This window comes from Bacillus sp. FSL K6-0138 (assembly GCF_037982765.1).
Classification (GTDB): Bacteria; Bacillota; Bacilli; order Bacillales; family Bacillaceae; genus Bacillus; species Bacillus glycinifermentans.
The window spans coordinates 2,541,527-2,599,197 of sequence record NZ_CP150286.1 but is presented as its reverse complement, the minus strand read 5'-3'; the positions used below and the strand labels follow the sequence as shown (position 1 = coordinate 2,599,197).

The window sequence follows — 57,671 nt, the reverse complement described above, 5'->3', positions numbered from 1 at the left end:
ACTATGACGTTATTCCGGGAAAGTTTTATGTAAGAGCTTTTATTAAACAGTACGCTGAAGCCGTCGGACTGAACTCAGAGCAGCTGTTTGAAGAGTTCAAAAAGGATATCCCTGACTCCTACAATGACGAGGTTTCTGATAAGCTTTCTTCGATCAAGCCTCAGAGGGAGCTTCCGGGGCCCGCCTCCAAAGCGCTTGAGCTTTTGCCTACACTGCTTGTCTCGGCAGGCGTGATTGTCGTGATCGCGATCATTTATGTCATTGTCCAGGCCGTGATGGGCGGAGGAAATGAAAATTCCGCCGAACAGACGAAAACGGAAGAGACAGAGAGCAAGTATGACGTCTCAAAAGATTCGCCGCTGAAGAATGAAAATCAAAAAAACGCGGACAACGAAAAATCAGGCGCTGAAGATAAAAAAGACGACGACGCCCAGAAAGCCGCTGACAAAAAAGAGCTGACCATCAAGGCCGCAGACAGCCAGGGCTCTTCCACAACCTATGAAGTATCGGGAGCCGACAAGCTTGAGCTTGAGGTGACAACGACCGCGGATTCATGGGTCAGGGTGCGGGACGCGAAAGGAACCTCCCTTAAAGAAGGCATGATGAAAAAAGGAGATTCCTTTCAAAAAAATATTACCGACCAAGATCAGATCGAATTGCGGGTCGGATATGCGCCTGGCGTAGAAATCAAAATCAACGGAAAGGTTCTTTCCTACGAACTTGATCCGAAGAATGTGATGACACAAAACATAACGATTGAAAATAAAAAGGAGAAAAAGTCATCTTAACTGCCCGGATGACTTTTTCTTTCGTCCATCAGCAATAAAACGATACATAATGGAGGAACTCTATGTTTAACTTACCGAATAAAATTACGCTTTCGAGAATCGCCTTAATTCCTATTTTCATGATCATCATGCTCGTTCCGTTCAATTGGGGGTCGCTGTCTTTCGGAAACGAATCGATTCCGGTCGCACATCTGATCGGCGCTCTTTTGTTCATCTTCGCCTCGGTTACCGATTGGGTTGACGGCTATTATGCAAGAAAGCTGAAACTCGTGACGAATTTCGGGAAATTTCTCGATCCTCTGGCGGACAAATTGCTCGTGTCTTCTGCTTTGATCATTTTGGTCCATTATCACCTTGCACCGGCCTGGATGGCGATCGTCATCATCAGCCGGGAGTTCGCCGTGACGGGACTCCGCCTTGTGCTTGCGGGGACTGGCGAAGTCGTCGCTGCGAATATGCTTGGAAAGGTAAAAACGTGGGCGCAGATCATCGCCATTTCGGCTCTCTTGCTGCATAATCTTCCATTTGAGCTCGTCTCGTTCCCGTTCGGCTCTCTCGCGCTATGGGTGGCCGTCTTTTTCACCATCGTATCCGGCTGGGATTATTTCGCCAAGAACTGGGATGCTTTAAAAACATCGAACTAAACATAGGGAAGTGGATAACATGAAACTTGAAAGAAAAGCTGAAATCATCGCCGTCGGTTCAGAGCTTTTGCTCGGACAGATCGCCAATACGAACGCTCAGTTTATCAGCAAGCATTTGGCGGAAATCGGAATCAACGTTTTTTATCATACAGCGGTCGGAGACAACCCTGAACGCTTGAAACGGGTCATTCAAACCGCGCAGGAAAGGTCTGATTTCATTATCTTCTCAGGGGGTCTTGGGCCGACGAAAGACGATTTGACAAAAGAAACGATCTCCCGGGTCATCGGGCGTCCCCTTCAGCTTGATGAGGAAGCATTTCAATCGATTGAAGACTATTTCAAAAAAACGAACCGGACGATGTCTCCGAACAATCGAAAGCAGGCGCTCGTTCTCGAAGGTTCGGATGTGCTGCCAAACCGGTTCGGAATGGCTCCGGGGATGCTGCTTCAGCATGAATCGCGTTTTTACATGCTGCTTCCGGGGCCCCCGAAGGAACTTGAGCCGATGTTTGAAAACGAAGCGAAGCCGCTGATTTTGGAAAAACTCGGTTCAAAGGAGAAGATCGTCTCAAGGGTGCTGCGCTTCTTCGGAATCGGTGAATCCCAGCTTGAAACGGATTTGGAAGACCTTATCGATGCGCAGACGAACCCGACGATCGCCCCTTTGGCGGCAGATGGGGAAGTCACCCTCAGGCTGACGGCAAAACACGCCGATCCGGCTGAGACGGAGCGCCTTCTAAAAGAAACGGAAGACCGCATTTTAGAGCGCGTCGGCGAGTTCTTTTACGGATACGATGATACATCGCTTGTCGAAGAGCTTGCGAAAGCCTGCGTCCGCAAAGGACTGACGCTGTCTGCCGCGGAAAGCTTTACAGGAGGGCTTTTTTCCAGCTGGCTGACGGAATTGAGCGGGGCCTCCGAATACTTCAAAGGCGGCGCCGTCTGCTACACAAACGAATTGAAAGTGTCAGCGGCCGGCGTTTCGGAAGACACGCTGCAGCGGTACGGTGCGGTCAGCGCGCAATGCGCAAAGGAGCTTGCAGCGGGTATCAGAAGCAAAACCGGAAGCGACATCGGCATCAGTTTTACCGGTGTGGCCGGTCCGAATACGCAGGAAGGGCATCCCGCCGGGAAGGTATTTATCGGCATCTCGGTCGGCGGCAAACCGGAGGAAGCGCACGAGTTCATGTTCGCGGGCTCAAGATCGGCCGTCAGGAAGCGTTCTGCCAAATACGGCTGCCATCTGCTCCTGCACATTTTGGGTAAATAAGCGATAATTCCGTTTTCGGAGAATCTTCCTTTTAAAAAAAGACTGCTTTCGCTCTTTGCAAAATGATTTTTTATCGTTTAAAATCCGCTGAAAAAAATCGAATATGCGTTCGCTTTTTTCTTGGCAAATCCGAGCAAACAAGGTATAGTAGATATAGCGGAAGTGATAAAGGAGGAAAAAACAGATGAGTGATCGTCAGGCAGCCTTAGATATGGCGCTTAAACAAATAGAAAAACAGTTTGGAAAAGGTTCCATCATGAAACTCGGAGAACAAACCGAGACGAGAATTTCAACCGTTCCGAGCGGCTCTTTAGCGCTCGATACAGCCCTCGGGGTGGGCGGATATCCGCGCGGACGGATTATTGAAGTATACGGCCCTGAAAGCTCCGGTAAAACGACGGTGGCGCTTCACGCGATTGCCGAAGTTCAGCAGCAGGGCGGACAGGCGGCGTTCATAGACGCCGAGCATGCGCTTGATCCCGTTTACGCGCAAAAATTAGGGGTTAACATTGACGAGCTGCTGCTGTCCCAGCCTGACACGGGGGAGCAGGCACTTGAAATTGCTGAAGCGCTTGTCAGAAGCGGAGCCGTTGACATCGTCGTCATCGACTCCGTTGCGGCGCTCGTGCCGAAGGCGGAAATCGAAGGAGACATGGGAGACTCGCATGTCGGGCTGCAGGCCAGACTGATGTCCCAGGCGCTGCGGAAGCTTTCCGGAGCAATCAATAAATCAAAAACGATCGCGATCTTTATTAACCAGATCCGCGAAAAAGTCGGCGTCATGTTCGGAAACCCTGAGACGACCCCAGGGGGAAGAGCCCTGAAGTTCTATTCTTCCGTGCGGCTTGAAGTGCGCCGCGCCGAACAGCTCAAACAAGGCAACGACGTCATGGGGAACAAGACGAAAATTAAAGTCGTGAAAAACAAAGTGGCGCCTCCATTCCGGACGGCCGAAGTAGACATTATGTACGGCGAAGGAATCTCCAAAGAAGGGGAAATCATCGACCTTGGAACAGAGCTTGACATCGTCCAAAAAAGCGGGGCATGGTACTCCTATCAGGATGAACGCCTTGGACAGGGCCGCGAAAACGCGAAGCAGTTCCTAAAGGAAAACAAAGATGTGCTTTTGATGATCCAAGAGCAGATCAGGGAGCATTACGGCTTGGATAACAACGGTGTTTCGGCTCCAAAAGAAGAAGAGGAAGACATTCAGGAAGAGCTCGAATTTTAATTTTAAGGCTGCCGGCTGGCAGCCTTTTCTTTTTCTTTCGCAAATCCGCCGTCCCCTTCCAAAAATCTCCGGCCTGTTGCCGATTCAGCGGATGTATGTCCGGTGGATTGCTCATATCTTTTGAAACGTTAAGATCGTAAGCTTGACAAGTATTTGCCACACAATTACAATGAAATTGTATCACTTGTTTTTCTTAACATGATTGATAAACATTTAAACTTGACAAGGGCTGTGAAGCTTCTTCATTCCCTGTGAAGGTTCTGTATGTTGAGAAGAAAGTACAATGTACATGCCGACACTTACTTTTAGCAAGAAACAAGTTCATAGCAAGAGGAGGTGAAAGTATGAGTCCATTAACCATTCTCATCTCCATTTTGCTGAGCCTATTCTGTTTAGTTGTTGGCTACTATGTTCGTAAAATCATTGCCGAAGCAAAAATTTCAGGTGCGCGCAACGCAGCCGAACAAATTCTTGGAGACGCAAAGCGGGATGCTGAAGCGTTGAAAAAAGAAGCCCTTCTTGAAGCAAAGGACGAGATTCATACGCTTCGGATAGAAGCTGAACAAGAAGTTCGTGAAAGACGAAATGAGCTTCAAAAACAAGAAAACCGTTTACTCCAAAAGGAAGAGAACCTTGACCGAAAAGATGAATCGTTAGATAAACGGGAAGCGATGTTGGAGAAGAAAGATCATTCTCTGAATGAACGACAACAACATATTGAAGAGATGGAAAGCAAAGTGGATGAAATGATTCGTAAGCAGCAGTCGGAATTGGAGCGTATTTCAAGTCTGACGCGTGATGAAGCGAAGCAAATCATTCTGGATCGGGTTGAAAAAGAGCTTTCCCATGACATCGCGATCATGATGAAAGAAACTGAAAATCGTGCGAAAGAAGAGGCTGATAAAAAAGCGAAAAATATTCTTTCATTGGCTTTACAGCGCTGTGCGGCTGATCATGTGGCAGAGACGACGGTTTCCGTTGTCAACCTTCCAAATGATGAGATGAAAGGCCGTATTATCGGACGTGAAGGGCGAAACATCCGTACGTTGGAAACATTGACTGGAATCGACCTTATCATTGACGATACGCCGGAAGCCGTTATCCTTTCAGGATTTGATCCGATCAGGCGCGAAACAGCAAGGATCGCTCTTGATAAGCTCGTTCAGGATGGCCGCATTCATCCTGCCAGAATCGAAGAAATGGTTGAGAAATCCCGCCGTGAAGTGGATGATTATATTCGCGAAATGGGCGAACAGACGACGTTTGAGGTAGGAGTCCACGGTCTTCACCCCGATTTAATCAAAATACTCGGCCGCTTGAAGTTCAGAACAAGCTACGGACAGAATGTACTAAAACATTCCATGGAAGTGGCATTCTTGACCGGACTAATGGCTGCTGAGCTTGGAGAAGACGTTACGCTTGCGAAAAGAGCGGGCCTTCTTCACGACATCGGGAAGGCGATTGACCACGAGGTGGAAGGAAGCCATGTCGAAATCGGCGTGGAACTGGCCACCAAGTATAAGGAGCATCCTGTCGTTATCAACAGTATCGCATCACACCACGGGGATCAGGAGCCGACTTCCATCATCGCCGTGCTCGTGGCCGCAGCCGATGCGCTGTCAGCCGCAAGACCTGGCGCAAGAAGCGAAACGCTCGAAAATTATATTCGCAGGCTTGAAAAACTGGAGGAAATCTCCGAGTCCTACGAAGGTGTTGAGAAATCGTTTGCGATACAGGCCGGACGGGAAGTGCGGATCATGGTGAAACCAGACTCGATTAACGATCTTGAAGCCCATCGTTTGGCGCGGGATATTCGAAAACGAATTGAGGACGAGCTCGACTACCCTGGACATATTAAAGTAACCGTCATCAGGGAAACGAGAGCCGTTGAATACGCAAAATAAAGTGGTGCGCATGCACCACTTTATTTTTTTGTTTCCTTGTGTAACACTATTAAAGAAACCTATTGAAAAAAGAAAGGGTCAAAGCATGAGAATTTTATTTGTTGGAGATGTCGTCGGTTCGCCCGGCAGAGAGATGATTAAAACGTATTTGCCAAAACTGAAGCTGAAATATAAACCGCACGCCGTCATCGTGAACGGGGAAAACGCAGCACACGGGAAAGGAATCACCGAAAAAATTTATCATCAGCTCATTCAAGCGGGTGCCGATGTCATCACCATGGGAAATCATACGTGGGATAAAAGGGAAATATTTGATTTTATCGATAGCGCTCCGCAGATCGTCAGGCCCGCCAATTTTCCTAAAGGCACGCCTGGCAAAGGAATCGCTTACATCAAAACAAACGGCAGCAAGGAACTGGCTGTAATCAATTTGCAAGGCCGTACATTTCTGCCTCCGATCGATTGTCCGTTTGAAAAAGCGGACGAATTGATTGAAGAGGCTTCTATAAGAACGTCGTATATTTTTATCGATATGCATGCCGAAGCGACGAGCGAAAAGCAGGCGATCGGCTGGTATACGGACGGACGCGTTTCGGCTGTTGTCGGAACGCATACACACGTGCAGACGGCGGACAACCGCGTCCTTCCAAAAGGGACGGCTTATATTACCGACGTCGGCATGACAGGTCCTTATGACGGCATTCTCGGCATGGAGCGGGAGACGATCATCAAACGGTTTAAGACGAGTCTCCCGGTACGTTTTGAAATCGCCGAAGGCCGTACGACGTTAAGCGCGGTTGTCATTGATATCGATGACCAAAGCAAAAAAGCGGTTAAGATCGACCGGATATTAATCAATGATGACCACATGTTTTTCGAATAGAAGAACGAAAAATCATTTTAGAAAAATATTAAAAAGAAAGCAGGAATATCCCGGTCTTTTCGTGAATATAGTAAAAATGGAAGGTACCCTGCTATTTTTGAAAAGCAATTAAAAGGGGATGGCTTTTTCAAATGGCAATATCTAACAATGATTGTTCTAATGAACACTCACTTATCCATTGTAAAATTAAGGGGGAGCAGGAATGGAAATATTAAAGGTTTCAGCAAAATCAAATCCAAACTCGGTTGCAGGTGCGCTGGCGGGAGTTTTGAGAGAACGAGGGGCTGCAGAAATTCAAGCAATAGGTGCCGGAGCATTGAACCAAGCGGTAAAAGCGGTTGCGATTGCCCGGGGATTTGTGGCGCCCAGCGGTGTTGATCTGATTTGTATTCCGGCTTTTACGGACATTCAAATTGACGGTGAAGAGCGGACGGCGATCAAATTAATTGTAGAGCCTCGCTGATAGAAAAAGAATGTATTGATTTCATATGTTTCAACCTGCTTACACATGTAAGCGGGTTGTTTTTGGTTTGGCTTTAAAAAATCTGTCATGGGAGGGATCGGTCGTGAACATTTTCGATGCCCATTCAGATTTGCTTTTGAAGCTTTGGAAAAATCCGCGGCTTAATGAATACAGCGATACTTCGCTGCAAACGCCGGTCAGTGCGCTATTAAACGGAAAGGCAAAGGTTCAGTGTCTGGCCATTTTTCTGCCGGATACGGTGCCGGCGAATCTGCGCCTTGAAATGGCGCTCGTCCAAATTCAGCTGTTCTATGAAAAAGTCGCAAAATATGAACGAATCAAACTGATCAAAAGCAAGTCAGACATCGATTCGCTCAAATTTGATGAAACAGGGATTATCTTAACGATGGAAGGGTGCGAACCGATATCGAAAAATGTAAGGCTGTTTGATATCTTTTTTCAGCTCGGCGTCAGAAGCTTCGGTTTGACATGGAATTGGGCCAACGTGTTTGCTGACGGCGCCTTGGAAAAGAGAAATGCAGGTCTTACGCAATGGGGGGAAAAATTGATCAAGATCGCCAACCGGCACCGGGTTTGGACGGACGTTTCCCATTTGTCGGAAAAAAGCTTCTGGGATACGGTTGCCCTTGCAAAATACCCGATTGCCTCCCACTCGAATGCGTACAGCCTTTGTCCGCATCCGCGAAATTTAAAAGATGATCAAATCAAGGCGCTGATCAAGAAAAACGGGGTCATCGGCATCACCTTTGTTCCCGAGTTTATAAATAAGACGCCCCGCATAAAAGACATTCTTTCGCATATCGACCATGTCTGCTCTTTGGGCGGTGAACGGCATATCGGATTCGGCTCCGATTTTGACGGGTTCGATAAGGTGATTCCGGGGCTTGAAGCCTACAAGGATTACGACAATCTGATCCATGCATTGGAGCGCCATTATTCTGCAAGACAAGTCAGACGGTTTCTCTATGAAAATTTCATCAGCCGGATTCCGTTTTAAAAAAATATTCCATATTTTTCAGAGGGTGTTCAGATGTCCATGCCACATGTACATCGATATTTACCGATGTATAAAATCGTGCTACAATCCTATTGTAAAGCGATTTGGCAAAGGGGGTATGTTCATCATGAGCGGAAAAATGAAAGCGCTTATCAAGACGCCGGGGGAGCCGGGAGCTGTTTGTGATCTTGTTCCGATACCGGAAATCGGCCAGAACGAAGTGCTGATTAAAGTCAAAGCCGCGTCGATCTGCGGGACTGATGTGCATATTTATAATTGGGATGAATGGGCGAAAAACAGAGTAAAGCCGCCATATGTTTTCGGCCACGAATTTTCGGGCGAAGTAGCGGCGGTCGGGGAAAATGTTTCATCTGTCAAAGAAGGCGATTTTGTATCGGCGGAAACGCACTTCGTCTGCGGCAAATGCATTCCGTGTCTGACGGGAAAACAGCATGTGTGCAGCAAGACGATGATCCTCGGTGTTGATACAGATGGATGCTTCGCCGAATATGTGAAGGTGCCCGAAAGCAACATTTGGAAAAATCCGCCCGGCATGCCTGAGGATCTTGCTTCCATTCAAGAACCGCTCGGAAATGCCGTTCATACGGTTCTGTCAGGCATTGCGGCCGGATCGAAAACGGCTATTGTCGGCTGTGGACCGATCGGCTTAATGGCAGTCGCTGTAGCAAAAGCAGCCGGCGCTTCACAAGTGATCGCCATAGATAAAAACGAGTACAGGCTCGAACTGGCCGTGAAAATGGGGGCAACGGCTACGATTTCGATCGAAAAAGAAGATCCGCTTAAAAATGTAAGCGTTTTAACAAATGGGGAAGGCGCAGACCTTGTATGCGAGATGTCAGGCCATCCGACCGCGATCTGCCAAAGCTTAAAAATGGCGGCAAATGGAGGGAGGGTTCACATTTTAAGCCTGCCTGAGCATCCGGTGTGCATCGACATGACCAATGACATCGTCTTTAAAGGCCTTACAGTTCAAGGGATTACCGGCAGAAAAATGTTTGAAACGTGGCGGCAGGTGAGCGGCTTGCTCCATTCAGGAGCCATACAGATCAAGCCTGTCATCACCCACCATTTTTCTCTTGAGGAGTATGAAAAAGGCTTTGAGCTGATGAGGAAAGGACAGTGCGGCAAAGTCATACTGATACCATAGAAAGGAGAGATCGATATGAAAGAATTCACATTTTTACAAAAAGAGCTCGACACGATGAGGGAGCAGGGCACATTTCAAGAGCTGCCGAAGATCGAATCGTGTCAGGGACCGATTGTCAGGATGAAAGGAAGAGATATCATTCAGCTGTCCTCCAACAATTATCTCGGCCTCACCTCTCATCCGCGGCTCAAAAAAGCAGCCGTTGATGCAGCCGAGCGGTTTGGGGCGGGAACCGGCTCAGTCCGGACCATTGCCGGAACGTTCACGATGCATGATGAGCTTGAGAAAAAACTGGCCGGCTTCAAGAAAACGGAAGCGGCGCTCGTTTTTCAGTCCGGCTTTACGGCGAATCAGGGCATCCTCTCCAGCATTCTCACAAAAGACGATATCGTGATTTCGGATGAATTAAACCACGCCTCCATCATCGACGGGATCAGGCTCACCAAAGCAGGGCGGAAAGTCTATGAACATGCGAATATGGAAGACTTGGAAAAAATCCTGAAAAAATCAATGAGTTACAGAAACAGGCTCATCGTTACGGACGGCGTGTTTTCCATGGACGGGGACATCGCGCCGCTTCCGGACATTGTGAGGCTCGCAGAGCAGTATGATGCATTTGTCATGGTCGATGACGCGCACGCGTCCGGCGTACTCGGCGAAAACGGGCGCGGGACGGTACATCATTTCGGCCTTGACGGAAAGGTGCATATCCAGGTCGGCACCCTGAGCAAAGCGATCGGCGTTTTGGGCGGATATGCCGCAGGTTCAAAGGTGCTCATCGACTATTTGAAGCATAAAGGAAGACCGTTTCTGTTCAGCACCTCCCATCCGCCGGCAGTGACGGCGGCATGCATTGAAGCAGTCAACGTGCTGATGGAAGAGCCGGCATTGATCAAAAGGCTTTGGGACAACACGGCATACTTCAAAAAAGGACTCGAAAACATCGGCCTTCCGCTCATTCAAAGCGAGACGCCGATCACGCCGATTTTAATCGGCGATGAAGCGGAAACATGCCGTTTTTCTGCTACCCTGTTTGAACTTGGCGTGTTTGCGCAGGCAATCGTATTCCCGACGGTTCCGAAAGGCAAAGCGCGCATCAGAACGATCATGACTGCGGAGCATACGAAACAAGACCTTGACAAAGCGCTCGACATCATCGAAACCGGCGCCCGAAAATCCGGACTGCTTTAACGCTTAAAAACAAAGCAAATTACCATTGATAATCATTTTCATTTAGTGTACAATAATGGGTTCTGGGTTGTGCTGACAGCCGAGAACCTTTATACTGTAGGGTGGAGCTTTGTTTGAAAGGAGAAAAAAACATGAATGAGAAACAGCGAACTGAAAGCGGACAGGTCAATCCATCGGACAAAAAATCCGAGAAGGATTACAGCAAATATTTTGAAGCTGTGTATGTTCCGCCTTCATTAAAAGATGCAAAAAAACGCGGCAAAGAAGCCGTTAAATATCATAACGATTTTAAAATATCAGAGCAGTTCAGAGGCATGGGAGAAGGACGGAAGTTTTACATCCGAACGTACGGCTGCCAGATGAATGAACACGACACAGAAGTGATGGCCGGGATTTTCATGGCGCTCGGCTATGAGCCGACCGACTCGACTGAAGATGCAAACGTCATCTTGCTTAACACATGCGCGATCCGGGAAAACGCGGAAAACAAAGTGTTTGGCGAAATCGGCCATTTAAAAGGTTTGAAAAAGGATAACCCCGATTTGATACTGGGCGTCTGCGGCTGCATGTCCCAGGAAGAATCAGTCGTCAACCGGATTTTAAAGAAACATCCGTTCGTCGATTTGATTTTCGGTACACACAACATTCACCGCCTTCCAGAACTTTTGTCAGAAGCATATCTGTCAAAAGAAATGGTTGTTGAAGTGTGGTCTAAAGAAGGAGACGTTATTGAAAACCTGCCGAAAGTCCGCCACGGAAAAATCAAGGCATGGGTCAACATCATGTACGGCTGCGACAAGTTCTGTACGTACTGCATCGTACCGTACACAAGAGGAAAAGAGCGCAGCAGACGTCCTGAAGACATCATCCAGGAAGTGAGAAGGCTTGCGGCTGAAGGCTACAAGGAAATCACGCTTCTCGGGCAAAACGTCAACGCCTACGGAAAAGATTTTGAAGACATGGAATACGGCCTCGGTCATCTGATGGATGAGCTTCGTAAGATCGACATTCCGAGAATCCGCTTTACGACAAGCCACCCGCGCGATTTTGACGACCATCTGATCGAGGTGCTTGCAAAAGGCGGGAACCTCTTGGATCATATCCATCTTCCTGTTCAATCCGGAAGCTCTGACGTCCTGAAGCTGATGGCGCGCAAATACGACCGTGAGCGCTATCTCGATCTTGTCGCCAAAATTAAAAAAGCGATGCCGAATGCTTCTTTGACAACCGATATTATCGTCGGCTTCCCTAACGAAACGGACGAACAATTTGAAGAAACGCTTTCTTTATACAGGGAAGTCGAGTTCGACAGCGCCTATACGTTCATTTACTCGCCTCGCGAAGGAACGCCGGCTGCGAAGATGAAAGACAATGTTCCGATGCGGGTCAAAAAAGAGCGGCTTCAGCGCTTAAATGACCTGGTCAACGAAATTTCCGCGAAGAAAATGAAGGAATATGAGGGGCAGGTTGTCGAAGTATTAGTAGAAGGTGAAAGCAAAAACAATCCTGATATTCTTGCCGGCTACACACGAAAAAACAAGCTTGTAAACTTTAAAGGACCGAAAGAAGCGATCGGCAAGCTTGTCAACGTAAAAATCCACCAGGCGAAAACGTGGTCGCTTGACGGAGAAATGGTGGGAGAAGCAATCGAGGTGAATTAAGATGACTCTTTACACGAAAAAGGATATCGTGGAAAAAGCGCGCGAGCTTGCAAAAATGATTGCAGAAACCGAAGAAGTCGACTTCTTCAAAAGGGCTGAGGAACAAATTAACGAGAATGCCAAAGTCTCAAATCTGATCAATCAAATCAAAGCTTTGCAGAAACAAGCCGTCAACTTTAAACACTACGAAAAGCATGAGGCATTAAAGCAAACGGAAGCGAAGATCGATGCGCTTCAGGCAGAGCTTGATGACATTCCGATCATCCAGGAATTCAGAGACTCCCAAATGGAAGTCAACGATCTTCTTCAGCTTGTCGCTCACACGATATCAAATCAAGTGACAAACGAGATCATAGCGTCAACCGGGGGAGACCTTCTGACGGGAGAAACCGGATCAAAAATCAAAAACTCACAACCCAGCTGCTCACTATAAAAACGGCGCCTTTTTAGGCGCCGTTTTTTTTCGCCGTGCCGGCTTATTTTTTAAGTCAAGTTTATCCTCGTTGCTGCATACACTTAAACAGATTCATTAAATGGGTGCTTTATTTTGTTTTCTTCTTAGCGCGCACGTGAGACAAATGCCCAGCATAAGATAATACGAGGAAAAACAAGGAGGCATGACCGAATGTCTGAATACAGGGAAATTATAACAAAAGCGGTAGTCGCGAAAGGCAGGAAATTTACCCAGTCCACACATACGATCTCCCCTTCGCAAAAGCCAACCAGCATACTGGGCGGTTGGATTATCAATCATAAGTATGACGCCGAAAAGGTCGGGAAAACGGTTGAGATTGAAGGGACATACGATATCAACGTATGGTATTCGTATGCCGACAACACAAAAACGGAAGTTGTGACAGAACGCGTTTCCTATGTCGATGTCATCAAGCTCAGATACCGTGACAAAAACTACTTAGACGATGAACACGAAGTCATTGCGAAGGTGCTTCAGCAGCCGAACTGTCTTGAAGTGACGATTTCCCCGAACGGGAACAAAGTCGTTGTTCAGGCCGAAAGAGAATTTTTATCTGAAGTCGTCGGCGAAACGAAAGTCGTCGTCGAAGTCAATTCCGAATGGACGGAAAGCGATGAAGAAGAGGCATGGGAAGAAGAGCTTGATGAGGAATTGGAGGAGATTAATCAGGAGTTTTTGGTCGGAGATCCGGAAGAATAAAAGGAAACTAGGGAGACGCCGCCCTAGTTTTCTTTTTTTTTCGGAAGGAATGTTTGTGGTATAATCGTTCTTGGAATCAATAGAATCGAGAGATACATAATGGGGGATTAATATGGCAGGCTACACGCCGATGATACAGCAATATTTAAAGATCAAGGCAGAGTATCAGGATGCCTTTTTATTTTTTCGTCTCGGTGACTTTTACGAGATGTTTTTCGAGGATGCGAAAAAGGCGTCACAGGAGCTTGAAATCACATTAACGAGCAGAGACGGCGGATCAAGCGAGAGAATCCCGATGTGCGGAGTTCCTTACCATTCCTGCTCATCTTATATCGAACAGCTGATCAAAAAAGGCTATAAAGTGGCGATCTGCGAGCAGGTAGAAGACCCGAAGGCGGCAAAAGGAGTCGTCAAAAGGGAAGTGGTTCAGCTCATTACGCCGGGAACCGTCATGGACGGAAAGGGCATTCACGAAAACGAGAACAACTTTATCGCGTCTGTCAGCGATTTTCAGCATACATACGGCCTTGCCTTTTCAGATTTGACGACCGGCGAGAACTTAGTGACGGCGATTGAAAGATTTGATGATGTCGTTTCCGAAATTTACTCCGTCGGAGCGCGGGAAATCGTCGTCTCCAGCCGGATCGGAGAACAAGAGAAAACGGTTTTAAAAGAACGCTGCGGAGCGACGATTTCCTTTGAAGACGAACAGGCAAATGAGACGCCTGACATCGTAAAAGATCTGCCTTCAAAAGAGCTTGTTGATACATTCATGAAGCTGTACACCTATTTGAAGCGCACGCAAAAGAGAAGCCTTGACCATCTTCAGAAGGTTGAGCCTTACGAATTAGAAGAAGCGATGAAGATCGACCTTTATTCGAAGCGGAATCTGGAGCTGACGGAGACGATCCGCTCCAAAAATAAAAAAGGCTCGCTTCTCTGGCTTCTCGATGAAACGAAAACGGCTATGGGCGGCCGCCTTTTAAAGCAATGGATCGACCGGCCGCTGATCAGAAAAGGGCAGATCGAAGAGCGCCAGGAGATCGTCGAAACGCTGATCGCCCATCTGTTTGAACGGGAGGATCTGCGCGAGCGGCTGAAAGAAGTGTACGACCTCGAACGGCTTGCCGGCCGGGTCGCATACGGAAACGTCAACGCAAGAGACTTGATCCAGCTGAAAGAATCGCTAAAACAAGTCCCGGCGATTAAAGATCTAGTCGCTTCTCTCAATCATCCAAAGGCAAAAGCGCGTGCTGAAAAAATCGATCCGTGCGGCGATTTGCTTGAGCTTTTGGAGGAGGCGCTCTACGAAAATCCGCCGCTCTCATTAAAGGAAGGAAACTTGATAAAAGACGGCTACAACGCAAAGCTTGACGAGTACCGGGATGCGAGCAAGAACGGAAAAGACTGGATTGCAAAGCTCGAGCAGGAGGAGCGCCAATACACAGGCATCCGTTCGCTGAAAGTCGGCTTTAATAAAGTATTCGGCTACTATATCGAAGTGACGAAAGCGAACATCCATCTTCTCGAAGAAGGCAGGTATGAACGGAAGCAGACACTCGCAAATGCTGAACGCTATATCACGCCTGAGCTGAAAGAAAAGGAAGCGTTGATTCTCGAAGCGGAAAACAATATTTGCGAGCTCGAATACGAGCTGTTTTCCGGGCTTCGCGATCAGGTGAAAGAATATATTCCTCGCCTGCAGCGGCTGGCGAAAATGATGAGCGAGCTAGATGTTCTGCAATGCTTTGCGACGATCAGCGAAAACCGCCATTACGTTAGACCTGAGTTTTCCGAAGACGTCGTTCAGGTTGTCGACGGACGGCATCCGGTCGTTGAAAAAGTGATGGACAGCCAGTCGTATGTACCGAACAGCTGCGAAATGGGCGAAGGCAGACAAATGCTTTTGATTACAGGACCGAACATGTCAGGTAAAAGCACGTACATGAGACAAATGGCGCTGATTTCCATTTTGGCGCAAATCGGCTGTTTCGTTCCCGCGAAAAAAGCGGTTTTGCCGATCTTTGATCAGATTTTCACGAGAATCGGCGCAGCCGATGACTTAATTTCGGGACAGAGCACCTTTATGGTGGAAATGCTTGAAGCGAAAAACGCGATCGTCCATGCAACGAAAAACAGCTTGATTTTATTCGATGAGATCGGGCGCGGGACATCCACATACGACGGAATGGCGCTAGCCCAAGCGATCATCGAATATGTGCATAACCATATCGGCGCAAAAACGCTTTTCTCCACGCACTACCATGAGCTGACATCTCTTGAAGAGAAGCTTTCCGACCTGAAAAACGTTCACGTTCGGGCGGAAGAATACGAGGGGAAAGTCGTCTTCCTTCACCAAATTAAAGAAGGCGCTGCAGACAAAAGCTACGGGATCCATGTCGCCCAGCTTGCGGAGCTCCCCGACGATTTAATCAGCCGGGCCAAAACGATTCTGCAAGAGCTTGAATCAGGCGCAAAAGAACCGGCCGTTTCCCAAGCCGTTCCAGTTCAAGCGGAAACAGCCGAAAAATCTCAGGCGCCTGCGGTTGAGCCGGCGCAGCTGTCCTTCTTTGAGACGGACAAGCCGCAGGAAAAGCAGGCCAAGCTGTCCAAAAAAGAACAGGGTGTGCTTGACGAATTTAAGGCGCTGAATCTGCTTGATATGACGCCTTTACAAGTGATGAATGAGCTGTACAGGCTGCAAAAAAAATTAAGATAAAGAGAGGTGACCGCACTTGGCAAAAATTGTTCAGCTTCCCGACGATTTATCAAATAAAATCGCGGCGGGAGAAGTTGTCGAAAGACCGGCCTCCGTCGTCAAAGAGCTTGTTGAAAATGCGATTGACGCAAACAGCTCGGTGATCGAAATCGATGTCGAAGAAGCAGGGCTTTCTTCCATCAAAGTTCTTGACGATGGCGAAGGGATGGATGCGGAAGACTGCAAAACGGCTTTTTTGCGCCATGCCACAAGCAAAATCAAGGATGAAAACGATCTGTTCCGCGTCAGAACGCTTGGGTTTCGCGGAGAAGCTTTGCCAAGTATCGCGTCTGTCTCACATGTAAGCATCAAAACGAGCACAGGGGAAGGCGCGGGAACCCATCTGACGCTTCAGGGAGGAAGAATCATCTCCGAGCAAAAATCGTCAAGCAGGCGGGGAACCGAAATTACGGTGTCCAATCTGTTTTTCAATACACCGGCAAGGCTGAAGTATATGAAAACGATCCATACGGAGCTCGGCAATATTACAGACGTCGTCAACAGAATCGCCCTCGCGCATCCGGAAGTGTCAATCAGGCTGCGCCATCAAGGGAAAACCTTGCTGCAGACAAACGGAAACGGAGATGTCCGCCATGTGCTGGCGGCGATATATGGTACGGCCGTCGCAAGAAAAATGATTCCGCTTCATGCGAGTTCCCTCGATTTTGAAGTGAAAGGCTATATCGCGCTCCCGGAAATCACGAGGGCTTCACGGAATTACATGTCATCTGTCGTCAACGGCAGATACATTAAAAATTTTCCGCTCGTCAAAGCGATTCATGAAGGCTACCATACGCTGCTTCCAATCGGGCGGCATCCGATCACATTTATTGAAATCAACATGGACCCGCTTCTGGTCGATGTCAACGTGCATCCGTCAAAGCTCGAAGTCAGACTGAGCAAAGAGACCGAGCTCCATGAGCTCCTTCGCGACGCCATCAAAGACGTCTTCAAACAGCGGCAGCTCATTCCTAGTGTACAGACGCCGAAAAAAACGGCGCCGCCCATCATCAAACCCGAGCAGCAAAAGCTGGACTTCGACAATCGGCCTGAACCGGCTGATGAGCCAAAGACAGAACGGGAAACAGCTCCGGCCTACTCACCGATGAAATTAAGCTCGGTTGTCAAGGAAGCGCCGATCCAGACGGAGGAAAGGGAAGAAAGCATCGCACAGGAAGCGCCGCCCGAACCGCCGGAAATCGAAGTCCGCATGCCGGATGAACAGGATGAAGCGCCTCTGTATATCGAACAAGAGCACGAGGAAGAGGCGGTCGAGCCGAAAGAGCGCGTCCCGATCATGTATCCGATCGGCCAGATGCACGGCACGTACATTCTCGCCCAAAACGAAAACGGCTTGTATATCATCGACCAGCACGCCGCACAGGAGCGGATTAAGTACGAATACTTTCGCGAAAAAGTCGGGGAAGTCGAACCCAATGTCCAGGATCTCCTCGTTCCTTTGACACTGCACTACTCAAAGAACGAAGCGATCATCATCGACGAGCACCTGGAAGACCTTGCAAAAGTCGGCGTCTTTCTAGAATCATTCGGTGCAGGCAGCTATATCGTCCGCTGCCACCCGACATGGTTCCCTAAGGGCGAAGAAACGACGCTGATCGAAGAAATCATCCAGCAGGTTCTCGATAACCGGAACATCGATATCAAAAAATTGCGCGAAGAAGCAGCGATCATGATGAGCTGCAAAGGCTCCATCAAAGCCAACCACCACTTGCGCGACGACGAAATCCGAGCCCTGCTCGACGAACTCCGCCGGACGTCCGACCCCTTCACATGCCCGCACGGACGCCCGATTATCATTCATTATTCGACGTATGAGATGGAGAAGATGTTTAAGCGGGTGATGTAGGGAATAAGTTTCGAGTATTACGTTTTTAAGTGTGAGGCACTATGTGTCTCAGCTTTTTTTATTTATGTCATGAATTATTGTTGAAATAACGTTTTACAAGAGTTTTTAATCAACGGGGAAGGCCGGGGTCTTGTTGGCAAGCTAGCAATGGATGTACTGCGGGAAGTTTATACGGATACCAATACTTATAATTTAAGCGCTGCATCAGTTGTATGGAAAATTAAAGAGGAAGGCTGTTCGAAGTTTTATTAAATAGTCCTATATTTATAAATAGTGAAGTGTAATGAAGTGTTTAAATTTTCCACCTTTAGCGTGCCGTCGATAAGAAGAAAGTTAGGGAGCTGAACCTATTTCGTACGGGTGTTCTGTTATAAGGATTCTAAAAAGGTTCGGATTACGGAAGGGATTTAAAAAGGGGCACTTCCCGCAGGGAAGATGCCCGCGACTTACTGCTGGAAATGAAGGATCATCAAAGCGAATTTTCAAGGGAGCTTATCTTTTCCCTCGATTGCGCGATCACATTCTTTTAATAGAATTAATTAAAGGTTAGCCAAATGGAAAGGGCACTAAAACAAAGACTTGATGTTATGAATTGCAGATCATAAAGGCCAAGTATCTTTCTTCAAAGAAAATCAAGGATATTGAGATTTATATGGAGATGGGGCTGAAAAAGGACAAATATTATCAGATCAAGCGGCAGGCCATGTATAACCTTGCGATAGCTCTCGGGATTATTTAAATGTGGGTTTTATAAAAGAAAAACGGGCATTAAGCCCGTACATCACACTTAACATTTAATTCTCAGCCCATTACCTACAGTTATTCATAACTTTGAGGCGTTGATTAATCAAATACAGCTCTACTCGCTATATTCACATTATGTGCCGCTGAATATTCAGAGTTTTTCCCCGCTGCAACTTTATCATGAGAATGAGTTGAAACAGAGCTGGTCATAATGACTGATAATGTTAATGCGGTAAAGAAAATAGTCAATTTTTTCACTGTAATTCCTCCGTCACTTTAAAGATTTGGTTTTTAGCATGAATGACTTTATCAAGATAAATCACAGTTTTACTATCCTCGCCTTTTTGTCTGAAATAATCCGCAACATCTTGAGCGAAGTCCTCTACATCTGGCCATAATTTTAAAGATTCAAGATATTGAATATTTTCATCTACAATAGTCAGATCTTCATTTTCATATAGAGCTTCAATGATCTTGAGTTTTGCATGATACTCGTCATTTTGCTTTTCATCTGCCATTATATTTCCTTGCTCCAGATAGTGACGGGCTTCTTCTTTTGCGCCGATTTTGTAGAGAACTCTTGTTAAATCCGAGATGGAATTAACTCCTACAGATGAGGAAAGATGTTCAGGGATGGCGATGGCTGCTTTGAGATTCTCTTCCGCTTTGTTGTAAATTTTTCTTAAAGCATAGCTTATTCCAATATTATGATATGCTTTCCCGGTTAATGCGTGATCCTCGATTTTCTTTGCACCTTCTAAAGCTTTCTGATAATGGGCCTCAGCTTCATTATAACGGAATAAATCAATTTTGTTTGCTCCTAAAACCATTTCACAATTAATTTTCCGTTTTATGTATAATTCATGAGCTCTGAATGTTTCGAGTGCAGTTTCAGCATGTCTAAGGGAAAAGATGTTTTGTTTGATATAGTAATAGGCGATGGACAGTCTGTAGTGAAATTCTGCGTTCTCAATTTCATCAGGAATTTGTTTAAGTTTGTTTTCTGCAATTTGGTAATAGTTAATGGCTTTAATGTAATTCTTGTTATGAAATTCATTCTGTCCCGAAAAAAAATAGAAATAATACTGAATGACAGCATCAGTTTTTTCTATACCCTTCTTTTGACTTTCAAGCTTTTTGAAAACCTTCTTAGATTCGTTGAAATTTTCTAACATCATTTTGTGTCGAAAATCTAAAAGATTGAAATATATAAGTAAATCCTGATCTTCTTCCATATTCGGTAAAGTATGTTCAATTTCATCCTTCATAGCCACAGCTTGATCAACATTTTGTTGTCTAATCAAGGTGTACCAGTGATTTAGCATCTTCGCAACTTTTTCAGATGCAATTTTCGTCTCCAATTTCCACCAATCCTTTCGTGTGGTTGATTTAAAATATTCAAAAAATGAAAGATATACATTTCCTTTTTCTGTATATCTTTCATTTTACAGAAAGGATCATTTTTTGACAATGATTTTCCTTTTTTGGAATTCGGAAAAAGTCTGTCTAGCATGTTAGGTTTTAAGACCTACTCAATAAGATTCATTTTCATGGATACACAGGATTTATTCACCAATTCCTTTCCGTAAAGTGGTAAACTCTATACTGATTGTAACTTTAGTATTAGAGGAGAATGCCATGAAGACTCTTGATGTCCATGCGTTGCACCATGCAATTGATCAAACGCTGGAACAATTAAAAGACCAATCGAAAGAAATCGCAAACCTCAAAAAAAGCGTTGACGGCATCACATCACTTGATGATGCCTTAAAAGGTAAAGGCGGGGACGCCATTCGCGCCTTTTACGAAGAATGCCACACCCCGTTTCTACGATTTTATGAAACTTTCATTGAAGAATACCAATCGGCTTTGAAAAAAATCAAAAATGCATTGGATTCCTTTGAACCAAAACATGATGGATTTATTTCGCAAGCCTTTCTCGAACACGAGTTAGAACAAGGCTTGAACGCGGCTGATCGAACAACGAAACATTTGGTATCCAAAGCCAACGCGGCGATTTCAAAAGTCAGCCATATTGTTGATTTACCGGATTTGAATGACAATGATTTTCACGGACAGAATAGAAGAGCATTGAAAGACATCAATCAAACAATTGAGAAGCTACATACGTTTGACAGAGAACAGACAAACGCCCTCAAAACAGCTGAAAATGACCTTGGGACGATGCAGAGGTACATAACCAGGCTTGAAAAAATGTATACAGGTCCTAAAATTGAAATCACCAGCTATCAAAAAGGCTCGATTTTAAAGCCGGATAAGATGGATACTTTGAGCGGGAATCAAGAGACAGCGATGGGAGTCATGTTAGATAAACTTGATAAGAGATCAAAGCTTGAAAAAGAGATTAGCGAAGTTAGTGAACATGATATCAAAATTTCTAAGTTAAAGAAGAAGCTTGATGATTATGACTTTTCAACAGCTTCAGAGTTTTATGAGATTGCCAAGGAAATTGGATATGAAAATCTTTCCCCTTGGCAACAGCGGTATTTCAATGGAATTGAAGGCTCTCGTAATTTTGGCAACGCAATTAAAGGAAGCGGTGAAGGATTCAAAAATGCGGTTGTCGATACGGCAACAGGCATTTGGGACATGATCGTTCACGCAGACGAAACGATTGAGGGCATTAATTATACGATTCACCATCCTATAAAAGTATTCAATATTATGAAACAGGGAATTGAAGAGTCTTACGAGCGAGATGTAGTCAATGGCGATTCTTATACACAAGCCAGATGGTTTAGCTATGCTGCTGGAATGGTCGCGACATCGATTGTTGGTTCAAAAGGTGTCGATAAAGTAGGGAAAGTTGCCAAAGCGGGGAAAGTTGGACAGGTTGCCGCGAAAGCGACTAAAACTTCTAAAAAAGTAACGAGTAAAACGATTAAAGCATCGAAAGAAGCGGTGGAAAAAAGCGTTGCGTCTGTCAAAGAATCGATACAAAGGGTCGCTTCAAAAGTAAAAGGGATTCAAATACATAATCCTTTTGCACCTCAAGTTCAGTTGGTTGGTGGGGGGAAAGTACCTTATCATGCTATTGACGGGGAAAATTTTAAAAAGATGCTTATTCGGCGTATTGAGAAAGTTTTCGGGGACGAGAAAGGTGTTAAAAATTCAAGGAAGATTGATTATGATTTAGCGAAGGATTATATTAGAGATGTAGAGGCAAAAACCGGATTGAAAATTCACAAAAAACAAACTGAACAATTAAAAAGTGCTTTGAGAAACCACAAATTTGAAAAAATGACGCCCAAAGAAACTATGAAACATAGAAATAAGTTTAACAATGTAAAAGACAAGCTTATTAGTGAATGGGAGGAAAAAACAGGTCAAAAGTGGCCAAGATATAAAGAACAAGTATTTGATAAAAAAGGGAGAGTTGCTAGAGACATCGGACAACCTTATGATGCTCATCATATAATAGAAAATAATTTTGGGGGACCACATGAATGGTGGAATATACATCCTGCTAAATTTCCTGATGAGCATCAAGCAGGTATTCATGGTAAAGGTGCACCATCTAATAAATTATTTCCAAGGAGGTAAATGATAATGGGCAAATTTGATTTTGTTGTGAAAAATAATAATCATAAGTTTTATGAGTTAAAAGAAAACGATTTAACGGAAGCAGAAGAAAGACTTGGGTTTTCATTTCCTAAAGAACTCAGAGAATTTTATTTAGAGATTGGATACGGGTTTATAAAGGGGAATAACGAGAATGCAATAAACAGACTTTTGGATCCCGATACTATCGCAGATATCACTTTAAGGGAAGATATTTACGAATTTGATCCTGATTTAGACGGTATATACGAAGAAGAAGACAAGCTTGTTTTTTATGAGGTAAATGAAGGTGTATATTTAACACTTGACTTAAATGAAAACGAAAAGTCTCCAGTATTCTTCTTTGATACAAAAATAGCTGACTCCCTAGAGGAATTTATAAAAAAAGTTGATCAAGATGATCAATATTTTGCAGACATGGTAGATTAAATATTTTTTAGGAAACTTAACCTTGAGTGGCTATAGCCATTCAAGGCTTTTTATTTAGAGGGGAGTTATTATGATGGACTTTATTTATGTGGAAGTACTCAAGGATTCAAATCTTACTAAGTACATTTCGTTATTAAGAAAAACATCATCTAAACCTATTAAGGAACTAAAGCAGGCGATTGAATCAGGAAAACCTGTTATTGAATGTGATTACTATGACACAGAAGAATTGAAATCATTAGTAATCATTATAGAACAGTTACTCTCATTGGGAGCTAGCATTAAAATTTATGAAAATGATAGAGAAATAACTCTTGAGATGTTAAAGAACTTGATCGAAACCTATGAGGGTATTGCAAAAGACCGAGAAGAATTGGATGAGTTATTATTTGGTGATGATGATTAATACTTATTAAAGGATGAGTTGAAAATATAAATAGTATTCACTTTTTCTACCTTGATTGGCTTTTGGCCTTTCAAGGTTTTTTTGTTCCAATCCGAGAAAAATCCGACAAAAAGGGGGATAAAATGGGGGACTTTTTCTATTCCATTTTGTCATACGATAGAGACAAGAAAAACGAACGTAAATATTGAGTCCAAGACGGAGAGCCTGCGGACGCTGATCTTTTGCACACGAATGTTGTGCAGCTGATTAACGGCCGCTTTTCTAATGGCCAGAACTGGAGACGCACCTATCCCTTATCAAGTGTGCACCGATGTATCGAATGATGATGAAGATCGTCAGTTTCACAGGAGGAGCGGTTGGAGACTATGCAGTATTGCGCACGATAGTCAGGGGGAATGCAAGCGGTGAGATCCCGGTTTTGCACAGGCAATCATTTTCACATGGCTTCTTTTAATCCTTGCGTCCTCTTGGAGATTTACTGGAGATATTTTAATCATATTCAATAACAACACTTTTGTTTTTTGCATTTTGAAGAAAATGAATAATCTCGCGAACTAATTCCACCATTTCTTTTTTAAAGCCATCTGATGTATCTAGTTTGTTAACATCAAAATTTTTCATTTGGTTTATGGTTAAGTGAACGTCTATCATCCAACGTGGGTCATCATACCACCCTTCTTGATAAAAATATTCTTTGATAATTCCTTCTTTTTCAATATTGTTGTCCAATAAAGAATCTAACAAAGTCTCAAAGTATCCATTCCAGATGACGAGCTTGTTTTCTCCATCAGATAAGACAAGTTCAGGTTCACCCTCAAAACCATCGTAAAATTTTGTATTTAACAACTCGATCAATCCTTACAATTCCTTTTTACGTCTTATGTCCTTCAATCCCTCGTTTTCCCTGATTTTAAAGAATTTTGTGGTTGTTGTCCATGAATGAAAAGAAAGAGGTTTGATAGTAACGACAGCAGGGGAGTTGCTCAATAATCTCCAGTCCATTATGTAATCTAAGAAATTCCTTGTAATCGTTTTTTCTTCAAAAAATGGATTTTTATTTGAAGTTGCATGTGGGTCTTTTTTTGCCTAAATCTGTTCAACCCTTACGGCATCCTGGTGAGATTGGCGTCATCGTTTGAATTCATTGAGGTGAACAGCCTTGATTCCATCTTTCGAGCTTGAGAAAACCGTGAAAGTATTTCTATAGGCGGCGCAAGTGCTTATCGGGAAAAGCAACGTTGCTTAGAACTGTTTTACGATATAAAATTGAAACTTTTCATTTTTTCAATCGTAGCTATAGTAATTTGAAAATGAAACTATAGGGAGTGAAAAATTGAAGATTGCACTATGGATTATAGCGGGTACAGTAATTTCTATTGGCTTGGTAATAGCAATCGGAATTTTGATGTTTCGGAGGGAAGTAAAAAAGTTAAATCCTGAATATATTGTACAGTTTGTCAAAGCAAAATCAGGAAGCAGAAATGTCTCATTGTCCATAAAGCACAACGATGAAAATTGGATAGATATTAACGGACATGAGCAACTTCCTCTGGCAAGTACCGTCAAAATCATCTTAGCAATTGAATATGCACAACAAGCAGCGGAAGGGAAAATTGACCCGCAAAAAGAAGTAAGGTTAAAGGAATTAGATACATTCTATATTCCGAAAACAGATGGTGGTGCACACGAAGCATGGATTTCTCAATTGAAAAAAGACAAAGAGACAGATAGTGTTCCATTATGTGAGATAGCAAATGGGATGATTGCTTACAGTTCTAATGCAAATACTGAATACTTAATTGAGGTGCTGGGCCTTCAAAACATAAATGATGTTCCAAAGAGCTTAGGTATCTTACATCACGAGCCTGTGTATCCCATTGTCAGCGCACTGTACATACCCGCCCAACTGATGAATGAAAAGAACTTATCGAAAAAAGAAGTGCTAGAAGTGATGAAAAACATGGACATGGATGAATACCGCAATAGAGCGATTGAAATTCATAACAGATGGCTGGGCCAACCGCTAACCGAACAAGAAAAAAAACAAATAAGCAAAACATTGGACATGGATTTTCAAAAAATTTGGTCTGATCGTTTGCCACGATCAACTGCTAGAGACTATGTATCTATTATGAAATAATAAACAGCAAAATACATTTTAATGCAAATGTATATAAATATCTTGATCCAGTCATGGAACAAATAATGAAAAAACCAAACAATCGTGAATGGCTTGTTCATGCGGGACAAAAGGGGGGATCTACTGCGTTTATTCTTACAATTGCAATGTATGCGACAGATAAAGAACGAAATCAGACAGAAATCGCATTTTTTGCAAACGATTTAAATACATTAGAGATAGCAAGACTTTCTCGAAATATGAATGGTTTTCAGCTGAAATTTTTAAAAGATTCGAAATTCCGCACACATATCAAAAAAGAATTATCCAGTTTGGATTTGTAAAATAGTTAAAGGTCAATTTCATATAAGGAAATTGGCTTTTTTAATTGAAATGCCTGCTGTATAAATTTCCGAAATGAGAGATATACAAACGTTAACGGCTTATAGCGTTGAAGAATAAGCGCCTTAATCTTAAGAATTACTAACTTGTCATTTGCGCGAGAAAATAATTCCTTGCCTACGATTGCCGCCGTCCGACAAGCAAGGGTTTACACATTTGGAAGATATGGAATTGTTATCCTGAACATATTTAGATTATAATGGAAAAACAGAGGATAGCCTCATCTGTCTCAAAAAGATGGTCTATACTCAAAACCAAATATTGAAAGGGGAATGTTTGATATGAAGTCTAACATGAAGATTGGCTTAGGGGTTCTTATTATTGGACTCAGCTTTCTTTGTCATGTGTCCACCGATAAAGTGGATGTAGCTTCAAGAAACATAACAAGCGCACACAGTCACTATTTCTTTGCTTAATCAAAAAATATAAATTTTTCATTTCTTCTTGGAGCCGTTTTTAACGGCTTTTTGTATGCACATGAAAATACCCTCTTCAATTTTACATGTATAATAATCCCTTAAACCTTTGATATGCAAAGGTTTTCCCCATCAGCCCATTCCATTTCGAGCTTGATTGTTGTATCTTGCTATATCAAAGTGTGTTCGAAACGCTGAAATGAAAGGGTTTCCCGTTTTTCTTGATCACTTAAAATCATACTTTTATTATGGGAGCAAATTGACGTGCTCAGGCAGCATCATAGATGTCCATTAGATGGTTCCCCGATGTTTTAAGTTGCCGTCTTTCATGATGTTCATTTTCTTAATTATGAGTTTACAGGAACTTTTGTTCTGGGTCGAATTAGAATAACGAAGCAGCTTTTAGAAGTGTGGAAAGCACTTAAGATAAATTTTAAGATAAAAGAAAAGACTCTCAATGGCTTTCTTTTCTTTAATTTATGTGTCATAGTACCGATATAATAATTAAGTAGAATTGAAAGAGTGATGCCCGATGTTATCCATAGGAGATACCATAACAATAGAATTTGAAAACGAAAATCAAGAAAATATCATTGCGAAAAGCAAAGTGTCATCCATTGAGGAAAATGTTTTAAGAGTGCATTATCCTGTTGATGTAGAGACAGGGAGAACCATTATTATACCAACAAATACAATTGCTATGATTCACTTTGTGAATAAGCAACAGGACCTATACAAATTCACCAGTGTAATACAAGGGCGAGATATATGCAACGATATACCTATATTGAATATATGCTTGCCTGAAGAGGATCAAATGATAAGAATTCAAAGGCGGCAATTTTTTAGAGTAAATGCAACGATTCCTGTCACTGTTCGTCCATATGGATCCGGTTCAATGTTTAAAACATATACAGCAAATATCAGTGCTGGAGGCGCTGCATTAATTATTGAAGAGACGCAAAAACACAAACCGGAAGAGGATTTGAATTTAAGTATCTCTTTACCAAATAAGGGGCATGATGAAACTGTGATTGACGTTCATGCTCAAGTCAAACGCACTTATCTTGATCGTAGAACAAACAAACTGATCATGACAGTCGAATTTATCATGATGAATGAGCATGATAAACAAACACTTGTACAATATTGCATAAAATGCCAATTGATAGAAAGAAGAAAACTTAGCTCTGAATAAATATTAAGTTTCTTCCATTATATAAATAGTTTTTAGATAAGCTTATCGTGTGCAGACAACGGCAAAAAATCGTCAAGATAGAGTATGTTAACCCTCCAAAAGTTGAGGAAGACAGTGATCTGCCCAGGCCCTCTTAATTTTAAGAGGGCTTTTTCTTTCTCGATTATTTACCTGTTCTGTTGTCTGAACATGTTATTAAATTGATCTTCGCAAAACATGGCAAAGCAATGATCAACATCTGCCCTTGCCAGTTTATCTTTATGCAGCTTGGACTGATTTTCCATCGACAAATGCATATGTTGATCATCTTCCGTCAATAAAGACGTTAAGAACCGTTACTTCGTTATGAAGTTACTTCTGTATGATCTGAATAAGGTTTCCGCATGTATCGTCAAAGACAGCTATTGTGACTTCGCCCATTTTTGTCGGCTCCATAGTAAACTTCACGCCGTTTTCCAATAATCGTTCGTACTCTTTGCGAATATCTGCAACGCCAAACATTGTTGCCGGGATGCCTTCGGCAAACAACCTGTTTTGATAGTCTTTGGCGGCAGGATGTTCATTCGGTTCGAGTAAAAGCTCTGTTCCGTCTTGATCATCGGGAGAAACAAGCGTTATCCACCTATATGCTCCGCTAGGAACGTCATGCTTTTTTGCAAAGCCCAGCGTTTTTGTATAAAACTCTAATGCTTTGTCTTGATCTTGAACAAATATGCTGGTAATAATGATTTTCATCATGTTTTGGCCTCCTTTGATATTTGCGATGGATGGATCTCTTCTTACACTATGGCTGTAAGAAGAAAAGCTCATACATTCGTGGTTCGTTATTAAATCAATCTACCCATCCTTTCAGCAATTTTCAAGTGGTTCGTTGTTATATAAGTACTCAATATTTTTCGTCTTGATTTAAAGCCTTGCATCTTAAGCCGCCGGAGCGAATGCCAAGTGCTTTGAAAATTCATTTTTGTCCCAATTCATCTATCGAGTATCTGCAACTTCATGGCTGTTTCTAGCGAAGCAACTGTATGGTTCCGTCATAAAGGAACCGTATCATGCCATCTTAACAAGTTAAAGTCACATTTATAGTAGTTTGAACCAGAAGTCGTTCGCGGCATCCAATCACCCGGCGGGATAAGATTTTGGCAACGGGACGTGCAGGGAAGGGAGATGAACATAAACTATAATAATTGGATAGAAATGATTAAAGTGCTGAAGGACTTTTCATAAAGGGATTGGACTGATATATAATTTGCATGAATAGAGGGGTGCATTAAACTTATTCACGAGTTGAATCAAATTTTTGCTGAAAGTGTGGGAGTCAGCCCGGTCATAGAACACAACTTTCATTGTGACTTGGGGATCAATACTTAAAGCCAGATTTACTTTGTGTTTTTGGAATAGTTAATCTTTGATGAAAGGACAGTCATTTTTACTGTTGATGTTAATCAAAAACGGAACGAACTTGAAAGGTAAGTTGGTTCCGTTAGAATGACTAGTCCAAATTTTGATCGATTGTCCCTTCAAAATAGTCATCACTGACCTGTTCATGAGTTTCAGCCAATCCTTTTTCCAATTGCGTGGTTCCTTTATAATCCGAAGTGTTGAAGTGTTTTCCAGCCAGATCCGTTGTGCGATCTATGTTTTCTTTGCTATGAGTTTGTGTTTCAGTGTTTACATTCTCTGTCTTAGCGCTGCCATCTAAAGACTGCTGAAAATCATATTCACTGTCTGATGAAGAAAATCTTTTGTAATCATTCGGTCTGTCTGCTCCGTTTTTTTGAGTCATGTTACTCACTCCATATTATTGAAATTTTAGTTTGTCAGATGGGATTGAGGCACATCTGCTTTAAAAGCTGTTTCGGTCTTATGGTCATTTTTTATACTTGAATTTTACTCAATGGGTTTCACTCCTTTACAAAATGGAAATATCAACTCTTCTTATTCTGTCTGTTCAGAAGGTATTCATTCGTTTTTTTCGTTGACTCGTTCCCGTTCGTCAAGAGAGCAGGCGGGCGTATATAATCCGCTAATTGGATGAACATGACCGGAAAGGTCTCCGGGTTTTTCCTGAACTTGAGGAATGGCCGCAGGATGAAATGAAAGAGGCCTCTCTGAACATTGATTGCCCAATCAAACGAGCAGGGGATTTGGTTATTTAGTCTGACCGTATTGTATTGATGCCGTTTGTTCAAATTTCAACTGGCGGAAATGTACAGTCATACTTGCAAGGGCCTTTTCTTATAGAGGTTATGGTTTTTAAGAAGTCTGTTATTTGTTTATCGAATAGCTGGATATCGAATATAGTTATTTTTTTATTCTAAACGCTGTAATAAAATATTTCTTATAAGAGTGGTGTAAAGTACTTTTATTCTTTTTTATGAACGGAAAGAACATGGAGGGAACGACGGTGATGAGTAAACGGGGAAAACAAATCAAAATTCCGGCAATTTATATGAGAGGCGGAACAAGCAAGGGCGTTTTTTTTCTTAAAGAAGATTTGCCTGCTGATCCATCTGAACGTGATAAAGTTTTACTGCGTGTAATAGGCAGTCCGGATCCTTACGGTCAGCAGATCGATGGCATGGGTGGTGCCACATCGAGTACGAGCAAGGTGGTTATTGTTAGTAAGAGCAATCGTCCTGGATGTGATGTAGACTACCTATTCGGACAGGTGGCCATAGGACAGCCGTTGGTTGACTGGAGTGGAAATTGCGGGAATCTTACTTCAGCTGTAGGTCCTTTTTCGATATATCGGGGTCTGGCAGATGCCCCTCAGGATGGCATGGCTGCCGTGAATATCTGGCAGGAAAATATCGGGAAGAAGATCGTGGCGCATTCCCGATGAAGGACGGAGAGGTTCAAGAGCTTGGAGATTTCGTACTGGACGGGGTCACTTTCCCTGCAGCTGAAATAAAGCTTGAATTTCTTGATCCGGGTGCCGATGGGGGAAACATGTTTCCGACCGGGAATCCGATCGATATTATTCATGTCCCAGGTGTAGGAGAGGTGGAGGCCACTTTAATCAATGCTGGAAATCCTGCCATCTTTGTTTCGGCATCCTCGATGGGATTAACGGGAGCTGAACGGCAAGGTGATATCAACGGTGATGCCGATCTATTGGCGCGTTTTGAAGCGATTCGGGCGCATGGCGCGGTGATTATGAATCTGGCCGAAAGCGTGGAGTACGCAATGGCCAAGCGACAGCACACGCCGAAAATTGCGTTTTTTGGAAAGCCGGCTAGTTACACAACATCCGATGGAAAAGAAATACGTGAAGAGGATATCGATATCTTGGCACGGATCCTTTCCATGGGCAAGCTTCATCATGCCATGACCGGAACAGGCGCTGTAGCAATTGCTGCCGCAGCTGTGATACCTGGAACGATCGTCAGCAGAATTTTAGGAGGTACGAGGGCTGAGCTTCGCTTTGGTCATCCATCCGGTATTTTGAAAGTGGGGGCAGAAGCTGCTCATGATCATGCAGGATGGGTGGTGACAAAAGTTTCCATGATCCGAAGCGCTCGAAGATTAATGGAGGGTTCGGTTTTGATACCGAATCATGAATAGCAGTTCATAAAAGGGCTGCATGGATGGCAGCCCTTACGTTTATACTCAGTTATTTGGAAATGACTGAATCTAAGTATTTGATCGTCGCTTCTTTGTCGCCAGAAATCGATGATTCCCGTTGTTGATCTTTGAGCAGCTTTACCTTGGCTTTTTTTAGTGTTGCTTCTTTTAATTCCATCGGAACCACAACAACGCCGTCTGCATCTCCGACAATAATGTCACCGGGTTTCACTGAAACACCCCCGCAAGAAATTGGAACATTTAATTCGCCTACACCCGCTTTACCGCTTGCAGCGACAGTTGTCCCTTTACAAAAAACAGGAAAATCCAATTCCTTTATCCCCTTCATATCCCGGATGACTCCATCCGCAACAATGCCGCCTAATTCCAGTGTTTTGGCCATGCCGACGACAAAATCTCCTGCGATTGCTCTGTATTCATCGCCTTTGGCATCAATTACAAGAATATCACCAGGTTTTGCTGTTCTAATGGCTTTAAGTACGGCTGCATTATCACCAACGGGCATCTTTACCGTAAAAGCTCTTCCGCTAAGGATGTATTCTTCTTTTAGCGGCTTAATGCTCGGATGCATCACAAATGCTGAAAGAGAACGATGAACTAAATAACCGAATATTGGAGACTGCTCTATCTCTGTTTAATGAGCACGGAATTGAACACGTAAGTATGCATAAAATCGCTAAAACGGCAGAGGTCGGACAAGCAACTCTTTATCGCCGCTATGCGAATAAAAGCAAATTATGCATTGCTTTAATGGAGAAGAAATTTAGCCGCCATCAGCTTGAGTTACAGACTTACCTCAAAAATAAAAGGGATCAACCAGTTTATGAACGTTTACTATATTTGCTTGTACAGCTCAACCTTATCGTTGGGGAGCATTTAGATTGGATGAGGATGTTAACGACATCTGGAACGCTTGAAGAAACGAGCAGAGATGTCTATAGCACCTGTTATTATAAGAAAAACCATCAACTGATTTATGAATTATTAGAAGAGGCAAAGAGCAAAGGAGAAACGAACATTACTGACATAAGATTGACCTCTTTTATGTTAGCTTCTCCGATTTCTCCGGAATTAATGTTTTATTTACATGATATGGGTTATTCCCTTAGGGAGATTGCTGAAAATTTCGCTAAAATACAACTCGATCCGTTATTCGCAGAGAACGGTGGCACAGCATTAAGGATATGAAAAAATTTTGATGTCAGATATCCGTTTAACAGTCTTCTGCCGCCAAGCACGCAAGAAAGGATTAGGATAAGATTGGCAATAAGTATGCGATTCCGTTTCCGTATCTTTGCTGATCGGCTTTCTCTTCAACAGTTGAAGAACTTTTTTATAGAGTTTGGCTTCAGACCCGCTTGGAAATATGGTTTGGACCGTGGCCGGCTATCTTCCTTACATCCTTTGGGCAAGCTGGCACATGGTGCTTCAGGGCAATGGTCAAGGGATTGTCGATGCTGCAGCAGTAATAGCTAACCACGGTGTCACAGGTATTCAATTAATACCGAGTTCCAAACAATCCAAAAAGGCGATGATCAAAATAAAGGTGTTCCCATGTTTTGTTATGTTTATAAATGATGCCGTGTTAATTATCTTTTTTTCTGATCGGGTCTTATAAGGCGGGTGCTCCATATGTGCGGCTTGTAAAAGTTAGGACTCATCTGACTATCAGTGAGTTCTATTTTTATATTTTGGGAGGCCGGTTAGTAGAATATGGTTGTCACTCATGTTAGTATATATATGGTTATTTCTTGGCTGCAAGTAAAAAGACGTCAATAAATTTAGGAACTTTTTTTAGTAGGTGAAGAGCATGGCGAAAAAAATGGCAAAAACAAATGCAGTTCGTTTGATTGAACAGCAAGACATCTCCTATGAGCTATTAGGTTACAAAACAGAAGCCGGGCAACCGGTAGATGGCATCACTGTTTCTGAAAAAATTGGTTATTCTTGCGAGTATGTATATAAAACCTTGGTTGCAACGGCAGGAGCCAAGCATTATTACGTCTTTGTTGTACCCGTTGCAGAGGAGTTAGATTTAAAAAAGGCGGCAAAGGTAATAGGCGAGAAGAAACTGGAAATGGTTGCTATGAAGGAACTTCTGGGGTTAACCGGCTATGTCAGAGGCGGCTGCTCGCCGATTGGCATGAAAAAATGGTTTCCGACATATATTGATGCAAGCGCAGAATCGCTTGATTTTATGATTGTCAGTGCAGGGAAAATCGGCATGCAGCTAAAATTAGCTCCACAAGATTTAGCCGAAGCATGCCATGCAAAATTTGCAGCAGTCGTTTAATCAAATAACCATTCCCTTAAAATACGACTTCATACATATTGAATATACTTGTTCAGATGGCTCACCTTCCTTGACAGGGCAGAGCTTTTTTGACCATAAATTTTTCAAAACGTCTTGAAAAAACATAAAAATAAGAATAGATTAGGAATAGATGATATATAAGGCGAATTTTGATTATGAAGCGTGAGACGCTGTCTGTTTCGCGCTTTTTTGTTTGAAAGATAAAACGGAAAAGGGGCAATCTGCTCGACGCCTAGGAGGATAGAATAACAGCAGGTCAACTGTTTAGGAGGTTTTAAAATGGATAGTAAACGGCGCGCTAAGCGATTTATCATGTCATTGGTGGTTGCCGGAATCACTTTCACAGGAATGTTTGTCTTAACGGGTAAAGCCGAGGCTGCTTGGTCAGGCTGGCAAACCAGGAGCGGATACACCGCAAAAGTGTATACAAATGCCGCGGCTTATACGACAAAAGACCACTCTATTAAATGGAGAATCAAGAAGAGAGGCAATAAAAAGCTTTATTATAAAGCTTATATCTGCAAATGGATAAACCGCGGCTTATATAGCGCGGGGAGTGTGTCGGGATCATTTAAATCCACCACCCCAATCAAAACATTTAAAGTGAAATCGGTCAGAAATAAGCTGGGCAGCGGAACGTATATCGTCCGCGTATTCGTTTTCAAAGACTCCAAAAAGAAAAAAATAATCGGAAGCTTTAACTCTAAAAAAATTCGGATTACAGAAGGGATTTAAATAAGGGGCTTCCCTCTGACTGAGAGAGAAGAATGGTGAATGACATTTTTGTCATACGATAGAGACATAGAAAATGAATGTGAATTCCAAGAGGGACAGCATGTGGCCGCTTATCTTTTGCACATGATTTGTGCAGATGACAGGCGGCCGCTTTTTTAATGGACAGATCCCCATCATATTTGCTTGTTTTGCAAATTGTTAAACCAAAATAAATATTTTAAAGCCGAGGAAAACAGAGCTGCCATTGGAAAGACGGAACGTCCGCCATTAGTATAAAGTCTTATTATAGCAGGAATATGGATAAAGACTTCTTGTTGCCAGATGAAGCTCATGCATACGGCCGGTGAATTCCGACTCTGCCAAAATTGCGTGGCCCGATGCTGGAGACGCTAAGAGAAAGGATTGTTACTTTGAGAAATTAAATGATTTTTTGAACAAACGTATCAAAACATGTTTTTCGCAGTCTCAAATTAGTATCATCATGGTATGAAGTGACCGTTTTAACAGAACTCTTCATTGTAGATACTACATGTATCAAGGGATGGCTCAAACGCAATTTTGGAAATAGACGTTCTCTTTGAACTTTTGCGCGGCTCAAGGGAAGTCTATTTTTCTTTCTTAAACAACACGGCAATTAACATGCCGAACGCAATCATTAAAGAGATTGTTTCGAATTTGTCATGTGCACCGCCCCCTTTTCAGAGGGGATAAGGCAACATCCCTTAAGTGAACCGAAACTTCGCAAAATGAATATTTTACCATATCACCCACAAAACCGAGGGTGTTTTTTATTATCCGAAGAAAAATGTTTAGTAGAAGGTGCATATTAATATGATTCACATATTTAATGTTTTAAAATGGTAGATAAGGGGATGGTTTACTGGATTTAAGATCGATCCCCAAGCTTTTACTCTTTTAAGAAAGGGGAAGCCGCCATGCAAAAAACACTTTTTCGAGGTGCAGCGATCGTCACCCTTGATCCGAAGCTTAAAAATATCGAAAAAGGGGACATGCTGATTGAAGGTTCAACGATTGTGGATGTGGCCGAATCAATCCAAGCTTCCGATGCAGAGGTGATCGATGCCTCAAATATGGTGATCATGCCGGGACTTGTCGATACGCACCGGCACGTATGGGAGTCCGTCATTCGGGGAATCGGCGCCGACTGGTCGCTGCAAACCTATTTAAACCGGATTTATTATGGGAATTACGGAGCGATGCGCAGGTCTGAGGATGATTGGATTGCAAATTATTCGGGAGCGCTCGAGGCGCTGGATGCAGGCGTGACCACCTTGCTTGACTGGACGATGATCGAATCGCCTGATCACACGGATCAGCTGATTGCCGGTCTGAAGGAAGCCGGGATCCGCGCGGTATTCGCCTTTGGAACGTCAGGCGATGCGGCATATTGGGACAGAGACAGCACCCTTTCCAACATGGATGAAGCAGAACGGGTGAAAAAAGCCTACTTTCAGTCAAACGATCAGCTTTTGACCATGGGGCTTGCGATTCGCGGTCCTGAGTTCTCATCATGGGATACATCGGTTTTTGAAATCAAAACGGCCCGGACGCTCGATGTTGTATGCAGCATGCACATCGCTTTCGGCAATTGGGGAGCGAAAGACCGTTCAATTGAAAAACTGCATCAAGCCGGCCTGCTCGGTCCTGACTTGAACATGGTGCATGTTAATGCCATTAGTGAAGAGGAGATGAAAATGCTGGCGGCGCACGGAAGCTCAATTTCCGTTACGCCGGAAATTGAGATGATGATGGGACACGGCTATCCAGTCACTGGACTTGCTCTGGAACACGGAGTGCCCCCAACCCTCGGCGTTGATGTTGTCACATCAACGGGGGGAGATTTATTTGCCCAAATGAAATTCGCCCTTCAGGCAGAGCGCGCCAAACAAAACGAAACACTGCTTAAAGAAGGGATCATGCCGGGGCCCGAATTAGGCATATTCGCCGAACAAATTCTAAAAGCGGCAACGATTGACGGCGCGCGGGCCTTAATGCTGGATCATAAAATCGGCTCGCTCACACCAGGCAAAGAAGCCGATTTCATCATGGTAAAAACGGACAGCCTCAATTTGCTTCCGCTTTCTGATGTCATAGGGGCTATCGTTCAGTGCGCACATCCCGGCAATATAGACTCCGTATATGTTGCAGGAAAGGCGGTAAAGCGAAATGGAAAATTGGTTGGAGTCGATCTTGATGACGTGAAAAAAAGAGCAGTGGCGGCTCGCGATCATATACTATCCCGCACTTCTGAAGCCGCTTTTTAAAATAAGACAAAACACAGCCCTTCCTAAAAGAAGGGCTGCATCATTTTTATATCATTCTTACATATTGTCTTTTCTCTTCATCTTGAATGACGACTCCAAGTTTTGCCAGATCTTTGCGCAAGATTTTTGCCTCATCATGATTATTGTTTTGTATGGCTCTCTCCCTTGCCAGCAAAAGAGCATTTACATGTGGGGGGAAGTCGGGATGATCCTCAACCCAGCGCTGATACTGATCTTTAAAAGGGTCTTGTTCTGTCCAATGATAACCGTGATTTTTAAAGGCTTCTGCAACATGTGAATTCTTAGAATCAATTTGTTCACGATACAATTCATTTTGATCAACACCGAGAATAACGAGATGCTTATTCTCAATATAAACTGCATAAATGTCTTTTTTCTCAATGATTTCTTCTTTTTCTTTAAATCTTAATCTCACGTTTTGTTCGGAAATGTAGACTTCAAGAATTTCGTTGAAAACATAATGAGAAAAGAACAAACCGGCAATGATGCCCAATACAGCAGCAATAACCGATACCCATAAGTGATTGAATGTAACAATCAATTCGATAGGTCCTTTAAAAGGAACGAAAGGAATGGTCAAAGCCCAATCTGCAATAGCAGGAAAAAACCACCCAAGAGCGGCCCCGAAAACGGCCGGAATGAGTAAAATGAATGCTTTCTCCAGTTTTGACGGTCCAATATACGTTTCCTGAGTCAATATCATTTCCTTCCTTTCATGGCATGACGAACGGCGAGTTCCCATGTTTCTTCAACATTCATTTCAACGCCCAGCATCATAAAGTTGCTTACATTATCAAGGACAAGCGCGAGGATATGTGCATTCCCTTTCGTATGTTGGGAAGATACGACGCCGAGTTCAACGCCGTAAGAAAGCAAAGAGTCAAATCCTTCCAGGAAGTGCTGCATCATTGCTTTCAGTTTTTCTTCATATTTTGGTCTGCACACTGCGCTTAAAACAAACTCATGCACCACTTTCAAAGCAGGGGAGCTGTTTTTATATTCTTCTACATAGCGCAGTCCATCTGCTACTAAACGTTTCTCAAAGTTTTCTTTCGTGTACTCATCGATCGGAAAATAAGCAGAGAAATGATGCTCATCAAATATTAAGTGAAAAAGGTGATCGATCAAATGTTCTTTGGACGGAAAATAATGATAGATCGCCGGTTTTGAAATGCCCACCTTTGCTGCAATCATCGATAAGCTCGTACCCTGCAGTCCATGCATGGAAATAAGAGTGAACGCCGCTTCAACAATCGCCTCTTTTGTTTTGCTTTCCTTTTTCAATAAAATCAGCCCTTTTTACAATCTATATATTTAATTTTACTTACCGGTAAGTAAAAAAACAAGGGAGGATATTTAAGGAATATCGAAAGAATTTGGCGGGATTCGCATGAAAAAGCGCAAATGTCCTCAACATCAATAAAACCCTTCTTTGCAGAGAAGGGTCAATTTGATATTACATTTTTCAAGGCATATACATCGTAAATTTGCCGTTTGCCGCCAGGCTGTTCAGCATGTACAGGCAGGATCCGTAATAATCGTCAGGAATATAGGCGCTGTTAAACGCATTGGCAAACCCTGTCCTTAATGAGGCATCGCTTGCTGCAGTCGCGCCGCCTGCATTGGCCGCGACCAGACCCATCGCACTGCCTTTTTTAACGGCCGTTCCATTCAGCATATATTCATGGGCCGTTCTCCCGTAGTTTTCCCGTTTCATAAACGTCAAGAACTTGTTAACCGCTTTTTGCTCGCTGGCGCGATATGCGTTATCTGCCGAGGACCACAGCGTATAATCCATGGCGACATGAGACACCGTCCGCCAGGCATCATAGCTGAAATTGCGGTCTGTTTCCGTTGAGGAATGCGCGGCGTCGCTTACACCGTCGAAGCCGGCTTCATCTGGGAAAAGGCCGGTGGCTGCATTGTTAACGGTTGATCCGTTATGTAGTACGCTTTTAAACGTCGTTTCAGACAAGTATTTTCGGGACTTGTTTGCCGCGTCTTTCCAAAAATACTGTTGGCTGCTTCTGGCACTTTTAGCAAATAGCTCGAAAAAAGCCGGCACATGATACGAAGGATCCGTCCAATTGACATAAGGGCCGAATCGAACCATCGCATAGCGCGGATCATTGCCGTTTTTAATAAAAATCCTTGATTCCTTGCTGGCGTTTGCGTATTCACCGTCACCGGCCAAGGCGTCAAGCATGTCCTGGGCACGCGCTTTGTAATCATACGGGTATTGTTTATCTCCCCAGCGGCCGGATGCCATCATGAGGGCTGCAGCAAACCAGACTTCGCCGTCAGATGCTACGTTCTGATCAATTGTTTGCACGTCAGAGCCGTTCGTTTTCATATGCCAGCGATGATAGCCGTACAAGCTGTCATTTTTGTCGGTATGGCGCATATATTTGCGGACGAAATCCCACAGCCTTTGGAATTTATACTCATCATTCATTTGCAGAGCGATCATCATCCCGTAGCTCATGCCTTCCGTTTTGACGCTGTAGTAGCCATTGCCAAGGTCATCGTCCAACGTCGAAGCGATGTAAGCCGAACCGTCTCTCATATAATGAAACAGTGAGCCGCCTTTCCCATCGCCTTTTGCATCAAAATATTTTTTGTAAGCCTGGTTCAAATTTGTTTTGCCGGTTGTACCGAGAATATCCGGAGTCCTGGAATGTACGGATGCCACGGCTGTTTGGGCAAAAGCTGCAGAAGAACATGTTAAACAAACAAAGACAGCCGCGATCCATTTTAAACATTTACGCTTCATTTCATCTCACCTTTCTAAAATTTGTCATGATGACAGACTAATATTAATTAATAGGGCTGGGAGTGTATAGATGATATTGAACTATTTTGGTTGGGCCGAAATGATTGATTTTACTCGGAGGGGCGAGGCGGCATAAAATTGAATGGGGGAGCGGAGTTGGTGATACAAACGAATAGAAATTACTATTGTAGGAGATACAAAAGTAGTAATAAATATTGAAGAAGTAGCGGTGTTTGTTGAAGAAATACAAAACACTACAAATAAAAAAGTCGCCCATAAATGAGCAGCTTATCTTGCCTTCCTTTTAGTCCAGGTTCTTTCGCCTTGCTTAAATCTTCCTTGCCGTCATAAGTTAATAAGATTTATAAAAATAATGAACGTTTGGATTGTTTTTATAAATTACCCGATCCAAAAATTTTCTTGCCAAAACATTTATCTCGCCCTTGGAAAATTTTAAAGAGAGAGGGGAGATACAGGTGCTAAATTCCTCTTATTTCTTGATAACCCATGTTATACTGAAAACCTAAATTGTTTCCTTACTGTATAAGCAAAACGAGAGGGGAAATAAACAGAAGTGTTTTACATATTTATGTTACTTTATATAATCGCGGGTACTTTTACTTAATTTTTTAAATGATTTAAGCAATGTCGTTTTAACTGTTTTGTTTACTATTTTCATTGGGGCGCTAGTGATTTATAGAATTGTTGAACGAAGCAAAAGGTAATGGGGGGAAATTCCTGATGAATGGTGAATGATGCAGTTCTTCACTCATAAATGAGTGAACCGAAAAAGAGAGCTACTTTCTTGCCTGTCTTACTATCCCATGAAAACAGAGAAAGAAGTAGATCCAGCAAACCCACTACGAGTTCCAGTACCCACATCACTTGTCACCTCATCGTAAATATCGGCAAATATGTTACCTTCATTAACCTGACTTCTTGGTGCTATTCCATTGAGACAGAGACATGACATAGAATAAAGAAACAATAGAATCAATGATAAATAATGTCCCAACCATCAGTTTTGTCAGTGTTCTCATATTACATCTTTTAGTCGTATAAGAGAGTATAAAAGAAAGTTATTTACAATGATAGGAATTTCATAAGATTTTAAAGAAAATTTAAGCTGATAAGCATCGTTTATAACAAATCTGTAAGGGAGGTCGTATAGAGAAAGAAAAGGGCTGAAATGAGCTATGGACTAAACTTTAAAAAAATGAATGGATAGTCTTGGGTGGTGACAAAAAAACAAAGTATTCATTAGGAAAATTAACTCAATTATTCGAATTTTTATGTAAATCCATAAAGAAACATGTTAGGGTTAATGTGTTTAAAAATTTTAAATAATTATCCCGAAGGATATAGTTTTATTTTGCGTATATGTAAAAATTTAAGATTCTCCGGTTGTAATCAAATATGCACCGAGAATCAATTGCTAAACGGGGTGAACTTAATGAACAACAAGAAAATTATTTTTGATATTGTGATGTACATTATTTTCGGTGTAATAGGTCTTTATTTAGTATCAAAAACTGATTTTGGAACTGGAGTATTTGTGTTTATTGCAATTTTATACCTCGCTGCAATTGCTTATAAAGTAAAGCAAGTATTTAGTAATTCTGATTCGTAAAGTGTAATATGAGGAGGGAATTACAAGAAAAGTAAGGATGCCTGACACATTTTATAAGTTATGATTTATACTCGAAGTGATTTTGTTCTATTCAAAAGCAAAACCCCCTCTAGGGAAGGGATCTTGATTTTGAATAAAAGAGGGATTTTAACGTACAACCTCGCATCTGCAAAAATAACTCTACAAATATCTACACGTATAGTACTGGAGTTGACACCTTCATAATCTCGCCATCCCTTATAAAAAAACGGGGGATGCGGCGGCTTAATGTAGAGACGATTTCATAGTTAATCGTGTTAAGCATTTCAGCGACTTCATCAACGGAAATCTCGGCTCCTTTTTGCTTACCGTAAATCACGACTTCTTCTCCTTGTTTACCTTCACCGTTCTCTCCTAAACTGACCATGATCATATCCATTGTTACTCTTCCCGCCACTGGCACTCGTTTTCCGCGATGAAGAACAAATCCGCGATTGGAAAGGGCACGGGAATAGCCGTCAGCATAGCCGATCGGGAGCGTAGCAATTACTTCATTAGGTTCTGCGACATATGTAGCACCATAGCTGACGGTTCGGGGTTCTGTCCGCATGGTTTTCACATAAGCGATGCGCGCCTTTAAACTTAATGCAGGCTCAAGCTTAACAAGGCCTAGCTGCTTGATATATGTTGAAGGATATAACCCATATAAGCCTATACCTAAACGAATCATATCAGCGCTAAACTCCGGGAAAGCGATGGCTGCAGCCGTGTTGCACATATGGACGGTGGGCAGCTCAATGCCCTGTTTTTTTAAAAAGCTGAGAAAACTGATAAATTTTTCGTGCTGCAGTTTGGTGAGTGTTGTGTCCGGTTCATCAGCTGTTGAAAAATGTGTAAAGATCCCTGTCCACTTGAGGAATTCGCTTGCCTTTAGCGCTTTCACTACTGCTAAAAGTTCTTCTTTAGTGCGTACACCTAATCGGCCCATGCCGGTATCCACGTTAATATGAACAGCCAGCCGGTTAGCGCTCGCTTCTTTTTCCAATATCTCGTTTGCTTCTTTAATCCAATCAACCTGAAATGCTGATAATGTTATATTCCAAGCCGCTGACTTCTTCACACAACTAAGGGATGTAAAACCAAGTACAAGGATAGGCGCTGTAATTCCCGCTTTTCGTAAAACGATTCCTTCCTCCACACTGGCTACAGCAAGCTCACTCGCCCCGTGTTCCAGTGCATGGCGCGCCACTTCTACCGACCCGTGACCATAAGCGTTCGCTTTTACAACGGCCATAATTTTGCTCTTATTTGGAATATGGTGGCGAATCGCTCGTAAATTTTTTTTATCGCATCAAGATTGACTTCGATCCAAACTTCTCGGCAAAGCTTATTCATCAACGATTCCTTCCTATAAAATAGTAAAACTCACTGACATCAATGGTAGGGTCTCTCTTAATCTAATTTTTATTCAACTTTAGCTGAAATCATTCAACAGTAAACCCATGATATATGAGAGGATCTCATCGATGCCCTGTAATATGACTGAAAAAACATCTGAGCAAAAATCATCAGCCTAAGTTGATGTGTTCGTTATTCATTAGCCTTCATATGAAAATAGCTAGAAGGCCGCGGGTAAAGTTTATTGGTAACATCTATTGTGAATCATGCATGAGGGAGGCTTCTTGCAAAAACAATCTTTTCTAAGTCGTACGCTGTTATGTCCGGCTTTGGTTCCGAAACGATGTAACCGTTGTTTTCAGCGATGCATACGATCCGATAGCGGCATAGCCGTAGAAACCGCCCATAAAGATACCGGCTATGAGGCTGTGCCGATGGCTGATGCAGACAGATATAATCAAACCGAGAGCCAGGGAAACTGTAGGCACATACTTTTTTGGAACCTTTAAAAAGATTTTGATGAGCTGTGTTATGAAGATGATAATTGGTACCGCTGTAACAGCATCCCATACATTCGTATGTATAATCGGGAAATCCATAAAAAGCACCACCTCACGAAATAGTATTCCTTTTTGAACAGGAAATATTTCAATTTTTCCGCTGGGACGGCCGACAGTATATATTTTTTTTCCGGTGTCCAGACTGGTTGTAGTGTCTATCCAAAAGATGGGGTGAAACCTGTGAACGAATATATCGATCTCATTATTCGGGCGGTTATTGCTTTTGCGATTTTATTGGCGGGATCAAAACTGCTAGGGAAACAAACGATTTCGCAAATGAATATTTTCGATTTCATCGCATCGATCACGCTCGGAGCGATTACCGCGAATTTGACTTTCAATTCCAATATTAAAATCCACCACCATGTAATAGCTTTTTTTATGTTTGTGGGCGTCATTTTGGCGACAGCGTACATCTCGATGTGGAGCCAAAAAAGCCGGACGTTTTTTGCGGGTGATCCGACAGTGGTGATTCAAAACGGAAAAATTCTCGAAAAAAATATGCGCAGCATGCGCTACACCGCGGACTATCTGAATCAGCAGCTCAGGGAAAAAGATATTTTCAATATTGAAGAAGTGCTCTTTGCCATTATCGAGACTAACGGCGAATTAACCGTACTAAAAAAACCGCAGTTCCGGCAGGTGACAAAACAGGATTTATGGCTTTCGGCTGCACCTGAATCGAAGCTTCCGATCGAATTGATCATGGACCGGAAAATTAAGAAGGACAATATGAAAGAAAATCAGCTTACCGAATCATGGCTCATGTCTGAACTGCAAAAACAAAACACCGCATTGGAAGAAGTATTTTACGCAGTCTTATTGCCTAATGGAAAAGTTTATATCGATACATACAAAGACCATATCCAATTCCCGGTTGATAAAGAGTAAGGTTACATCCCTAGCTGGTTTCTTTCGGCCCGATACGGTCATCATTATGGTAAAATGGTACTCGTGTGAAAAAAGCAAATGAATGAATCGGCGGAGAATATCGTGTCTTCCGCCGATTCCCCGTTTCGCTGATCATGCCGAAAGGTCTGTTTAGAAAGGATGGAATCACATTGAAAGCTGCGTATTATCGCTACATCATGCTTTTGCTTCTCTGTTTGACCGCAGGGATAGTAGATGTAATAGGGTACTTAAGCATCGGCCACGTCTTTACCGCCAACATGACTGGGAATATCGTACTGCTCGGACTGGCCCTCGGAAACTCTCTCCAAAAAACCGCCATGTATTCTCTCATCGCATTGCTCGGCTTCATCATCGGCGTAATCATTGCGTCTTTGATAGCCGGTAAACAGGAAAAATCCTTCTGGCCGTCATCCGTAACGACAGCGCTAATTGTCGAGGGGGGCGTTTTGCTTCTGTTTGCATGTCTGTCATCATTGCAAACGTCAGCAGACATATTGATTATACTGCTCAGCATTGCGATGGGGCTTCAGACAACTGCGGCTAGAAAGCTCGGTATCGCCGGTATTTCAACAACTGTCTTAACCGGGACGCTGGCCAACTTTTTCGAAGATATAAGCGGACGGTTTTTTAGCAAAAAAAAGCAAAACATTTTACATACAGATGCACTGCTCCGCGCTTTAACGATCGTGCTGTATTGTCTCGGAGCCGTCATTGCTGCGGTTGCCGAACCGGCTTATTCATTTGCGGTGGTATGGATTCCGATCGTCATCATTCTCTGGATCGTTATCACAGCGGGAATCAAGTTTAGAGGGGTTTGAAAATAAACATGCTTTGTACGGGATGAAGCCGGCCGAGGTTGCCCCGAAAAGCCACACCAAGAGGGAAGGGGCTTTTCGGGACTTCACAGATGACAAAACATAAACGATCATACCTTTTGATTATCGATTGTGATGGCGGCCTTGTTGCGCTTGTCATCATTTATGCCTCAATATCAAACTGAAAACGTCGAGCAACACATTGACACCATTCGTTTATTAACGCGGCCTATTCCTGTATTACCGTCAATTCTCCGGTGCCGTAAATAAGTGTGACGGTCTTCCCGTTCTTTTCGTACGTTCCAGCAAGGCCCGTTTGTTCGAGATGATGCCAGCCCTGCTCCGCGATTTTCATCAGGTAAACCGGGCTCGGACCGTTTTCTTCTTTAGCCGGAAAGTAGGTATATGCAACCGCTATTTTCCCCTTCTCGTATTCGTTCGTTTCCTTGATTTTGGCGAACAATGGTACTGGGAATGCCGATTCAGCGGCGGAACTTTTAAAACTGTAAAATAGAAACAAGCCGAGCGATAATAATATAAACATCCACAAAAACAGCGTTTTTTTCATCATTCTATCTCCTTCCACCATATATAGTCGAAAGAATAAAAATAAAGATACATAGATGCACAATTCTTGATTTGGTATATAATGAGAACATCCTAAATAAGGAGGCGTTTTTATGAAGTGCAGAAAAACAATCGGGGTACAAACTAAGGGGGGAAGCGCATCATCTGCCCTATAAACTGCGTGATTCCCCCTGACATGCGGGGGTATCATTTTGGTGGAAAAGGATTTATATTCAGAGACGGAAAAATCCGTTCATCAGGGAAAAACAGCGTTTGGCTGGCTTAGCTTTGTCGCGTTTTTCAGCGTCATGAACGAGACCGTATTTAATGTCGCATTGCCCGACATTGCAGCGGATTTTGGCGTGCAGCCATCCGCGGCCGGCTGGGTGAATACAAGCTTCATCCTTTCGTTTGCCGTCGGCTCGATCATTTACAGCAGAATTTCCGATATGTACGGTTTAAAAAGACCGCTTCTCATCGGCCTCATGACATATGGAGCCGGCTCTTTATTTTGCATGCTTGCACACGCATATTTTCCGGCCGTCATTTTCGCGCGCTTTTTGCAGGGCGCCGGCGCATCGGCCGTGCCTGCGCTGATCATGGTGATGATCACGCGCTTTGTTTGTTCAGAAGACCGCGGAAAATCGTTTGGAATCGTCGGTTCATTGGTGGCGGCGGGGGAAGGCGCCGGTCCGGCGATCGGGGGAATGATCGCCCATTATATTCATTGGTCATTTCTCTTTCTCCCGCCGATGGCAGTACTCTTGTCTGTTCCTTACTTTTCCAGGAGGCTTTCTGATGAAGCGGTCTCGAAACGAAGCATGGACGTTCTGGGGATATGCCTGCTGTCGTTCGGCATTGTGATGTTTGCGCTGTTTACCGCACAATACCGCGCAGTCTATATCGCGGCAGGCGTTCTGGCGCTCTGCGGATTTGCGTTTTACATCCGCCGGGTAAAACATCCTTTTATCGAGCCGTCTTTATTTTCAAATCGAATGTTTGTCGTGATCGTTTTGTCAGGATGCATATTATTGGGAACCGTTGCCGGGTTTATCTCAATGGTGCCTTATATGATGAGAGCCGTATACCATATGAGTGCCGATACGATTGGAGGCGGAATTATATTTCCCGGAACGATCGGCGTCATCTTTTTCGGTTTCCTAAGCGGTGCATTGGTAGATCGGTTCGGCAATCGTCCGGTGTTTTCTCTCGGAATAACACTTATTGCGGCAAGCTTTGTCGCCGCATCGCAAATCGGCGATCGGGCGCCGTGGGTCATGACCGCGCTGCTTGTGTCCACGTTTTGCGGCCTCTCGTTTATCAAAACGGTAATTTCCAGCAGTGCCTCAGAAACTTTGAAGGAAGAGGAAGCCGGGGCAGGCATGGGAATCCTGAATTTCGCCTGCTTCCTATCTGAAGGAATCGGCATCGCCTTTGTCGGCGGCCTGCTGACAATTCCGGAGTTTGACATTCCGTTCCTTCCGGCAATGGGACACGAAAAGGCAGGGAAGTTCAGTTATATGCTGTTCCTTTTCACAGCTTTTGTGCTGGCGGGCGGCTTGCTGTATGTACTGACTGGCAGACGGAAAAAACGTTGAATTTTTGCTTGAGCGGCTGGGTTTGTAATATGACCCGGCCGCTTTTTAGCGTGCTTGGGAGGGGACGCATTCATGAAAAAAAAACAGCTTCATTGCAGCGGCTGGGGACGGCTTCTGCATCATTAACCTTCAAAAGTCGGGCTGCTGGTATCACCGGGAGCCCGATGGATCTCGTCATGTCAGATGGCGGACAACTGCTTTGACCGCTTGAAGTGATCCCTTTAAATAGTAGTGCATGGGGTAATTTCATCAGATGAGATATTTTTGTTGCAGGAAATGAGGTGAAAGCTTTTCTTTTTAAAGGATTTTTCTGCGAATTTTCAGGAAAATCATCTCAACATTTTTAAAATCTGTCCGATATGATTCATAGATTAAAAATTGTACGGCACAGGAGGAGACCATATGCTTATCGTGACAACGGATACGATCGCGGGTCATAACATACAAGAGGTTAAGGGAATCGTCACAGCGAGCGTTGTTCAATCGAGAAACATCGGAAAAGATATTTTGTCAGGTTTGAAATCTATGATTGGCGGAGAACTGAAAAATTATACAGAAATGCTTGAGGAATCGAAGAGAATGGTGAAAGAACGCATGGTGAAGCAGGCGGAGGAATCGGGAGCAAATGCGATCGCCGGGTTAAGGTTTGAACTCTCTGCAGGACAGGGTACCTCTGAATTAATCGGGTATGGAACGGCTGTCATCATTGATTAAACTTTCGGAGTATCAGGAGCAGGCAGTCCTTAAAACGCCTTATATCAAGGCGTTTTCTCCGACTGTTCCGATCCTTTGCGGCCTGTGAAAAGCTGGGGATATTTTCGATAGATGATGATCATGATGATCATCATGTATATGCCGTAGATGCCGAAGGAAAGCAGCTTATGTTTGCCGAAATTGGCGCCGGCAATCGATATGATGAGAGCGTTTGGGATTTTTCCCAGCGTTGAAGCGGCAAAAAAGACCGCCCATTTGATGTTGCTCAATCCGCAGACCGTATTCATGACAACCGCAGGAATGACGGGGATCAGCCTGCCCGTAAGCACGGCGGTAAAGGCATTCTCGTTAAAATAGCCTTCATACTCACCGATTTTCGGGAATTTTGAGGCCTTTTTTCTTGCCCAGTCCCTGAATCCGTAACGGGACAGAAAGAAAAGCAGCATCGTGCCGAGCATCGATCCTGATAACGTAATCATAAGGCCGCTTCCGATTCCGAAAACCGCACCGTTCATGCCGGCGGTGATGGCAAACGGAACGACAGGGAAAAAGGCGCAGGCCGCCATAAGCAGGATGCTGAATGCGACCGAATAGCTTCCGCCTGCTTTGATCATTTCAAGCCAGGCTTCTTTATGTAAAAAACCGATTATGATGATGGCAATCATCATAGCGATGCTGAGTAGTTTTTTTACCATTCCGATTGTTTCGCTGCCTCTCTTCACAATTTACGTTACATCTTTAACAAAGCGCTTTCCAGATAAGCCAAGATGTCATCGGCTTTTGACAAATTGCAATTGCTGAGCATGATGAGAACCTTCTTTTGATCCATGTAACGGTTGATCGAGCTGATAAAACCGTGGACTTCACCGTCATGCCAAATTTTATGCTTATTTTGTTTATTAATGAACCACCCGTATCCGATCCAATTGTTTTGAACGAGCGCGTCTAGCGGACCTTCGCTTACAAAAGCCGGCTTGTTGATACAGCTGTACAAGGCTTCTTTCAGCGATTTTTTCGTCACCAACTTCTCAGTATACAGCGCCCGGTCCCACAAATACAAGTCTTCGACAGTCGAGTAAAGCCCGCTTTCCCCATGACCGTATATGATGGGGGCTTGTACCGATCCACGGTTGAGGGCTAGATAACCGACTGTCGGGAAAATATCTTCCGGCGACGTGAAAAACCCCGAGTTTTCCATGCCTAACGGATCAAGTATCAACTGTTGAATGTTGTTTGCATAAGAATCGCCTGTGACGGTTTCGATGATTTTAGCGAGCAGGATATAGCCCGAATTGCTGTAATTAAACCTTTGGCCCGGATTGAATTCGAGCGGTTTTTCCATAAAGCAGGAGATGTATCGGTCGAGTGGAGAAAGCTCTAATTCGATATCGAGCAGTTCTTCCCCCAAAAAGTCCGGAATACCTGATGTATGGCTTAATAAATGTTTGATGGTGATCCTGTCGCCGTTTGGATAGTCGGGCAAATAGAATCGAATGGGGTCTGTTGTGCTCAGCAGCCCTTTTTCTTGCAGCTGCATGACTGCAATAGCGGTAAACTGTTTTGTCAAAGAAGCGATTTGATAGCGTGATGCCGGCCCGTTTTTCATTTTATCCTTGTAATTGGAGTATCCGTAGCCTTTGGACAAAATCACGCCATTGCGGTCGGCCAGCAGGATGCTGCCATTAAAATGATTTTTGGATGCTTGTTCCATTAAATAGGCATCGAGATGATCTGCTGTATATTCCAATAAAACCAATCCTCTCATATTCTATAATTCATTAAGTAGAAAACGGTATGTTGAAAAGGAATGTAAATAGCTGGGCGCGCCAAACATAACATTATAAAAATTTTCGGAGATTTTCCATATTTCTCGGTATAATTTAAGCTAAATTTAAGTAAAATGAAACAAAATTATGACAAAATAGTGTTGGCACTTGGGAGACGATTTGGCTGTTTCCCAGGTGCCTTTTTTATCTAAAATGAAACAAATATAAGGCGGCAGTAACGAAATGAGGAAGAAAGTCGAGGTTGCGCCCGGAGATGAGTCTAAAGATCCTCCTTTTATTTCTTGAGAAAAGGACTATATTAGTATTTTTTAATTTTACTTTAATTTTGAAGGGTTTTTCCTTTATTATCTATAATATGTTCATTACTATGTATTGGAAGAAGCCTTTCGATGCGGCGCTTCAGCTGCAGGCTTAAAACATTGCGGGAGGTAATAAAATGGAACAAAAACATATCGCCATCTTCAATATTCCGGCTCATGGACATATTAATCCGACACTGGCTTTGACGAAAAAACTTGTTGAGCGGGGGTACCGGGTGACGTATCCAGTCACGGAAGAATTCACAACTGCTATTGAAGAAACGGGGGCAAAACCGCTTCAATACCGTTCAACCTTAAATATCGATCCTCGCCAAATTCGGGAAGTGATGAAAAATAAAGAAACGGCACAACAGATGCCGGAAATGTTTAAAAAAGAAGTTGACGAAGTTCTTCCTCAGCTGGAAGCGTTTTATGAAAATGACCGGCCGGACCTCGTCATTTTTGACTTTATGGCGATGGCAGGGAAGATCATGGCGGAAAAATTTGGGGTGAAAGCAGTTCGGCTTTGCTCGACATACGCCCAGAACGACCATTTTCACTTCAGGGCGATGGCGGAAACGATTCAAATGGGAAAGAACGCAGAACAGCTTCCTGACTTGAATAATGCCAATATTCCGTATTTTGAAGAAATATTTCAGCCGGCAAACCTTAATATTGTCTTTATGCCGCGCGCTTTTCAGCCATACGGTGATACGTTTGACGAACGCTTCCGGTTTGTCGGTCCGTCTCTTGCCGAGCGTAAATTCCAGGAAAAAGACATACCGCTTGTCAAGGATGACGGCCGCCCTGTCATGCTGATTTCACTGGGGACAGCCTTCAATGCCTGGCCTGAGTTCTATGAGATGTGCATCGAAGCGTTCAGGGATACGAAGTGGCAGGTCATTATGTCGGTTGGAAGGACGATCGATCCCGAAAGCTTCAAAGACGTACCTGAAAACATATCGATTCATCAGCATGTTCCGCAGCTTGAAATCCTTAAAAAAGCAAAGCTGTTCATCAGCCACGGGGGAATGAACAGTACGATGGAAGCATTGAATGCAGGCGTTCCGCTCGTCGTCATTCCGCAAATGCCGGAACAGGAAATCACGGCCCGCCGCGTGGAAGAGCTCGGGCTTGGAAAGCACCTGCAGCCAGAGGAAACAACTGTTCGCTCCTTGCAGGAAGCCGTTTCCAAAGTTGACGATGACGCACAAATGCTGAACCGGGTAAAGGACATGCAAAAGAACATCAGGGAAGCAGGGGGAGCGGAAAAAGCCGCCGATGAAATCGAAGCGTTTTTCAAATTGTTGACTGTAAAATAATTATGTAAACAATCATATTTCTGGGGGGGACCTTTCGGGTTCCCCTTGATTTTTTCTGCTGCCTTCTGGCGGCTTTCATGGTTTTGAAAAAATGCTGACCGAAGCGGCGATCGCCGGATGGTTTAATAACTTCGCAGAAACCGCTTTTGTCTCTGCATGGCCTGAGTGACCCGGCCGGCATCATCAAAAGGATACAACCATTCACTTGCCCGGTTTAAGTAAATAAATCGTATTGTCTTATGTTGCAGCAAATCCGGGTTCTCTTTTAGCAAAACCTCCTTTTATACCCCGCTATTCGTCTTGTCCTCCCGGCGAACCAGGGCTTTTGTCATCGCGCAGAAGCATCTTAAAGACCGCCTGTTGTTTAACGAAGTCAGAAAGAGGCTAAGAAGTATACAGTGCCACATTTTGAACATACTACATCTATTCATGTGTCACTTTTTAGAACGTACTGACTGGGAGGAAGCATTATGTCAAAACAGGGCAAATTCAAAAAAACGATGACATTGCTTGATCTTATATTGATCGGTATGGGAGCGATATTCGGTTCAGCCTGGCTGTTTGCCGTCAGCAATGTCGCATCAAAAGCGGGTCCGGCGGGAAGCTTTTCCTGGATTATCGGAGGGGTGATCATCCTGTTGATCGGTCTCGTGTATGCTGAGCTAGGCGCCGCTTTGCCGCGTACGGGAGGGATTATCCGCTACCCGGTTTATACGCACGGCCACCTTGTCGGCTATTTAATTTCCTTCATTACGATCGTTGCGTATACGAGCCTGATTTCGATTGAAGTAACGGCTGTCCGACAGTATGTGGCCTATTGGTTTCCCGGCTTGACGATAAAGGGGTCTGAATCACCGACGATCATCGGCTGGCTTTTGCAATTTGCTTTATTGTGCCTGTTCTTTTTGCTCAATTATTGGAGTGTAAAAGCATTTGCCAAATCCAATTTGATCATATCTATTTTTAAATATGTTGTCCCGCTGACAATCATTGTCGTTCTTATGTTTCATTTTAAAGCGGCCAATTTCGCAACAGGGGATTTTTCCCCGTTTGGTTTTGCCGGCGTTCAGGCATCCATTTCGACAGGCGGCGTCATGTTCGCGTATCTCGGTCTTCATCCGATCGTTTCGGTTGCAAGCGAAGTGAAAAACCCGCAGCGGAATATTCCGGTCGCCTTGATCATATGCATTATCGTTTCAGCTTGTGTTTATACGATTTTGCAAGTGGTGTTTATCGGCGCGATTCCGACCGATATGCTTGAAGACGGCTGGAAGGCGATTGGCAAGGAATTTTCTCTGCCGTTTAAAGATATCGCCGTTTTGCTTGGGCTGGGATGGCTTGCGACCCTGGTTGTACTTGACGCCATTTTGTCTCCGGGCGGGAACGGGAATATTTTTATGAATACGACTTCCCGTTTAGTGTATGCATGGGCGCGGAACGGCACGCTGTTTCGCGTGTTTAAGAAGATGAACAAGCCGACCGGAATTCCAAGGCCGTCTTTATGGCTGTCTTTTGGGCTGGCCGTTTTCTGGACGCTGCCGTTTCCGTCTTGGGATGCGCTCGTCAATGTTTGTTCGGTTGCATTGATCCTTTCCTATGCGATTGCTCCGGTATCAGCGGCGGCTTTGACCGTCAATGCAAAGCATGTCGAAAAGCCCCTCAAAATTAAAGGAATGGCGGTCATTGCGCCGATTTCTTTCATCTTTGCTTCATACATCGTCTACTGGTCGGGATGGAATACGGTTTCGTGGCTGCTCGGTTCCCAGCTTGTAATGTTTGTCATTTATTGGGCTTGCATAAAATTCGTACCGACAGACAAGGTGCCGTTCGCACAGCAGCTCGCCTCTTCGTGGTGGCTTGTCGGCTACTATATAATGCTCCTGATCTTTTCCTATTTGGGCAATTTCGGCCTCGGCCTCGGCGTATTGAGGACACCGTATGATTTGATCCTGATTGCCGTCGGTTCAATCGCCGTATTTTACTGGGCAAAATATACGGCACTGCCTGAGGCCGTCATCGATTATGATGAGAAAAAAGAAGAACAGGTATAAGTTTCATGGATTAAAAAAGGAACCTGCCGGAAACTGCAGGTTCTTTTTATGCTACATTTGAGGCAAATCTTTTGCCGTTTCAGAAGATTCATATCCATGTTAATTTGTGCCGATAAGTCGGCCGGATGGTAGTACCCTTTTGATATCATATAATTTGTGATTTGCTCGTGCGTATCAATCGCGTCGTTTAAATATTGCTGCAGCGTCGCTCTTACTTCAGGGGAGGTTGTTTCTGTAAGGGCGGTTGCAATGTTTCTAACGCCCGTTTTCGCCGTAATTAAAAAATCAGTTGCAATCACCTGTTCAGTCATTGCTCCCATTCCGGTCATGTTTTGGATGAATTCGTTCATAGGTTTTCACCCCTTGCTGACAGCAACCCTTGCAAATGCTCGATCTGATGTTTTGTTTGAGAAGCGTCCCGTTCGAGAATGTCTCGAAGTTCCTGATCTTTTACAAGTCCTGTCATCGTTGACGACTTTGTCAGGCAAAGATTTTTGAACATCAGAAGTTCGTGGAGTTCCAGCGTTTCGTGAATCGCGTTGTTCAAAGAAAAACATTCCTTTCGTATTAAGTTTGGTATTCGCAGTATATTTTGGGGTTATCGCGTTAATTTATTCGGTTTTTCAGCTTGCAATTTTTTACTTATCGATTTGGATTTAGGCATTTCCTGCTAAGCCTTGCGCACGCGGAAGAATTTCGTCAGCAGCCATGTCCCTTGCGGAAAATGAAGCGTCAGCTGCCATACGCCTCCGCCGTCAAGGTCATACTCCCGCATCAGGAGCATTTTTTTGCCGATGCTCCGCGAGTCTTCAAACCAAACAACATGTCTTTTGCCTTGTTCATCGGTATATTCGAAAAACGGGGATTCATATTCTTTCGCATATTGAATCGGAGCTTGATGCCGCATGGCAAGCCGAATCGCATCAAGATTTGAATTTCCCGGATAGGTGACGCCGGGCTGGTACGGAAGAGTCCAGTTATAGCCGTAAAGCGGAAACCCGAGAATGATTTTATGTTTTGGCACCCGGCTGAGGGAAAATTGTATGGTTTGCCTTACTTCATTGATCGGTGCAACAGGGCCGGGCTCACTTGCCCCGTGATGCCAGTCGTAAGCCATGATAAACAGCAGATCGGCCACCGAGCCGATTCCGCCGTAGTCATAGCCTCGTAACCAGGGAATATCCTCGCTTGTTTTCGGCGGCACGGCAATCGTCAATACGTATCCGGACGGCTTAAGCCGCTCTTTCAGATCGCGCAAAAAACCGGTAAATGAATCCCTGTCTTCCGCCGCTACATTTTCAAAATCAATATTAACTCCCGCATACCCTTTTCTAGAAATGGTGCCTGCAATGTTCCCGATCAGGTTTCTTCTGGCTGCGGGGTTATTCAGCACTTGATGAACCAGCGCCGAGCTGAAGCCTGTTTCAGTTAAAATTGGTTACCGTCATGAGAGGGGGGGACGCGACGCCTCCAGGCCGTTTGAACAGCAGGCAAATCATTGATGTCATTTAAAGAACCGTCATTTGAAAAATGATATTCAAAAAACGCCAGGTATGTGGCGTAAGGAGCGAAATCATTGATCAGCTGCTGATCTAATTGAGGGTTTCTCAGTTCGTAGTATCCTAAAGCCGTGATCGGTTTTTTCGGCAACTCGGGGATCGTGATTCTCATGCCTGGGCGCATGGCGGCAGGCGCGATGTGCGGGTTTGTTCGTTGCAGAAGTGCCGCGGATACAAATGCCCGGTCGGCAATTGAATAAAAATTGTCTCCATATTGAACGGTATATGTATAAAGCGGGATTAAAAGGGCCTGTCCCGGAACGATATTCGTTTCGGTCAGGCCGTTGGTCAATCGGATTTGATCAATCGGAATGCCGAATGCTGAACCGATGGAAAACAAAGAATCTCCAGGCCGAACAGTATAAATAAACAACTGCCACACTTCCCTTGATTTGATATATGCTATTTCTATGATGGCCGCGAACGGATCATGCCCGCATTTCAGAATGGAAAAATTCTTGACTGTTTGGTCTAAAAAGGTTATTGTATACGATAGGGAGGTGATATCAGGTTGGGAAGGAGTAAAGAATTCGATACGGCCCTCGTCCTTCATAAAGCAATGGAGGTATTTGGGCAATACGGTTTTGAAGGAGCATCACTTCAGGATTTACTCGGCCATTTGGGCATTGCGCGGCAAAGCCTTTACAATACGTTCGGCACGAAGCGCGGTCTTTTTTTAGCGGCCCTGAAGCGCTATCTCGAGGACAAAAATGCGCAGATCATCGACATGCTCGAAAGACCCGGATCAGTAAAACGCTCGATTCGGCAGATCTTTCGGGAAAGCTTGAACGTCCTGAAGGATCCGGAACGTTCCAAAGCCTGCTATATCATCAACAGCGCGATTGAGCAGATGCCTCACGATGCGGAGCTTTCCGAGTACTTTCAAAAGCAGACAAAAGAGCTTGAAGCTGCATTTTACAAAGCGCTTGTCCGGGCGGAAGCACAAGGTGAATTAAAGGATGGCCGCCATGATCTTCTCGCTGTGGCCCGCTTTTTGAATCAAACGCGGCTGTCGCTCACCTTTAACGCAAAATTAACGTCCGACTTTGACGTTCTTCAGGACATGATCGATGTCTGCTTATCCGTTCTCGATTGATCGCCGAACTCGAGTGACCGGGGGTAAAGGGATGCTCCGCTTTACCCATGTTACTGTCATTTTTTTTATTTATTTTAGACTGATCAGTCTAAAAAGGAGAGGTGAATGACATGAGTGTTAAGGATATTATGGAACAATTTGTACAGTCGATGCTTGAAAAGGATATGGATCGATGGATTGAGCTTTGGGATGACGAGGCTGTATTTGAATTTCCGTACGCACCGGCGGGTTTTCCTGCAAAAATTGAAGGGAAGTCCGCAATTTATGACTATATCAAGGATTTTCCCGAAAAAATCAACATTTCGCATTTTACTCCGCCAGCCGTCTATCAAACGCCTGATCCGACAATCGCTCTTGCGGAGTTTGCATGTGAGGGAACCGTCATCGCAACCGGTCTGCCGTACAACCAGACATACATCAGCTTCATTAAAATAAGGAATGGAAAAATTGTCCGCTACAAAGATTACTGGAATCCGCTGACTGTGATTGAAGCCTTTGGAGGACAGCCCGAGTCCTTTCTTCGCACAAATGATGACAAGGAGTGGTGAAAATGAACGGGAAGCGTATCTTAATAACCGTGGGAACAGGCACGACAGGCGGCCGCATTGCGAAGCGCCTGATCGCTTCGGATGCCGGAAACGTGCGGATTGCAAGCCGGAGAGAACCCCGGATCGCCGGAGCAGAGCATGTGTACTTTGATTGGAACGATGAAACGACTTACAGGGAGGCGCTGAAAAACGCTGATAAACTGTACCTTGTAGCGCCGGTCGGCGTCTATGATCCTTCCGGAGTGGTGCTGCCGTTTATCGAACTTGCCCTGGCAGCCGGCGTCAGGCGTATCGTCATGCTCAGCGCCGCCATCGTCCCCGATGATGGCCCTGTCTTCGGGAAGCTGCACCAGGCGGTCAAAGAGCATGCTCCAGAATGGGCGGTGCTCAAGCCTTCTTATTTCATGCAAAATTTTATCAATGTCCAGCATAGAGACTCCATTGTAAAAAGCAACGAGATCGTCACTGCTTCAGGCGGGGGAAAGGTGGGATTCGTTAATGCGGATGACATTGCTGAAGTCGGTGTGCGCGCATTAATGGACGACATTCCGCATAATACAGACCATGTCATTACAGGCCCCGAAGCATTAAGCTATTCTGAAGCGGCAGAGGTAATCGGTAAAGCCGTCGGCCGTACGGTTCGGCATGTCAATATTTCAGGCCAGACGCTCAGAGACCGGTTGATGAAAGCCGGATTATCGCCGGATTATGCCGGATTTATGGCAGGCTTGGATGAGAACATTAAGAATGGCGCTGAGGACCGCATCACCGGCACGGTCGAGCGCGTGACGGGAAGAAAGCCGCGTTCTCTTGCTGCGTTTGCCGAGGATCACGCGAGCTTCTGGAAGACGATATGATCTGAGCTTCCCATGAATGGAGGACTGGACGGTTTTTTGACCGTTCGGTCTTGAATTTGAAAAGGCGCTGCCCGCGTCAAGCAAATAAAAGGACATCACGGCAAAAGATCAGTAGACTGAAAGTATGATCAAAAAAGGAGGATGTTTCATATGGCAAAACATCATTTTTACTTGCAGGCAGACTGGCCGGGAAAAAGAAACGACGTGGGGAGGATTGAAAGCGGTAATTTAAAAACCGACATATCCATACCGAAGGAAATGGACGGTCCCGGAGCGGGAACAAATCCTGATGAGATGCTGCTTGGCGCGGCAGCGACGTGCTACATCATCACGCTCAGCGCCATGATGGAAAGAAGCGGCCTTGACAAAGAGGATTTGACGATGGAATCAGAAGCTGTCGTCGATGTGACGAAAGGCGTTTTTACATATGAAAAGATCATTCACAGACCTGTGATTCGTTTGAAAAAAGGCGCTTCAGAAAAGGATGCGGAACTTGCCGGCACATTGGCCAAAAAAGCGGAAACGTCATGCATGATCTCCCGGGCCGTTCAAGGGAATGTAGAAATTGAACTTGAGCCGGAAATCATCGTACCTTAAATGTTCAAGGCTTGATCGACGGTCATTTGTCCGGCTGTTTGATCAAGCCTATTCTTCTATGGTAAGCCGTGCGCTTGTCTCCGCGTTTTCTTCCTTTTTTGAATGGTTTAACAAAAAGACGCCATATATGACGAGGACGAGTCCGATGACCGTTTTGGTGTTGAACGGTTCATTGAATAAGAAATATCCGATCCCGGCCGTCAGCGCTGTTCCCGTACCTGCCCATGTGGCATATGCCGATGACAGGGCGAGCGTTTTTAGAGAAAAGCTGAGAAATGTAAAAGAAGAAGCAAACCCGATCACGACGCCGATTGCAGGAACGGGGGCGCTGAAACCTTCCGAAAGCTTCA

The 57,671-nt window shown here is 44.0% G+C and carries 55 protein-coding genes and 5 pseudogenes (2 of these 60 running past the window's edge); 40 read left to right on the top strand and 20 right to left on the bottom strand.

Going from position 1 to position 57,671, the window contains the following annotated elements:
- The 16 genes from MHB78_RS13760 to MHB78_RS13685 form a co-directional block, all read left to right on the top strand.
- Positions 1–788, top strand: partial view of a RodZ family helix-turn-helix domain-containing protein gene (locus MHB78_RS13760; protein ID WP_046132858.1) — the 3' portion only. The gene continues 118 nt to the left of window position 1, outside the view; 788 of the gene's 906 nt are visible here — the last part of the coding sequence; its start codon lies beyond the left edge, outside the window; the stop codon is at positions 786–788.
- Positions 789–850: 62 nt separating this feature from the next.
- Complete coding sequence (pgsA, locus tag MHB78_RS13755; RefSeq protein ID WP_046132859.1) at positions 851–1,432, top strand: CDP-diacylglycerol--glycerol-3-phosphate 3-phosphatidyltransferase; 582 nt, start codon at positions 851–853, stop codon at positions 1,430–1,432.
- 19 nt (positions 1,433–1,451) lie between these two features.
- Positions 1,452–2,702: a competence/damage-inducible protein A gene (locus MHB78_RS13750; RefSeq protein WP_046132860.1), complete on the top strand. Its 1,251-nt coding sequence runs from the start codon at positions 1,452–1,454 to the stop codon at positions 2,700–2,702.
- 184 nt (positions 2,703–2,886) lie between these two features.
- On the top strand, positions 2,887–3,933 hold the full coding sequence (gene recA / locus MHB78_RS13745; protein ID WP_046132861.1) for a recombinase RecA: 1,047 nt from the start codon (positions 2,887–2,889) through the stop codon (positions 3,931–3,933).
- Between the two features lie 344 nt (positions 3,934–4,277).
- Positions 4,278–5,837, top strand: a complete 1,560-nt coding sequence (rny, locus tag MHB78_RS13740; RefSeq protein ID WP_046132862.1) for a ribonuclease Y — start codon at positions 4,278–4,280, stop codon at positions 5,835–5,837.
- Between the two features lie 85 nt (positions 5,838–5,922).
- Entirely contained in the window at positions 5,923–6,720 is a 798-nt protein-coding gene (locus MHB78_RS13735; RefSeq protein ID WP_046132914.1) for a TIGR00282 family metallophosphoesterase, read from the top strand.
- Between the two features lie 202 nt (positions 6,721–6,922).
- Positions 6,923–7,183: a stage V sporulation protein SpoVS gene (spoVS, locus tag MHB78_RS13730; RefSeq protein ID WP_003181955.1), complete on the top strand. Its 261-nt coding sequence runs from the start codon at positions 6,923–6,925 to the stop codon at positions 7,181–7,183.
- A gap of 103 nt (positions 7,184–7,286) precedes the next feature.
- On the top strand, positions 7,287–8,201 hold the full coding sequence (locus MHB78_RS13725; protein ID WP_046132863.1) for a dipeptidase: 915 nt from the start codon (positions 7,287–7,289) through the stop codon (positions 8,199–8,201).
- A 124-nt stretch (positions 8,202–8,325) separates the two neighbouring features.
- Complete coding sequence (gene tdh / locus MHB78_RS13720; RefSeq protein ID WP_099047105.1) at positions 8,326–9,369, top strand: L-threonine 3-dehydrogenase; 1,044 nt, start codon at positions 8,326–8,328, stop codon at positions 9,367–9,369.
- Positions 9,370–9,384: 15 nt separating this feature from the next.
- The gene (locus MHB78_RS13715) at positions 9,385–10,560 is read left to right on the top strand and encodes a glycine C-acetyltransferase (protein ID WP_046132865.1); all 1,176 of its coding nucleotides are present in this window, start codon (positions 9,385–9,387) and stop codon (positions 10,558–10,560) included.
- A gap of 131 nt (positions 10,561–10,691) precedes the next feature.
- Positions 10,692–12,221: a tRNA (N6-isopentenyl adenosine(37)-C2)-methylthiotransferase MiaB gene (gene miaB, locus MHB78_RS13710; RefSeq protein ID WP_046132915.1), complete on the top strand. Its 1,530-nt coding sequence runs from the start codon at positions 10,692–10,694 to the stop codon at positions 12,219–12,221.
- Between the two features lies 1 nt (position 12,222).
- The gene (locus MHB78_RS13705) at positions 12,223–12,654 is read left to right on the top strand and encodes a RicAFT regulatory complex protein RicA family protein (RefSeq protein ID WP_046132866.1); all 432 of its coding nucleotides are present in this window, start codon (positions 12,223–12,225) and stop codon (positions 12,652–12,654) included.
- 192 nt (positions 12,655–12,846) lie between these two features.
- Positions 12,847–13,395 (top strand): outer spore coat protein CotE, encoded by a 549-nt coding sequence (cotE, locus tag MHB78_RS13700; RefSeq protein ID WP_046132867.1) that lies wholly within the window; start codon positions 12,847–12,849, stop codon positions 13,393–13,395.
- Between the two features lie 112 nt (positions 13,396–13,507).
- Positions 13,508–16,114 (top strand): DNA mismatch repair protein MutS, encoded by a 2,607-nt coding sequence (gene mutS, locus MHB78_RS13695; RefSeq protein WP_046132868.1) that lies wholly within the window; start codon positions 13,508–13,510, stop codon positions 16,112–16,114.
- Between the two features lie 16 nt (positions 16,115–16,130).
- Positions 16,131–18,020 (top strand): DNA mismatch repair endonuclease MutL, encoded by a 1,890-nt coding sequence (gene mutL / locus MHB78_RS13690; RefSeq protein WP_046132869.1) that lies wholly within the window; start codon positions 16,131–16,133, stop codon positions 18,018–18,020.
- Between the two features lie 592 nt (positions 18,021–18,612).
- Complete coding sequence (locus MHB78_RS13685; protein WP_231947455.1) at positions 18,613–18,759, top strand: ArpU family phage packaging/lysis transcriptional regulator; 147 nt, start codon at positions 18,613–18,615, stop codon at positions 18,757–18,759.
- Between the two features lie 104 nt (positions 18,760–18,863).
- Here the strand turns inward: MHB78_RS13685 and MHB78_RS13680 are convergent, their stop codons facing one another.
- Both MHB78_RS13680 and MHB78_RS13675 read right to left on the bottom strand, forming a co-directional pair.
- Entirely contained in the window at positions 18,864–19,022 is a 159-nt protein-coding gene (locus MHB78_RS13680) for a hypothetical protein (RefSeq protein WP_157759333.1), read from the bottom strand.
- The gene (locus MHB78_RS13675; RefSeq protein WP_046132870.1) at positions 19,019–20,125 is read right to left on the bottom strand and encodes a Rap family tetratricopeptide repeat protein; all 1,107 of its coding nucleotides are present in this window, start codon (positions 20,123–20,125) and stop codon (positions 19,019–19,021) included. The genes MHB78_RS13680 and MHB78_RS13675 overlap by 4 nt, the downstream gene beginning before the upstream one ends.
- 277 nt (positions 20,126–20,402) lie before the next feature.
- On the opposite strand from MHB78_RS13675, the gene MHB78_RS13670 reads away from it, so the two are divergent.
- From MHB78_RS13670 to MHB78_RS13660, 3 genes are all read left to right on the top strand, one after another.
- Positions 20,403–22,328 carry a T7SS effector LXG polymorphic toxin gene (locus MHB78_RS13670; RefSeq protein ID WP_065894522.1) on the top strand — a complete coding sequence of 642 codons (1,926 nt, stop codon included), beginning with the start codon at positions 20,403–20,405 and terminating at the stop codon, positions 22,326–22,328.
- Between the two features lie 6 nt (positions 22,329–22,334).
- Positions 22,335–22,775: an SMI1/KNR4 family protein gene (locus MHB78_RS13665; protein WP_046132461.1), complete on the top strand. Its 441-nt coding sequence runs from the start codon at positions 22,335–22,337 to the stop codon at positions 22,773–22,775.
- Between the two features lie 70 nt (positions 22,776–22,845).
- Entirely contained in the window at positions 22,846–23,181 is a 336-nt protein-coding gene (locus tag MHB78_RS13660; protein WP_236809866.1) for a hypothetical protein, read from the top strand.
- Positions 23,182–23,670: 489 nt separating this feature from the next.
- On the opposite strand, the gene MHB78_RS13655 is transcribed toward MHB78_RS13660, so the two are convergent.
- On the bottom strand, positions 23,671–24,027 hold the full coding sequence (locus MHB78_RS13655) for a hypothetical protein (RefSeq protein ID WP_046132498.1): 357 nt from the start codon (positions 24,025–24,027) through the stop codon (positions 23,671–23,673).
- 487 nt (positions 24,028–24,514) lie between these two features.
- On the opposite strand from MHB78_RS13655, the gene MHB78_RS13650 reads away from it, so the two are divergent.
- The 3 genes from MHB78_RS13650 (at position 24,515) to MHB78_RS13640 (ending at position 27,316) form a co-directional block, all read left to right on the top strand.
- Complete coding sequence (locus MHB78_RS13650; protein ID WP_231947456.1) at positions 24,515–25,321, top strand: serine hydrolase; 807 nt, start codon at positions 24,515–24,517, stop codon at positions 25,319–25,321.
- A 65-nt stretch (positions 25,322–25,386) separates the two neighbouring features.
- On the top strand, positions 25,387–25,644 hold the full coding sequence (locus tag MHB78_RS13645) for a hypothetical protein (protein ID WP_231947457.1): 258 nt from the start codon (positions 25,387–25,389) through the stop codon (positions 25,642–25,644).
- Between the two features lie 1,006 nt (positions 25,645–26,650).
- Positions 26,651–27,316, top strand: a complete 666-nt coding sequence (locus MHB78_RS13640) for a PilZ domain-containing protein (RefSeq protein WP_046132462.1) — start codon at positions 26,651–26,653, stop codon at positions 27,314–27,316.
- A gap of 351 nt (positions 27,317–27,667) precedes the next feature.
- On the opposite strand, the gene MHB78_RS13635 is transcribed toward MHB78_RS13640, so the two are convergent.
- The 3 genes and pseudogenes from MHB78_RS13635 to MHB78_RS13625 all read right to left on the bottom strand — a co-directional run bounded on the left by MHB78_RS13635 (position 27,668) and on the right by MHB78_RS13625 (position 29,224).
- Positions 27,668–28,051: a VOC family protein gene (locus tag MHB78_RS13635; protein WP_046132499.1), complete on the bottom strand. Its 384-nt coding sequence runs from the start codon at positions 28,049–28,051 to the stop codon at positions 27,668–27,670.
- 757 nt (positions 28,052–28,808) lie between these two features.
- Complete coding sequence (locus tag MHB78_RS13630) at positions 28,809–29,102, bottom strand: YozQ family protein (protein WP_065894524.1); 294 nt, start codon at positions 29,100–29,102, stop codon at positions 28,809–28,811.
- Positions 29,103–29,128: 26 nt separating this feature from the next.
- A pseudogene (locus MHB78_RS13625) lies at positions 29,129–29,224 on the bottom strand (hypothetical protein).
- 502 nt (positions 29,225–29,726) lie between these two features.
- Between MHB78_RS13625 and MHB78_RS13620 the strand changes: the two are divergent.
- Both MHB78_RS13620 and MHB78_RS13615 read left to right on the top strand, forming a co-directional pair.
- Complete coding sequence (locus tag MHB78_RS13620) at positions 29,727–30,161, top strand: PrpF domain-containing protein (RefSeq protein ID WP_269082058.1); 435 nt, start codon at positions 29,727–29,729, stop codon at positions 30,159–30,161.
- Positions 30,158–30,883: a PrpF domain-containing protein gene (locus MHB78_RS13615; protein WP_269082059.1), complete on the top strand. Its 726-nt coding sequence runs from the start codon at positions 30,158–30,160 to the stop codon at positions 30,881–30,883. Before MHB78_RS13620 ends, MHB78_RS13615 begins: the two co-directional genes overlap by 4 nt.
- 49 nt (positions 30,884–30,932) lie before the next feature.
- On the opposite strand, the gene MHB78_RS13610 is transcribed toward MHB78_RS13615, so the two are convergent.
- The gene (locus MHB78_RS13610; RefSeq protein ID WP_231947458.1) at positions 30,933–31,475 is read right to left on the bottom strand and encodes an RraA family protein; all 543 of its coding nucleotides are present in this window, start codon (positions 31,473–31,475) and stop codon (positions 30,933–30,935) included.
- A gap of 5 nt (positions 31,476–31,480) precedes the next feature.
- Here MHB78_RS13610 and MHB78_RS13605 point away from each other — a divergent pair, with 5 nt between their 5' ends.
- From MHB78_RS13605 to MHB78_RS13590, 4 genes are all read left to right on the top strand, one after another.
- The gene (locus tag MHB78_RS13605; protein ID WP_046132464.1) at positions 31,481–32,092 is read left to right on the top strand and encodes a TetR/AcrR family transcriptional regulator; all 612 of its coding nucleotides are present in this window, start codon (positions 31,481–31,483) and stop codon (positions 32,090–32,092) included.
- Between the two features lie 154 nt (positions 32,093–32,246).
- Positions 32,247–32,522 carry a hypothetical protein gene (locus tag MHB78_RS13600; protein ID WP_065894526.1) on the top strand — a complete coding sequence of 92 codons (276 nt, stop codon included), beginning with the start codon at positions 32,247–32,249 and terminating at the stop codon, positions 32,520–32,522.
- Between the two features lie 192 nt (positions 32,523–32,714).
- Positions 32,715–33,197, top strand: a complete 483-nt coding sequence (ybaK, locus tag MHB78_RS13595) for a Cys-tRNA(Pro) deacylase (RefSeq protein WP_046132466.1) — start codon at positions 32,715–32,717, stop codon at positions 33,195–33,197.
- 300 nt (positions 33,198–33,497) lie between these two features.
- A complete protein-coding gene (locus MHB78_RS13590; RefSeq protein WP_052948559.1) occupies positions 33,498–33,953 on the top strand; it encodes a hypothetical protein in 456 nt (151 codons plus the stop codon).
- Positions 33,954–34,558: 605 nt separating this feature from the next.
- Here the strand turns inward: MHB78_RS13590 and MHB78_RS13585 are convergent.
- Positions 34,559–34,627: pseudogene (locus MHB78_RS13585) on the bottom strand (putative holin-like toxin); the annotation flags it as partial.
- A 261-nt stretch (positions 34,628–34,888) separates the two neighbouring features.
- Between MHB78_RS13585 and MHB78_RS13580 the strand changes: the two are divergent.
- Positions 34,889–36,238: an amidohydrolase family protein gene (locus MHB78_RS13580; protein ID WP_046132467.1), complete on the top strand. Its 1,350-nt coding sequence runs from the start codon at positions 34,889–34,891 to the stop codon at positions 36,236–36,238.
- A gap of 46 nt (positions 36,239–36,284) precedes the next feature.
- Here MHB78_RS13580 and MHB78_RS13575 read toward each other — a convergent pair whose 3' ends face one another.
- The 3 genes from MHB78_RS13575 to MHB78_RS13565 all read right to left on the bottom strand — a co-directional run bounded on the left by MHB78_RS13575 (position 36,285) and on the right by MHB78_RS13565 (position 39,032).
- Positions 36,285–36,962 carry a hypothetical protein gene (locus MHB78_RS13575; protein WP_231947459.1) on the bottom strand — a complete coding sequence of 226 codons (678 nt, stop codon included), beginning with the start codon at positions 36,960–36,962 and terminating at the stop codon, positions 36,285–36,287.
- Positions 36,959–37,543, bottom strand: coding sequence for a TetR/AcrR family transcriptional regulator (locus tag MHB78_RS13570; RefSeq protein WP_046132469.1), 585 nt, complete (start codon positions 37,541–37,543; stop codon positions 36,959–36,961). The genes MHB78_RS13575 and MHB78_RS13570 overlap by 4 nt, the downstream gene beginning before the upstream one ends.
- A gap of 181 nt (positions 37,544–37,724) precedes the next feature.
- Positions 37,725–39,032, bottom strand: coding sequence for a glycosyl hydrolase family 8 (locus MHB78_RS13565; protein ID WP_046132470.1), 1,308 nt, complete (start codon positions 39,030–39,032; stop codon positions 37,725–37,727).
- 1,453 nt (positions 39,033–40,485) lie between these two features.
- Here MHB78_RS13565 and MHB78_RS13560 point away from each other — a divergent pair.
- Positions 40,486–40,662 carry a hypothetical protein gene (locus tag MHB78_RS13560; RefSeq protein WP_046132471.1) on the top strand — a complete coding sequence of 59 codons (177 nt, stop codon included), beginning with the start codon at positions 40,486–40,488 and terminating at the stop codon, positions 40,660–40,662.
- A gap of 190 nt (positions 40,663–40,852) precedes the next feature.
- On the opposite strand, the pseudogene alr reads toward MHB78_RS13560, so the two are convergent.
- Both alr and MHB78_RS13550 read right to left on the bottom strand, forming a co-directional pair.
- A pseudogene (gene alr / locus MHB78_RS13555) lies at positions 40,853–42,036 on the bottom strand (alanine racemase).
- 320 nt (positions 42,037–42,356) lie between these two features.
- Complete coding sequence (locus MHB78_RS13550; protein ID WP_046132472.1) at positions 42,357–42,638, bottom strand: hypothetical protein; 282 nt, start codon at positions 42,636–42,638, stop codon at positions 42,357–42,359.
- Positions 42,639–42,779: 141 nt separating this feature from the next.
- Here MHB78_RS13550 and MHB78_RS13545 point away from each other — a divergent pair, with 141 nt between their 5' ends.
- On the top strand, positions 42,780–43,490 hold the full coding sequence (locus MHB78_RS13545) for a DUF421 domain-containing protein (RefSeq protein WP_046132473.1): 711 nt from the start codon (positions 42,780–42,782) through the stop codon (positions 43,488–43,490).
- A 170-nt stretch (positions 43,491–43,660) separates the two neighbouring features.
- Positions 43,661–44,329 carry a YoaK family protein gene (locus tag MHB78_RS13540; protein ID WP_046132474.1) on the top strand — a complete coding sequence of 223 codons (669 nt, stop codon included), beginning with the start codon at positions 43,661–43,663 and terminating at the stop codon, positions 44,327–44,329.
- A gap of 226 nt (positions 44,330–44,555) precedes the next feature.
- Here MHB78_RS13540 and MHB78_RS13535 read toward each other — a convergent pair whose 3' ends face one another.
- Positions 44,556–44,894: a hypothetical protein gene (locus MHB78_RS13535; protein ID WP_046132475.1), complete on the bottom strand. Its 339-nt coding sequence runs from the start codon at positions 44,892–44,894 to the stop codon at positions 44,556–44,558.
- 214 nt (positions 44,895–45,108) lie between these two features.
- Here MHB78_RS13535 and MHB78_RS13530 point away from each other — a divergent pair, with 214 nt between their 5' ends.
- Positions 45,109–46,491, top strand: coding sequence for an MFS transporter (locus tag MHB78_RS13530; RefSeq protein ID WP_231947460.1), 1,383 nt, complete (start codon positions 45,109–45,111; stop codon positions 46,489–46,491).
- A 402-nt stretch (positions 46,492–46,893) separates the two neighbouring features.
- Complete coding sequence (locus tag MHB78_RS13525) at positions 46,894–47,205, top strand: YbjQ family protein (protein WP_046132478.1); 312 nt, start codon at positions 46,894–46,896, stop codon at positions 47,203–47,205.
- A 44-nt stretch (positions 47,206–47,249) separates the two neighbouring features.
- Here the strand turns inward: MHB78_RS13525 and MHB78_RS13520 are convergent, their stop codons facing one another.
- Both MHB78_RS13520 and MHB78_RS13515 read right to left on the bottom strand, forming a co-directional pair.
- The gene (locus MHB78_RS13520; RefSeq protein ID WP_046132502.1) at positions 47,250–47,900 is read right to left on the bottom strand and encodes a TVP38/TMEM64 family protein; all 651 of its coding nucleotides are present in this window, start codon (positions 47,898–47,900) and stop codon (positions 47,250–47,252) included.
- A 35-nt stretch (positions 47,901–47,935) separates the two neighbouring features.
- The gene (locus MHB78_RS13515; RefSeq protein WP_046132479.1) at positions 47,936–48,952 is read right to left on the bottom strand and encodes a serine hydrolase domain-containing protein; all 1,017 of its coding nucleotides are present in this window, start codon (positions 48,950–48,952) and stop codon (positions 47,936–47,938) included.
- Positions 48,953–49,428: 476 nt separating this feature from the next.
- On the opposite strand from MHB78_RS13515, the gene MHB78_RS13510 reads away from it, so the two are divergent.
- Positions 49,429–50,613 (top strand): macrolide family glycosyltransferase, encoded by a 1,185-nt coding sequence (locus MHB78_RS13510; RefSeq protein WP_046132480.1) that lies wholly within the window; start codon positions 49,429–49,431, stop codon positions 50,611–50,613.
- A 470-nt stretch (positions 50,614–51,083) separates the two neighbouring features.
- Complete coding sequence (locus MHB78_RS13505; RefSeq protein WP_046132481.1) at positions 51,084–52,664, top strand: APC family permease; 1,581 nt, start codon at positions 51,084–51,086, stop codon at positions 52,662–52,664.
- Positions 52,665–52,715: 51 nt separating this feature from the next.
- Here the strand turns inward: MHB78_RS13505 and MHB78_RS13500 are convergent.
- From MHB78_RS13500 to MHB78_RS13490, 3 genes and pseudogenes are all read right to left on the bottom strand, one after another.
- Positions 52,716–53,014, bottom strand: a pseudogene (locus MHB78_RS13500) (spore coat protein).
- Positions 53,011–53,211, bottom strand: a complete 201-nt coding sequence (locus tag MHB78_RS13495; RefSeq protein ID WP_046132482.1) for a hypothetical protein — start codon at positions 53,209–53,211, stop codon at positions 53,011–53,013. The pseudogene MHB78_RS13500 and the gene MHB78_RS13495 overlap by 4 nt, the downstream one beginning before the upstream one ends.
- 123 nt (positions 53,212–53,334) lie before the next feature.
- Positions 53,335–54,596 (bottom strand): annotated as a pseudogene (locus MHB78_RS13490) (glycosyl hydrolase family 18 protein).
- Between the two features lie 138 nt (positions 54,597–54,734).
- On the opposite strand from MHB78_RS13490, the gene MHB78_RS13485 reads away from it, so the two are divergent.
- From MHB78_RS13485 to MHB78_RS13470, 4 genes are all read left to right on the top strand, one after another.
- The gene (locus MHB78_RS13485; RefSeq protein WP_046132483.1) at positions 54,735–55,319 is read left to right on the top strand and encodes a TetR/AcrR family transcriptional regulator; all 585 of its coding nucleotides are present in this window, start codon (positions 54,735–54,737) and stop codon (positions 55,317–55,319) included.
- Positions 55,320–55,429: 110 nt separating this feature from the next.
- Positions 55,430–55,867 (top strand): nuclear transport factor 2 family protein, encoded by a 438-nt coding sequence (locus MHB78_RS13480; protein ID WP_046132484.1) that lies wholly within the window; start codon positions 55,430–55,432, stop codon positions 55,865–55,867.
- Between the two features lie 2 nt (positions 55,868–55,869).
- Complete coding sequence (locus MHB78_RS13475; protein ID WP_046132485.1) at positions 55,870–56,724, top strand: NAD(P)H-binding protein; 855 nt, start codon at positions 55,870–55,872, stop codon at positions 56,722–56,724.
- Between the two features lie 150 nt (positions 56,725–56,874).
- The gene (locus tag MHB78_RS13470; RefSeq protein ID WP_046132486.1) at positions 56,875–57,321 is read left to right on the top strand and encodes an OsmC family protein; all 447 of its coding nucleotides are present in this window, start codon (positions 56,875–56,877) and stop codon (positions 57,319–57,321) included.
- A gap of 48 nt (positions 57,322–57,369) precedes the next feature.
- Here MHB78_RS13470 and MHB78_RS13465 read toward each other — a convergent pair whose 3' ends face one another.
- Positions 57,370–57,671 carry the 3' portion of a multidrug efflux SMR transporter gene (locus MHB78_RS13465; protein ID WP_046132487.1) on the bottom strand. Its footprint extends 61 nt past the window's final position, so the window shows 302 of its 363 coding nt (coding positions 62–363); its start codon lies off the right edge, out of view — the gene reads right to left on this strand; it ends in the stop codon at positions 57,370–57,372.

Bases quoted from the DNA above. Each gene is read 5' to 3' on its own strand.
- pgsA (WP_046132859.1), top strand. From the start codon at position 851: ATGTTTAACTTACCGAATAAAATTACGCTTTCGAGAATCGCCTTAATT.
- MHB78_RS13750 (WP_046132860.1), top strand. From the start codon at position 1,452: ATGAAACTTGAAAGAAAAGCTGAAATCATCGCCGTCGGTTCAGAGCTT.
- recA (WP_046132861.1), top strand. From the start codon at position 2,887: ATGAGTGATCGTCAGGCAGCCTTAGATATGGCGCTTAAACAAATAGAA.
- rny (WP_046132862.1), top strand. From the start codon at position 4,278: ATGAGTCCATTAACCATTCTCATCTCCATTTTGCTGAGCCTATTCTGT.
- MHB78_RS13735 (WP_046132914.1), top strand. From the start codon at position 5,923: ATGAGAATTTTATTTGTTGGAGATGTCGTCGGTTCGCCCGGCAGAGAG.
- spoVS (WP_003181955.1), top strand. From the start codon at position 6,923: ATGGAAATATTAAAGGTTTCAGCAAAATCAAATCCAAACTCGGTTGCA.
- MHB78_RS13715 (WP_046132865.1), top strand. From the start codon at position 9,385: ATGAAAGAATTCACATTTTTACAAAAAGAGCTCGACACGATGAGGGAG.
- miaB (WP_046132915.1), top strand. From the start codon at position 10,692: ATGAATGAGAAACAGCGAACTGAAAGCGGACAGGTCAATCCATCGGAC.
- MHB78_RS13705 (WP_046132866.1), top strand. From the start codon at position 12,223: ATGACTCTTTACACGAAAAAGGATATCGTGGAAAAAGCGCGCGAGCTT.
- cotE (WP_046132867.1), top strand. From the start codon at position 12,847: ATGTCTGAATACAGGGAAATTATAACAAAAGCGGTAGTCGCGAAAGGC.
- mutS (WP_046132868.1), top strand. From the start codon at position 13,508: ATGGCAGGCTACACGCCGATGATACAGCAATATTTAAAGATCAAGGCA.
- MHB78_RS13670 (WP_065894522.1), top strand. From the start codon at position 20,403: ATGAAGACTCTTGATGTCCATGCGTTGCACCATGCAATTGATCAAACG.
- MHB78_RS13665 (WP_046132461.1), top strand. From the start codon at position 22,335: ATGGGCAAATTTGATTTTGTTGTGAAAAATAATAATCATAAGTTTTAT.
- MHB78_RS13660 (WP_236809866.1), top strand. From the start codon at position 22,846: ATGATGGACTTTATTTATGTGGAAGTACTCAAGGATTCAAATCTTACT.
- MHB78_RS13645 (WP_231947457.1), top strand. From the start codon at position 25,387: ATGAAAAAACCAAACAATCGTGAATGGCTTGTTCATGCGGGACAAAAG.
- MHB78_RS13640 (WP_046132462.1), top strand. From the start codon at position 26,651: ATGTTATCCATAGGAGATACCATAACAATAGAATTTGAAAACGAAAAT.
- MHB78_RS13635 (WP_046132499.1), bottom strand. From the start codon at position 28,051: ATGAAAATCATTATTACCAGCATATTTGTTCAAGATCAAGACAAAGCA.
- MHB78_RS13630 (WP_065894524.1), bottom strand. From the start codon at position 29,102: ATGACTCAAAAAAACGGAGCAGACAGACCGAATGATTACAAAAGATTT.
- MHB78_RS13620 (WP_269082058.1), top strand. From the start codon at position 29,727: ATGAGTAAACGGGGAAAACAAATCAAAATTCCGGCAATTTATATGAGA.
- MHB78_RS13615 (WP_269082059.1), top strand. From the start codon at position 30,158: ATGAAGGACGGAGAGGTTCAAGAGCTTGGAGATTTCGTACTGGACGGG.
- MHB78_RS13610 (WP_231947458.1), bottom strand. From the start codon at position 31,475: ATGCATCCGAGCATTAAGCCGCTAAAAGAAGAATACATCCTTAGCGGA.
- MHB78_RS13605 (WP_046132464.1), top strand. From the start codon at position 31,481: ATGCTGAAAGAGAACGATGAACTAAATAACCGAATATTGGAGACTGCT.
- ybaK (WP_046132466.1), top strand. From the start codon at position 32,715: ATGGCGAAAAAAATGGCAAAAACAAATGCAGTTCGTTTGATTGAACAG.
- MHB78_RS13590 (WP_052948559.1), top strand. From the start codon at position 33,498: ATGGATAGTAAACGGCGCGCTAAGCGATTTATCATGTCATTGGTGGTT.
- MHB78_RS13580 (WP_046132467.1), top strand. From the start codon at position 34,889: ATGCAAAAAACACTTTTTCGAGGTGCAGCGATCGTCACCCTTGATCCG.
- MHB78_RS13575 (WP_231947459.1), bottom strand. From the start codon at position 36,962: ATGATATTGACTCAGGAAACGTATATTGGACCGTCAAAACTGGAGAAA.
- MHB78_RS13565 (WP_046132470.1), bottom strand. From the start codon at position 39,032: ATGAAGCGTAAATGTTTAAAATGGATCGCGGCTGTCTTTGTTTGTTTA.
- MHB78_RS13560 (WP_046132471.1), top strand. From the start codon at position 40,486: ATGAACAACAAGAAAATTATTTTTGATATTGTGATGTACATTATTTTC.
- MHB78_RS13550 (WP_046132472.1), bottom strand. From the start codon at position 42,638: ATGGATTTCCCGATTATACATACGAATGTATGGGATGCTGTTACAGCG.
- MHB78_RS13535 (WP_046132475.1), bottom strand. From the start codon at position 44,894: ATGAAAAAAACGCTGTTTTTGTGGATGTTTATATTATTATCGCTCGGC.
- MHB78_RS13525 (WP_046132478.1), top strand. From the start codon at position 46,894: ATGCTTATCGTGACAACGGATACGATCGCGGGTCATAACATACAAGAG.
- MHB78_RS13520 (WP_046132502.1), bottom strand. From the start codon at position 47,900: ATGGTAAAAAAACTACTCAGCATCGCTATGATGATTGCCATCATCATA.
- MHB78_RS13510 (WP_046132480.1), top strand. From the start codon at position 49,429: ATGGAACAAAAACATATCGCCATCTTCAATATTCCGGCTCATGGACAT.
- MHB78_RS13505 (WP_046132481.1), top strand. From the start codon at position 51,084: ATGTCAAAACAGGGCAAATTCAAAAAAACGATGACATTGCTTGATCTT.
- MHB78_RS13480 (WP_046132484.1), top strand. From the start codon at position 55,430: ATGAGTGTTAAGGATATTATGGAACAATTTGTACAGTCGATGCTTGAA.
- MHB78_RS13475 (WP_046132485.1), top strand. From the start codon at position 55,870: ATGAACGGGAAGCGTATCTTAATAACCGTGGGAACAGGCACGACAGGC.
- MHB78_RS13470 (WP_046132486.1), top strand. From the start codon at position 56,875: ATGGCAAAACATCATTTTTACTTGCAGGCAGACTGGCCGGGAAAAAGA.